We start from the raw sequence: 41,644 nt of genomic DNA on the forward strand, positions 1-41,644 counted from the left end.
TGGCAGGAGGGCATGAAATTACGATCAGAGCAACCACAGAATCAGCCGGATTGGGCTGCTACTGAAGCCGCCTGATGGACTAAACTATTTTAACAAAACTCTCCAACTTTATAGGGGTTGATACAATAACGCACAGCAAAATGTTTGCTACTACTGTTACAATCGCTAACTAATAAACCAAACAATCATGAAATTTTTTCTATTAATTTCATTGCTTTTAAGTCCTGCACTGCTCTGGGCTCAAAGTAGTGTTTATAAGATTGAAGGCAAGTTAGGGAAGGTTCCATCAGGAGCCAAAGTTTATGTGCGCTATGCCGTGGAAAGAACAAAAACCCTTCATTCGGATTCAACTCAGGTTGTGGATGGGTCATTCATCATTTCAGGAACAGTCGATCAACCTTATTATGCTTGGCTTGCTATTGATCAAACACCCATCCGTTTCTATCTAGAACCAGGTATCATCACTGTGACTAGTCCTGACTCTATTCAAAACGCTGTTGTAGGTGGATCACCGATGAATTTTGATCATCAGAAACTAAAAAGATTACTTGAGCCAATTGTGCAGCAATCAGCTCAGTTAGAGAAAGAGCTTCAGGCCGCTACACCAAAATCAAAAGAAGATAAAGATTTTAAAGAAGCTATTGAGAAACGGAAAGAGGCCATTTTTGACGGACAAAATAGTATCAAAGCTCAGTTTATCAAAGACCATCCAACTTCCATGTTGAGTTTGCATTTACTCGATCAGTATACAGATATAAATCATGATTTTACTAGATTAAAGCCTTTGTTTAACAACCTATCAAACACCATTAAAAATAGCAAGCTGGGCAAAGAATACGCAAAGAAATTAGCTCTAATCCAAGTTACTTCAGTAGGAGCACTTGCTCCTGATTTTACCCAAGCTGATACCTCTGGTAAGGCAGTATCTTTGAGTAGCTTTCGGGGAAAGTACGTGCTGGTTGATTTTTGGGCAAGTTGGTGCGGCCCCTGCCGGGCCGAAAATCCGAATATTGTGAAAAACTACCAGCAATACAAAGCCAAAAACTTTACCGTATTAGGAGTTTCACTGGATGGGCGTGGCCCTGAGGGTAAAGAAGCGTGGATGAAAGCTATTTATAAAGACAAACTAGCCTGGACCCACGTTTCGGATCTAAAAAGTTGGGATAATGAGGTAGCGAAGCAATACGCCATTCGGTTTATTCCTCAAAATTTCCTGATAGGCCCTGATGGGAAAATTATTGCTAAAAGTATTCGCGGTGAAGCATTAGGAAGAAAACTGGCTGAAATCCTTGCCAGTAAACCTTAATTCAAGTTGTGAGTTGATCAGAGGCCATGATGAATAACTGAACTTAAGTAAAAAAGCTTGTGCCGTAACGGCGTGAATCTTAGCGGGAGAATGGCCGTTGGTCTGAGAGAACACCGTTTCAATGCGTTGTCGGTTATGTTTTTAAGAAACGCAAAAGATGGCTCATCCTGTCGTTGCGAGTTAGACCGCCGAATGATTATGAACTGAGTAACAGCAAGCAAGGCTGTGGTCAGTGTTTCTGCACCTGAAATTTGGCAACTGATGCCTTCTTGATGGCCTGTGGCTTTTCGAAAGTCGTCTATGAAACAGTAATCTGGCGGCCAGCGCCGTTGCAATCACCTTTTGGAGCATAGCACAGGTAAGGTCGAAGTGTGAAGACTCCAAAATTACCTTCCTGTCATTAAGAAGTAAGAATCTTACAACTGGAATTAATTATTTATAATCGAGTGGGTGTACTGCTGACATACCGTTGTCACTGCCCTGTTTTTTCTTTGTGTTGTCAATCAATCGACAATTTTAAACAATAGCAGGGCATGGAAAACACAGCGCAGCTTAGCCAGACGATGGATCGGACCGTCCTCTCACCCGAGCAACTTCTTGCCCATTGGCAGGGACACCGGGGACTCACCCGTCGGTTGATCGAGGCCTACCCCGACGAGCACTACTTTTCGTATACCTTGGGCGGCATGCGACCTTGTTCGGCGCTGATTGATGAAGTTCTGCTACTGGCCGAACAGAGCATGCAGGGTGTTGTTTCGGGCGAGTGGCCTTCATTTGGCGCGGGTGCGGAGGCTCACCCTAAAGCAACGACAAAGGAGCAGGTACTGAAGCAGTGGGATTGGGTGACCGAGACGATTAATACCCATTGGAGGCAGATTTCACTCACTCGTTTCCAAGAAGTCGATAAGGCGTTTGGTCTGTACGAAGGCCCTATCTACTGGTTTATTTTTTACCTGATTGATAATGAAATTCATCACCGGGGTCAGGCTTACGTTTACCTACGTACCTTAGGCGTAGAACCGCCTGCTTTCTGGGATCGCCCCCAGGTATAGTCCGCCGGTAAGCCGCTTTCAAAAACCTTTGCCAAGCATTATACCGGCAAAGGCTTTTTGTATGGTGCTGGTGGCTACCCAAACAATGATACTTGTTCTTCCAGGAGTGGCCTTTTTATGACTTCATGGATGTAAAGAAAGACTGGGCTGACTCGGCTTCTCAACTTATGGCAACCTTGGCAAACACCTCCATCCAACTAAACCAGCTTATGATTGACTAAAAGCTATTCCTTGTGCTTTTTATACAATCTTTTTAGCTGTTGTTACATTTGCGTTCACATTAGGTTCCAACCTAAACGTAGTTTGTACGATCTGCGAAAGTTGATGCGCAATCTCGCTTCGACCTGTCTTTATATAAAACGGCATCACATAAGATTGGTATTCATCTTCGCCAAAAAAGGATTCTCAGTGAAGGCTCCCCTAGGTGAAACAAGTGTAGCTTCACAAGATGCCTCAATATTCGGTCTGAAACATTTATAGAAGTAAACTAACATAGGCGCAGCTGACAACCCATTTTTTTGTAACATTAGGGGTAATTTTGTCTCCTTCCGTATGAATCCTGTTTTTATTCAAGTGACCAATGCTGACGACCAGATGCCCTGTCTAGTCAATGTGAATTGTATTGAGATGGTAACTCGGACGGCGAGTACGTACTGTACCCTATTTATTCGCGGCCATGCTAAACCGTTAGCGACGCTAACAGACTATAAAGATGTACTATCCTTGATTGAGGAGGCCACCAGCCGTCCGGTAGCAGGACAGTAAGATGCTAGTTTGTAAACCTCTTGGCCTTTTCTATACGGTCCCATAGGCTTTTGCAGCTGCTGTTGTGGAAGTAGCGCTCAGGAGGCTGTACTTTTACCATTTATAAAGACAGGTCTTACGATAGAAATCGCGCTCAACAAACCCTATCTAATTAGCTGGCTAGCTATTCCAGTTCTTGTCTTGCTTGGTTTCTTGTTTCGGCAGTGACCTCGCCCGTTTCGTGCGTCAGTTTTGACTGAAATTTAAGCCAGTTTCCTTTCTATCACACAGTTCAACGAGCTTGTATGCCGATCGATTTTGTTTTCTTGCTATGCAATTGTCTTTTATTACAAAACGAAAAATGCCGCTCCTGTGGCTAGAAACGGCATTTCGCAGAGAGGAAGGGATTCGAACCCTCGATACGCTTGAGACGTATACACACTTTCCAGGCGTGCTCCTTCAACCACTCGGACACCTCTCTGGGTTGAATTGGGATGCAAAGATGACGGTTATTCCTGACATTTACAATCGGTTTTTCGGCATTTACGGGCTCATTTCTCCACAAATCGGGTTAACCAGCCGTTTTTTTATCATTTCAGGGTCGGTTTCATTCGCCAGCAGAAACATCAATTTCGTGACGGCCGCTTCTACCGTACAGTCACTGCCGCTTAGTACGCCGATGGCATCCAACTGTTTACTGGTTTGGTAGCGTCCCTGAGTTACGCGCCCACCGTCGCACTGGGAAACATTGAAGATGATCAGGCCTTGCTGAATAGCATTTTCCAGAGCGTTGAGGAACCAGGCTTCGGTGGGTGCGTTGCCCGCGCCGTAACTTTCCAGCACCAGGCCTTTCAAACCCGGAATGCGTAAAATGGAATTGATGATGGACGGTTGAATACCCGGAAACAACGGTAGAACCACAACCTCAGTGTTCATAGCCTCGTATACAGTCAGCGTTGATTCCGGCTGACAGGGACGAATAAAAGGCTTATTGTACTCGATATTGACGCCAGCCATGGCCAGGTGCGGGTAATTTTCCGAATGGAAGGCGTTGAAATGAACACTTTCTTTCTTTTTAGCGCGGTTACCCCGCAGGAGCAGTGAGTTAAAATAAATACAGACTTCCGGTACGATCGGCTCACCATTTTCCTGCGCTGCCGCAATCTCCATGGCGGTGATGAAATTTTCGCGGGCGTCCGACCGGGCTACGCCAATGGGCAACTGCGCTCCCGTCAGAATAACCGGTTTGTTCAATCCTTCCAGCAAAAAACTCAGGGCCGAAGCGGTATAGGCCATTGTATCGGTTCCGTGCAGAATGACAAAGCTGTCGTACGCCGTATAGTTATCCCGGATGATACGGGCCAGATTGATCCAGTTCGACGGTTTCATGTTCGACGAATCAATCAGCTCGTCCAGAACAATAACCGTTAGTTCAAAATCCAACCGCCGGATTTCAGGAACCCGATCCAGAATTTGTTCAAAATCGAAGGGAACCAACTGGTCGTTATGGCGGTCATAAACCATACCGAGGGTGCCTCCGGTGTATATCACCAGAACGGATGAGCGGGAGTGGTCGGGCAAAACCGGATTGATGCGAATGGTACGGTACATCATCAACGAGGGAGAAGTTGCTGGGCGTTTTGGGTGGTTTGCCCAATGACTTGCTCCAGTGGAACTTGTTTTAGATCAGCAACTCGCTGGGCAATGAGACTAAGGTAAGCGGGCTCGTTGCGTTTGCCCCGATAGGGAACAGGTGCCAGGTAAGGCGCGTCGGTTTCGAGCACCAGGTGTTCCAGACCAATGTATGGAATGACTTGGTCTAGACCGCCGTTTTTGAACGTTGAAACTCCGCCAATGCCCAACTTGAAGCCCAGTTCAATGGCGCGGTGGGCTTCATCGGTCGTTCCCACGAAACAATGGAAAATACCGGTCAGGTTAGGCAAAGCCAGTTTTTCAATCAAATCGGCTGCTTCGGCAAAGGCGTTGCGGCTACCATCTTTCGCTGAACGGCTGTGAATGGAAATCGGTAAATTTCGCTGTGAAGCCCATTGAAGCTGAATGGTAAAGGCTTCAAACTGGCGATCGATATGGGTCAGATCCCAGTAAAAGTCCAGCCCAATTTCGCCAATGAACGGAAAGGGGTAACGGTTTAACCAGTTTTCAACCGTAGCCAGTTCGTTTTCAACGGTTTCGTTCACGTAGCAGGGGTGCAGACCCATCATGGGCAGGCAGCGATTGGGATAGCGCTCGGCGAGTGCCATCATACCATCGATGGTTTCGGCTGCGCAGTTCGGCATCCAAATCTGGAAGATGCCCTGCGCGGAGGCAGCCGCCAGCATGGATTCCGGATCGGTAAACTGGTCGTCGTAAATATGAGCGTGCGTATCAATCATGAATAGCGGGGTCTTTCCAGACCACTTGAGTCGGTAATGAGTAATAAAGTAGTAAACTAAGGCGGGCGTCGAGCGTCACGGGTGCGAAACGGTTTGCGGTAAACCGTCGAAGCGGAAACCTTGTTCTGAAAAATGGGACAGAAACCGGGGCAGGGCGTAACTCATTCGGGGCCAGGCCTTGATGCTATCGTGAAACAGAATAATGGAACCGGGCTCTGTATAGTTCAGGGATTTATGCAAAACAACATCCGGCTTCAGGGATAACGAAAAGTCACCCGTTAGCACATCCCACATAATGACATCGTGTGTTTTCAACACCTCCGTCCCCTGGCTGCGTTTCATTCGGCCGTACGGTGGACGGAAAAGCCGGGTCGGAATGCCCAGTTGCTGCTGACACTGCCGAAAGTTGTCCAGGTACGGCTTGTCTTCCGTTTTCCAGCCATTGAGGTGATTAAACGTGTGATTGCCAATGGAATGGCCATCCTGCTGCACGCGCTGGAAGATGGCCGGATGCTTGCGGACATTGTCGCCGATGCAGAAAAAGGTGGCATGAGCCCGGTATTGTTGCAGAGTTTCCAGGACAAATTCGGTTACCTCCGGAATCGGGCCATCGTCGAACGTAAGGTAGATGACTTTTTCCGGCGTTTTCACGCGCCAGGTATACCGCGGAAAAACGGCACGAAGCAGGAAATTGGTTTTATGCAAAAACATAACAGCTGATCAGGGCGAGTTATAAACCATCAGCGGAGGGTGCGACCCTTCCATTGAAAACCTTTCTGCTGGGCAACCAGACCGAAAAAAACAACGTAAAGTGGATAAACCAGCTGGGTGAACGGAATCCAGCCGACTAGCCGTTTTTTCTCCAAGAACGTCAGCACCGACCCCAAAAATAACCACTCCGGCACAGCTTTCAAGGCCATCAGGCCGATAAGTTGGGCGATCGAAAGATTCCCGAAAAAATAAAAAAGAGGAGCTGCCAGAAAAGCAAAGTTGCTGGCAAAGATAAAAACCGCCAGCAGCGACGGCACAATACTCTGGTAAGCCCGCCATTTACTGGCCCACCGTTTTCGCTGCTGATAAAAGGCGCGCAGCGTGGGTTGCGGGGCTGTATGAACAATGGCGTCCGGACTTTTTAAAAATCTAACACCGTTAGGGTAACGTATGGCGACCTTATGCATCAGCAGTTCATCGTCGCCGGAAGCCACATGGTCGATGCCTTCAAAGCCGCCTACTTCTTCAAAAACGCGCTTTTCGTAGGTTAGATTAGCACCATTGCACATGGTCGGAAAGCCAATCGCCATCGTACACGCACCCGACCCAATCAGGCTGCTGCTTTCGACGGTTTGCAGGTTGCCAAAAACCGTATGGTCGGGAGTAAAGCTAATGGGGCCGCTGATCAGCCGGGCTCCGGTTTGCTGATAAAAGGCCGCAATGGTTGCGAGCCAGCGGGGACCCACGCGACAGTCGCCGTCGGTGGTAACGATAAGATCGCCGGTTGCCCTTGTGATGCTCTGGCGAATGGCCCGTTTCTTGGGAGAGGTGGTCGGTTCGTTCGTCAGGGGGAGCGCACGGAGGGAATATGGCATGACGCCCTGGAGCGAATGGATGACTTTTAAGGTATTATCAGTTGAGGAGTCGTCGGCAACAATGACTTCAAAACAATCGGCAGGGTAACTTTGCTGTTGCAGATCCTTCAGCAGGAGCGGCAGCGTAAACTCTTCGTTCCGCACCGGAATGATGACGCTGATTTTGGGGCCTGTTGTGGTCGGTGAATCGGTAAAAACCGTCATTCGCCACCAGATGACCGCCAGTACAAACGTGAAAAAAGCATAAATCAATAATATACTTAAAACCGTATAGATCATTAGTAATCAATTGGTTGAAAGTTTTAATTTCCAGACCCAGAATAAACCGGCTAGCACGGGGGCCATAATGTTAAACAGCCAGAGCGTCAGGGTTGCCGACAGAATTTGGGGGGCGGGTACCTGCCATTGGCCAAAGACCCAGAGCGAGGTAGCCTCCCGAACGCCCAGGTCACTCAGCAGGTTGAACGCCGGGATGATCGTCTTGCCTAAATAAACCAGACCAATACCGGTAGCGGTTTCCCGAAACGGCAATTGAATCCCGAAAATGAGCAGCGCCAGGTAGAATTGGAGCGAGAACGTCAGATACCGAACACAGGCCGCTCCAAAAGCGTAAAGGAGTTCGGCGGTGGTGTAATAAGCCGCTACGACCCAGTATTTTTCCCAGCGACGAATCCACCGAATGTCGGTATGGGCCAAACGGTGCCGTTGCCAGGCCGCCACCCCACCGAGCAAAAGAGTCAGAAGCAGGGCCCAGAACAACAACCATTGAACGGTTGGCTGCGGGGATTTTCCACCTTGAAGCTGAACATATAGCGCCACTGTACCAAAAAGGACGGCGGCAAAAAACTGCATACCGCCCGAAACCAGTGCGGCTCCGATGCCCTGCCAGCGTTGGTCGGAGCGGAGGGAGAGCAGTCGCCCGGCGGTATCGCCCAGCTGAGCCGGCAACGCAAACCCCATGGCGAGTCCCGCCAGAACTCCCTGGGTGGCCTGTTTCAGCGAAATGGGTTCGACGCGCCGAACGAGGATTTGCCATTTCAGGGCTTCCAGCAACCAGTTGACGGGAGTCAGCAAAATGAGCAGAAAAGCCGGAATGCTGAACCAGCTGGCCGATTGCCAATACCCCCAGACGGAACGAAGGTCGTGCTGCTGACGGTTTAGTGTCAACGCTATGTAGGTGACAATCAGCGTTAGAATGCCGATTTTTGACCAAAAAACGATTTTTTTAGTGGTCGAATGCATTCTTTGAGGGATGAACCCGTTACTTTGCATATAGTAAATGCTAAAACACCGTACGACTAAAAACCATGCCCATGCCAGCTCCCGCTTCCCATCAAGAGTCGTACGAAAAGATTATTCTGGGGGTCGATCCTGGCACTCAGATTGCCGGTTATGGAGTCATCGGAGTCCAGCGGGATCAGATGCGGATGTTGCAATACGGTGTCATTCACCTGAGCAAATATAGCACCCACGAACTGAAACTTAAGAAACTCTTTGATCGGATGCAGCAACTGATCGAAGAACACCTTCCCGATGAAATGGCCATCGAAGACCCGTTTTTTGGTAAAAACGTTCAGGCAATGCTGAAATTAGGTCGGGCGCAGGGTGTTGTGATGGCTGCCGGTCTCTCCCGCGGGATTCCCATTGTGGAATACGCCCCCCGCCGGATTAAACAATCGGTAACCGGCAACGGGAATGCGTCGAAAGAACAGGTGTCGCACATGGTTAGCCACTTGTTGAAGGTCGAACTGGAGCCGGAATTTTTTGATGCCACCGATGCGCTGGCTATCGCGATTTGCCATCATTTCCACAAGGATGCATTGCCGGGTAAAAAATCAACCGGTAAAAAGTCGAAAAAAGGAGGATGGTCTGCTTTCATCAATGAGAATCCGGGCCGACTCTCCTGATGCCCGGTGAAATACCGTACAATCGCGGCCCAAAACAGGGGAAACTACGCATACAGAATCCGTTATTGTCTTCTACCTTTGTCAAACGGATCACCGCTCGAATAAGAGCGTTTGTAAAAGGATCAAATACCTATGAGAAAGTTAGTTGGGCATCGGCTGATGTTAGCCGGATTTTATCTGGTTATTGGATTAGTATTAACGATTCTGGGTCGGACGCAGGCTTTGACCAAAAACCAAAAAGGAATCGGGAAAGCGTCGACCATCAACCAACAAATTGTTTCCGCGTTTCGGCATTTGATGGCGGAGGACGTAAAAATAACGACTGTGCAGTAATTACTCTTTAGCCGCGATTCAAATTCGCAAACGCATCTTCTACCTGGGTAACCGGCAATTGGCAGGCTCGGTTGTAGCAAACATAAATTGCGGTTTGCCCATTGATCGGTGTCCGGTTTTCCAGCAAGGGCAACTGGCTACCCGTTTCGGTCCCCGCCAGCACTTTATTGGGATAAAACCGTTGATCAATTTCCCGCCGAAGCCGGCTCGCTTCCGGCCCCACGATGGCAATTTCGGCCGTGGGTTGCACACGTAACGCATACAGAGCGGCCCAATGAGTCAGGTAATCCGCATTTTGCTGGAGCAACGACTGCACCCGTCCCATCATTGCGTCCAGTATTTGGGTATAGGCTGGCTCACCTTCGATGGGCCGTTCCAGCAATAAACCAAGGGTATACAAATTGTGGGCCATCATGGAGTTGGACGCTGGAATGACATTGTCGAACACTTCTTTCTTCCGGGCAATCAGAGCTTCCCCGGCCTGATCGGTAAAATAAAACAGGTGATCCTGTTCATCCCAGAAATGATCGAGTGTATACCGGGCCAAACGATCGGCTTCGAGCAGGTAGGATTCGTTGAACGTAGCCTGATAGAGCGCCAGGAAACCGTCAATAACGGCGGCATAATCTTCCAGATACGCCGTAATCGTGGCGATTCCTGAACCATCTGGGGCACTGCTCGGGCTGGATTTGTAGCTATGCCACAGGCGGCCTGTGGTCGAATTGGTCATTTTTTCCTGAATAAAACGGGCATTGCGTTCGGCCAGGGCCAGAAAAGAGACTTCGCCGAAAACCCGGTAAGCAGTCACCAACCCCTTCATCATCAGGCCGTTCCAGGAGCACAGAATCTTATCGTCCAGGCCGGGCCGAATCCGCTGATCGCGGACGGCCATCAATTTTTGGTGGGATCTTGAGAGTTTGACGTCCAATTCTGCTGCGGTCAGGCCCTGCATGCGGGCGAAGTCTTCATCCGATACTACGCGGTGCAGAATGTTCCGGCCTACGCCATCGTGTTCTTCCCAATTGCCCTCGGGGCTGATGTGATACAACTCGCTGAACCAACCGAAATCGTCGCCCAGAATGGTTTGCAGCTCCGCCGTGGGCCAGGTATAAAACTTGCCTTCCACGCCCTCGCTATCAGCATCCAGCGCCGAATAAAAGCCGCCTTCCGGACTGGTCAATTCACGCTCCAGAAAGGCGATGGTCTGGAAAACCGTGTTGCGATACAGGGGGCTTGGCGCCAGGCTATACGCTTCTGAGTAAAGGGTTACCAACTGCCCGTTGTCGTACAGCATTTTCTCGAAATGGGGCGCAAACCACTGATCATCTACGGAATACCGGGCAAATCCGCCCCCCAGCTGGTCGTAAATACCGCCAAGGGCCATAAAATCCAGGGTTCGACGCAGGTGCTGAAGAGCTTCCGGATTTTGGGTGACGTGGTAGTACCGAAGCAGAAAACCGTAGATACTCGGCATCGGGAATTTGGGAGCCCGGCGTGGTCCCCCTTTCAGCGGGTCGAAAGAGGTGGCCAGTTTCTGGTACATGGCATCGAGCTGTTCGCGGGTGAAGGCCGGGGCTGTATCGGTCAGGTAGTATTGTTCGGCAACACTCATATTCAGTTGGTTGGCAAAGCCTTCCGCCGAATCGGCCAGTTGATCCCGGTGATTGTCGAACGCCGAGCGCACGCTCTCGAGCAGGTTGATCCACTGGCGGGGCGGCAGGTACGTCAGGCCGTAGAAGGGTTTTGCGTCGGGCATCAGAAAAACATTCAACGGCCAGCCGCCCTGAACGCCCATCGCCTGCACGGCATCCATGTAAATGGCGTCAACGTCGGGCCGCTCTTCCCGATCTACCTTGATACAGACAAAGTAGTTGTTCATCACCCGGGCTACCTGTTCGTTTTCAAAGGACTCCCGTTCCATCACATGGCACCAGTGACAGGCTGAATAGCCGATGCTGACCAGAATAGGTTTATTTTCCTGTGCGGCTTTCTGGAGTGCTTCGGGCCCCCACGGAAACCAGTCGACCGGGTTGTGGGCGTGTTGCAACAAATAAGGGCTACTTTCCTGGGCAAGTCGATTCATCTTGAGTACAATTCAGAAAGGCGGTGAACTCTAGGCTTAACCCCGAAAAATCCCCAGAAGTTTAGTGGAATGATTATTTTTGGCCCGTAAATAAGGATTCGGGAGCTATTGGCCAATCGGCAGGAAGTGGTTAAACCATTCGGGTCACTCCGGCGAAGCCAGGACGCGTGATTACTCCAAATTTCCGTTTATTTTTACGATCAATACGGTACGGCACAAGTGGAGAATCTGGAGTTGATTTTCTCTTCATGGCTTAAATCTACCCTTTTTCATGAAAAACAATCCGCGAGTCATTAATGCCTGGTGTTTGTACGATTGGGCGAATTCGGTGCATTCTCTGGTCATCGTTTCCAGTATTTTTCCGGTTTATTTTAGTGCCACGGCACTGAACGAAACGGGCGGAAATGTCATTGATTTTCTGGGGTTTTCGGTCAAAAACTCGGTGTTGTTCTCGTATGCCGTTTCGGCTTCTTTTCTATTAATTGCTCTGTTAAGCCCCATTTCCTCCGCCCTGGCCGATTACAGCGGGCAGAAAAAAACGTTCATGAAGTTTTTCTGTTTTCTGGGGGCCATTAGTTGTTCGCTGCTGTATTTCTTTACGCAGGAGACCACCACGTTTGCGGTTTTCTGCTTTATTCTCAGTCTGGTGGGCTGGGGCGGAAGTATTGTTTTTTACAATTCGTACCTGCCCGAAATTGTTACTGAAGACCAGATTGACCGGGTTAGTGCCCGGGGTTTTACGATGGGGTATATCGGGAGCGTGCTGCTGATGGTATTCAACCTGACGATGATTCTGTTTCCGCAGTGGTACGGCGGAATATCCGGGGCGATGGCTTCCCGAATCTCCTTTCTGACGGTTGGTATCTGGTGGATTGGATTTGCCCTGCTGTCGTTTCGCTATTTGCCGGAAGCCGAACGGCCAGTTCGCGCCGAAGCGGGGAATAGCTGGATTTTCAACGGTTTTCGGGAGTTAAAAAAGGTGTTTGCGCAGGTACAGCAGCAGCAACTCCTCAAGAAATTTTTGCTGGCGTTTTTTGTTTACAACATGGCCGTTCAGACCGTCATGTATATCGCCACCATTTTCGGGAGTGATGAATTGAAGCTACCCGCCCAGAGCCTGATTATTACCATTCTGCTGATTCAGCTCATTGCCATTCCGGGCGCTATTCTATTTGCGCGCTTGTCGGGGCGATTTGGCAATATTTATGCGTTGATGATGGCCGTTGCGATCTGGGTCGGCATTTGCGTCGGAGCCTATTACGTCATGACCGAATACCAGTTTTACGCGCTGGCGGTTTTGGTGGGCCTCGTCATGGGCGGTATTCAGGCGCTTTCCCGGGCTACGTACTCCAAGCTGATTCCGGATACTACGCGTGATACAGCGTCTTTTTTTAGCTTTTATGATGTTACCGAAAAACTTTCCATCGTGATCGGGACCCTCATGTATGGCCTGATTGAACAAATCACGGGCAGCATGCGCAACAGCGTACTGGCTCTGTTGCTGCTGTTTATCATTGGCTTACTGCTTTTGTGGCGGATTCCTTCACAAAAAGTTTACAGAGTGCCATTGCAAACTGAAGAAATCTCCTAATTTTGTGACCCGAAACACGCAGGATGTTAGCTCAGTTGGTTCAGAGCGCCGTCTTGACAGGGCGGAGGTCAGCGGTTCGAGCCCGCTACATCCTACTTCCAAAGCTTATCACAAACCGTGGTAAGCTTTTTTGTTGTTAACGGGTGGGCGGGTTTTCCAGCAATTTTTGGGTTACCGCCTGCATCCAGATCAGTCGCCCCTGACAGTTCCAGTGCGCATCACTGGTTTCGTACAGCAACGTTTGGCGGGCCTGCGCCTGGTAAGCGTTGTAAACGTCGATGGTCGGCACCGCAAGCTGTGGATGTTGCTGCACGCGTTCGATCAGGTGGTTGTAGGGAAGCGGGCCCATGTTTGGAGCGTAAATACTCGTTTTGTTCGGGATGATCGACAGATACACCTGGTCAAACCCTAATTTCCTGTACCGATCCGCCACGACATTGATGGTATCGATATAGCGGTTCAGCAGCGTATCGGGAAGTGGTTTGAACGACGAATAATGCATCGTCGTATCCGTGTCGTAATAATACAGCAAATGCTGCCCGTCGGGCGACACGGATGTTTTTGGGTTTGCCCGGTTAAACCACTGGAAGGTTAGCCAGGCTTTTAACTCCTTGAACCAGAGCGCCCAGTCTGCATAAAAGAGGATAGTTTCGAGCCGGGCTTCAACGGCATCCCGGGAAAACAATTCCTCCAGCGCATGCGTCATACTGCGCCAAGTCAACGGTGGGTTGGGAGCGGGAACGGTTTTGCTGGTGTCGGAAACGATCGCCAGCTCTGTGATGTGCTTTCCGAAATGATCCCGAAAATGCCGTTCGACGGTTTCAAGCAGGAGAATATTGGTTTTCGAGGTATCGAGCTGAACGCGCTGCGGAACATCCCACTGCGTTCGGTGGAAATACTCGACCGGTAAATCCTGGCGGCCCAGGCGCTGGGGTTCGGAAAAGCTGTCGCCAATGATGTAGAAATGGATGGGCTTGCGGGGACCGTCATCGGGGTAGGCGGGGGGGCAGGGCGTTTGAACGGCTTTGAACTGGGGCAAATTCGCGAGCCGGTATAAATCACCAAACCGGTAATCGTCGGCAATGATTCGTTCCCGCTGTGCCCAATTCATGACATCCGACGAACAACTTCCGACATAAACCAGAATCGAAACCAACAAAATGAGATACCGGGCTAAAACGCCAATTTTCATAAAAAACGCATTAACGCAACTTCACCGACCAGATTTGCACGGCTTTGTTGTCTGAACTGTACACAAATAATTTGTTCCGGGTGGCTGAAAATTGCAACCCGACCGGATTGCTGCCCGGAATGGGCCGGTCACCAACGGGGCGTCCCGCCAGGTCATACAAGGTGGTAAAATTGCCGGATTTGACGCTGATCAGGTTGACGCCGGACCCCAGAACGTGGTAGCGGATCAGGGTTTGGCCGGGCCGTAACCCGCGTACTTCAAACAGCATTTTCCCTTTTCGATCGAGAATGGCAGCTTCGGTATCCGATGTTCTGAGCAGCAGATAACCGTTCTGATTTACTTCCGGCAACAATCGGAACGACCCCCGGCGGATGGGCCGGTAAAGCTGATTCCGGTCGACAAGTTGCCCGTCGATTCCCAGGTGGATCAGTTCGCCCTGGCGGGTTATGGTGGTAATGGTCGTGGGATTGGAGGCTTCCAGCCAGGCTGGACCGATTAGTTCCATTTTTAAATCGACCGGAAAGCCCGGCACCAAACCGCCGTTTTCGTTCCAGAAATATACTTTGCCATCTTTCTGAGTCGATACCACGGCCAGCGACTGATTGCGCACCGGCGCGTGGAAGGCATTGACCCCTTCACCAGTTGTTGATGTCACGGTAAATGGCCGCACAAATTGCTTTTGCTGGCGGTCGTATCCAACTATGCTGCCGTTGCGGTGGAGCATAAGCAGAATCAAACTCCGGTTTTGATCCCGGCGGGGTGCCACCAGGGTGCTGGGATCGACTCCTTCCGGAAGCGGAATGGATTGCAATTTTGCCAAACCGTTGACCGGATCCGCAATGTACAGCGATTGTGGAGTTGTAAACGCGTATTGCAACCGCCCGTTGCTGAGGAAATCAACCGGTACCAGCGAGCTGACCACCGGGCCGTTTACCGCACCGAGCGGGTGTTTTTCACCTTCGGGCGTGATCAAAATAAATTGCCGGGTATTGTCTACCGCCCAGATCACGCCCGAACTCCCCACAAAATCACCAATGGCCATCGGCGGACTCACCAACGGGGCATTCAGGGCAATTTTTCGCTGTAAAAACGTACGGTTCAGCACGGCTTCGCTGGCCCGCCGGGTGGTGTGGCCCAGAATCAGGGACGAGTAGATGCGCTCACGGCCGTAGGTACTTTGATAAATCAGGTTTTCGACATTATCGAGGGCGGTTTCGTCATGATTCAGCAATTGTTGCCACGACTGAGGCCAGTTGGCCGTTACCGATTCGCCAGCGCGGGCAAAGCGGGTGTAGGCCGTGAAGTTGGCCGGGCGCAGCGTCTGGGTAAGCAAATCCCGCTGGCGATACGACTCCGACCAGACGGCGCGTTGCTCTACGGCTTGCAGGTATTCCTGCAACACACCCTGCCCGTTGGCAATCACGAGGTAATCGCCCACCTGCGAAATCCAGTTCTGGTCAAAACCGCGGAACAAGCCTCCAAACAGGAAGGCGGGGAGGTTGGGAGCCTGAATGGCCGAAATCCGGTACCGCAGAAACGGTTTTGAGTTCGACAGACGGTCCGTTCCGGAAGCGAGTAAAGCCGCCAGCTGATAGCGATCCCACAAACGTTCCACCTGACTAGAGTGGAGCAGCAACACCAGCCGCCGATCGGCCGTGGGGGCGTCCATGCGCAAAAGAGCAATCTCGTTGCCAATGTATTTGTAAATACCGTTTTGCTCGTTCTGGAGCAAAGGGCGGAGTTTCCGCCGGCCCTCGCGGGTATCTTCGTCGTCTTCAGAATTGATAAACGCCGTTAGCGCCTTGCCAAACCGTGGCCCATCGCTGATGCTGAAATGGAAAAGTGTTGTTGTCTGATCAGGAATCAGGTTACTGCAACTGATTCGAAAGGGCGTCTGCCGGTCGAATAGGTTGGCCAGGGCACCTTTGGCACCAATGTCGTCCGTGGACTGGCCGACGAGGTGCGTGCGGGTCGGCGATTGACGAAACCGGGTTAGTAATTCCGTCGGGAGCAGCGCCTTGATGTATTTGGACTGGTAATCGGTGCTGGCTTCGTTGGGGGATAAAATGGCGGATAATACGGAACTGCGCACGTAGATACCCGCCAGCGTGCCGGGGCGAATCAGCGAAACATCGGCCCGTTGCAGGGGTGTTTCCGTGAAGGGTTGGTTCATGCGCCGGATTACACTTTCCATCAGAATCGTTGACGGGCTGCCAACGAGGTAATCATCCAGGACGATAAACGAACCAAGGGATTCGTTCCGGATGGTGAGCAATTCGTGAATCCGGGTATTTTCGTACGGGTGACTCAACACCCGAAAACGGTCGGCATTGGGATTTTGAATGCGGTTGATGAAAGCTCCGTCCTGCAACGAACTGATTGGAATGTAAAAAATAAACCCAATCCGGTCTTTGGACGTGGGGTGGAGCGAATACCAGATGGGTTTATCATTCAGAAACTGAATGGCGCTGGCGGTATCGAGCGGGGTCCAGATAAACTTTTCCAGGCTTCGGACGGCTTCCTGAAAAATGGGCGTTGTTCGCAGGGCCATTTCGTTCAGTTGGGCCTGTTTGGAAATCGTATCCTGGAGGGAAGCACTTTCCATGACCAGAAGAGCGTCCGACGGGATCAGCATCCAGGCCGAGCGGTCGGGCGCTTTCCACCAGCGGTACGCGAAATATCCGCCGAGAATAAGCGCCAGCACGGTAAGGCCAATCCAGAGCTGTTTTTTGGTCATGTACGTGAGTTCGATGCCGTAATATCCGTAAAAATAAAATGACAATGACGCCGACCGACCGGATTTTCGCAGATAAAATCTGTGGAGATCCGTTCAATCTGCGTCATCGTCAGCGACGTAGTCGCTCCATAGAACCGTGGGGTACCGCTACATTTTTACGGGCTGTTTCACATCCACGGCTTTGAGGGCTTTTACTTTGTCGCCCAGGTCCATCCGAAAAGCCGCCAGCTCTTTGAAGCTTTGGATACACACCTTCAGCAGTTTCCACTTCAGAATGGAAACCGTGCCCGTCTGGCGTTCTTTGTGAACAATGGGGATATCGAAGGTTTTCTGACCCGCTTTGCGCGCCATCACCGCCAGAAAAATATTCGGGGCAAACGGCGTTGGGTTGGGGAGTTGTTCCAGCAGTTTTTTCAGGTAGAGCCCGTTGATGAGCCGGAACGGAATATTACTATCGTTGATGTAGGTGCCGTAGATCAGAAAGAGGCTGAATTTCAGAATCCGCGTGATTACCAGCCGGGCCGGAGCATCAAAGCGAATCTGGCGATAGCCCAGGATAAAGTTCGATTCGTGCCGCTTGGCCCATAATTTGGCAAAATCATCGGTGATGAACTGGTCATCGCTATCGGTTTGGAAAACGTATTCCGAACCCATCGCCACGGCGTGGCGGTATCCCCGGACGACCGCGTTCCCGTGCCCGCCATTGGGCGTATGAACCACTTCCAGTTTGTCCGGATAGTGTGGCTTGAGGGAATCCAGTATGGCACCTGTGCGATCTTTCGAACCGTCGTTGATGACAATCAGCCGCGTATTTTCGGTGGGGAATTGCCGGTTCAGTAAAGCAACCCACATTTCTACGACCTCGTGGATACATTCTTCCTCGTTGTAGGCCGGCATTACGATGGACAGGTGTAAACTCATTTGCTGGGAGCGAACTTTATAGTGGCAATGTTGATCAGAATGCTGTGGATACGTTCGAATTGCCGGTTTGACGATAACTTTTGGTTACAAAGATAGATAAATCGTAACTATGTTTTGTACAAATAGCCCATTTACATTTATTCAACGGACCTGTTTGTCAAAATTAATAGGAAAAACGGTCCTTCAAGGCGTTGATTGGCTTCTCCACAACAAACCAGGATACGGTTGCCACTGTTGCCGTAAGGGCGTAAAAAAAGAAAAATTTCAAGGTTGTCTCGGTTCCGCTGCCGGTTATGATGGGCAGTTCCCGCAGGATTCGGTTCCAGGCCCGAACGGTAATAAAATCGGGAGGGGTATGGTAGTAATTGAAAACCAGGTTATGAAATAAATACAAACCGTAACTGATGCGGCCCAGGTAATTGCTGACCGGATGTTCCAGCACATATTTCATGACGCCCCCGTATCCGATAACACCCCTGCCAATGATGAAAAAACAGAAAACCGACGTGAAAAAACGGTCGAAAACATCGGTAAACACATTCCGCGAAGGCGAGGTGGTGGTCATCAGGTAAACGTTCAGCGCGTACAGGGCTAGGCCCAGCAGCAAATATCCGGTGTTGCCGGCCAAGCGGGTAAAAACATCCCGGTGAAAAACCATCAGGTAGGCCAGCACTCCACCCAGGCCAAACGCATCCAGACAGGTCGGCATCAGAACAAACTGAACCATCCAGGGGGCTTGGGTAAAAAACAGAAAAATCCGCAGCACAAACGCCGTGGCAATCAGGCCAATCAGCAGATTGGGCAGGTGGCGAATCGGAATGAACAGGACTAGAAATGGAAAGAAAATGTAATACTGTTCTTCCACCGCCAGCGACCAGAGGTGGTCCAGTGCTCCGAACCAGGTCTGGTGAACGGCCACCCAGATGTTTTGCGTGTAGGTGAAAAACCAGAAAAAATGCTCGCGCACCGCCTGAAAGCCGATGAGCGCCAGGATGAAAAGAGTCAGGTAATAAATCGGGAAAATGCGGATGCTCCGCCGGATGAAAAACTGCCGCAAGGAATGACCGTGCGAGCGCTGCAACCGATCGTCCGTCAGTTTGCTATGAATCAGAATCCGGGTAATCAGAAAACCGCTCAGGACAAAAAACAGGTTGACGCCGAAATAGCCCAGCGGCAGGTGGTTCTGTTCGCCCAGCCAGTGATCGAGCATCACCAGCGTGACGGCCAGAAACCGCAGCCCGTCGAGCTGAGCAAGGTATTGCTTTTCTTTGTGAACGGTTTCGGCGGCAGGTGTCAAAACAGACATGAGTTAATACGTGGTGGTATGACGAAATAAAACCGGGCTCATCTCAAAACGAAGCGAATCGTTGCGGTTGGTCAACAAACCCAGGCGGTAGGTTCCCGGTTGAGTAAGCTCCTTGGAGACCTGCGCCTGAAAAGCAGAGCTAAAATAGCCGGTTTTGTCGGAATTCGAAGCCGAATCGGGCAGGGAATAAGGCCGTAGGCCCCGGGCCGGATACACGTAGCTGCTGTCGGTTCCCACCAACACTACGTACGAACCTTCGTCGGGCCGGTCCAGCGAGGGGTTGATGGCTTTGGCTTTATGAACGTTCAGGAAAAACCGGTCTTGCTGGAGGTGATCAAAAGTTGCCGTGGAATCCACCGGGGGCCTTTGCAGGGTGCTGATGTACGGGTCCGTAGACGGATTGGGATGGTACACGGATTCAAACCCACGCTGAATCTTGGCCGGAGTTTGCAACCGCCAGGTCAGGTAAGAGGCCACGGTTTTCCGACGCTGGTTGATGAGTGCTTCCAGGCATTGATAATCCGCATACAAACTAATCGGAACGGTTAACAATAGGGTAATGGCCCAGCCAGTCCGCAACCCGCTCCGATCCCGGTAGAGCCAAAGCGCGTACAGGTAACAAACGCTGAGAAACAGCCCGGAGTAAATTTTGTACCGGCTTTGCAGTAAATAACCCGCCCCGCCAAATCCTACGCGGGCGTAAACCGTCATGGCGTCGGTGGCCAGCAGAAACAGGAGACTGCCGAGGAAGAAACCCTGCCAAAACCAGGGTGTCGACTTGATTGACCACTGGGCAAACGGAAAGTTGGTCACTAGCAGCCGAAGGAGTTGCCAGCCGGTAAACCCGAGGACGCCGGCACCGACGAGAATGGTCAACCAAACCCGGTTTTCGTAGCCGATGGCGATGGGCCTGGTGTACGGATAGGTATCAACGAAGGCTCCGGCAAAGACAAAAAACGATTTGAACCATTCGCCAAAACCGTAGAGGTACGGCGAAGGAAAGAAGGTAATGCGGTTGTAACTATAGAAATAACCCACCACACACACCAGGCCGCACACCAGCCAGATTGCACTTCGACGGAACTGTTTTTGCCAAAGCAGGAGCAGAGTACCCACAAAAAACACCTGAAAACCGTTGCCGCTGGTGAAGCTGGCTGTCACGGCGAGTGCCAGGGCAGTGGCAAAAGCGGTTCTTGACGGGTAGGCCAGCCAGTAGAAAGCCCCCAGACCAAACACCAGAATGTAAAAATTCTGAATGGATGCCATCGCCCAGATCAGGTTTTCGTGCGACTGGAGCGTCAGCAGCCAGAATGGTACTGGCAGAAAATAATGCAGCGGCAGCCGGGTTTTGCGGAAAACAAAATACAGCAGCAGCACCAGCACAAACAGGCCGCTCACGCCAATCAGCGTCAGGCCGTAATAGTTGAGGGCGCCATTTACTTTATAGAACAGAAAAAAGATGACGCGGGTCCAGACGATGCGGTGCTCCCAGTGCTGATCAAACAGCCGACCCAGTTTTTGGAGCGTGCCAGTATCGCTTTTAAGGGATATTAAATGCGTATGCACCAGGTAGTCGTCCCAATAGGGCAGGTCAATGGCGTATTTCAGTACCGCCAGCGCCACCACGAGGGCCGGAACCAAGAGCAGAAAAAGGGTTATAACTTTGCGAAATACGGGCATACTACCAATTTTTTGGAATCTCAACCGCTTGTGGACCGGAAGAGACCAACTGTTGTCCGGTTTGATAAAGCTGCCAGTCGTCATTCGGCCCGACGGCTAGCAGCAGCACATCGTACGTGCCGCGGTCCAGCTCGGTTTCGGGCAGTTGGGCGATAAACCGGGAATTGAAAATGCGCTGGGGTTGAAACCAGCCTTTGCGGCTTCCCGACAGCGATTGCTGGGTCGGAAGCAGGTAAACCCGCTGGGCCGACCGGGCAACCAGGTACGCGCCTTCATCGCGGACGCCCAGCGTCGGGAACGAATCCTGCCGGACGACAAAATTACCTTTTTCCTTATACAGCGTGTCCAGTCGAAGCGAAGGCAGGGCTTTTGTTTCCTGATACAAAGCCGGTAAATGAATATCGTAAAAGGCCGGTGCCGGATTGACCATTCGGCGGGTGTCGGCGTCGATGGTGGAAACCGGTCGTAACTGGGTATAGGTATAATTAAACTGATGCGTAGTCAGGTAGTGCCGTAGGTCGTAGACTCTGGGGAGGTAAGTTGAGTACGAGAAAAAAGCAAGCAGTGCACTAAAAACGGTTGCCAGGGCGGTTGCCATAAACCGTTTTGATGGGTTAATCCGCGCGATCCAGTAGGTAATCAGAAAAGAAAGCAAAGTCAGGGAATAAATTTTGTACCGGCTGGTAATCAGCGTTTCCAGTCCAAAACCGACCCGGTTGAAGGCCACGATCAGGCCCGTGCCAACAATGAAAGCCACGCCACCCAGGAAGAACAACTGCCAGTCGGCCAGCCGGGTGCCGCCAAACCGTTTCCAGAGCGCCGAAACACCAATCCAGACCACGATGCCAACAACTAGTACGCCCAGCACCAGACAGGGAAGCAGGAAGTTTTGGACGGGGAAGGCTTCTCCCGCGGCACCATTGAAAAGTAGCCAGCCGTGAACCTGATCCAGCAACGTACCCTGATCGGGTGGATTCCCGGCGGGCTTTTCGTACCCCAGGAAATACAGCCGAAACGTGATCGCTGTGGCCAGCAGCCAGCGGATAACGCCCGAATAATCCTGACGCAATACCAGAATGATCAGCCCGACCGGCCAGATCAACAAACCGTTGCCACTTGTCAGCGTGGCCAGCACCGGAAACAGAATCGCCAGCCAGCCGACCCGATTCTGGAACGCTAGTTGGTAGAACGTGGCTACGGCCAGCGTCATGACGGTGAAGTTCTGGAGGGCGGCCATGCCCCACAGCATGTTTTCCCACTGTGATAGATTGAAAATCAGCAGCGAAACCGGAAGCGCCATCCAAACCGCCACCTTTGCTTTTTGCAGGGCTTTGACGAAAATCCACACCAGCAACACCAAACTCAGATTGCCCAGAACCATCAGGTGGACGTAATTGAGCTTGCCCGTCAGTTTGTAATCCAGCCAGGAAAACACCCGGTCGAGGACGATGCGGTGTTCGTTGTGCTGCCGGAGAAATTCGTAGGCCTTGTCATGGAACGAATCCGCCTTTTCCAGATTCAACAGAAACGCTCTCAGGGCGTGGTCATCGAATTTCGGAATGTTGATGGCATACCGGGTGAAATACCAGCCATACAGCAGTATAGGGATCAGCAGAACCAGCCAGCCGAGCGCCGGGCCTGGCCGGCGGGTCGTTGGTTGATCCGAAATCGTTTCTGAATGGGCGGATGTTTTCAGATTCATACGGTTTTTTTACGAAACCCCGGCGGTGAGGTCAGGCCAGAAAAGCCGTCAGTTTTTCCTGAATATGCTGGGCGTCTAAACCGGATTGTTGCTGGTGGTAACTCTGATCGCCGTACAGGCCGTCGGGATACCCCTGGGCCGAAAGACTGACAAACTGCCGGAACGACAGTCCGTTCTCCAGCAATTTCACGGAGAGCTGCTGGGCCAGGCCGCCGATGCTGACGTGTTCTTCAACAATCAGCAGGTTTTGGTTTTCGGCCCATTGCTGCCCCAGTGCGGTCGGCAAGTCAAGAGGAAGGTTCAGTGCGGTGTAAACATCAAACTGATTGTCCAGGCCGTCGGCGGTTTGCAGAGCTTTCAGAACATTGGCGGCTACCGGGCCCAATGCCACTACGGTTCCTTTCGGGTTTTCACTGCTCGCAATTTTCTTGAACGAGCCCGTCGGCTGGCTTCCTTCCGGAGTTTTGGGGCCCGCACCCAGTCGCAGGTAAGCCGGTCGACCCTCGGCCACAATCGTATCCACAACCGAATCGATTTCGTCAGCAAAGGCGGGAATCCAGGTTTTAACGTTTTGCAAACCGCTCAGGCAGGCCAGGTCTTCAATCGCGTGGTGCGTGGAACCCATGATGCCATACCCGTATCCGCCCCCGTTGCCGACTATAAAAACCGGCAGGTTGTGCAGGCAGACATCGTTGCGGAACTGTTCCAGACAACGGTAAACGGCAAAAGGAGCGATGCTGTAGCAAAATACTTTATAGCCTTTGTAGGCCATTCCGGCGGCTACCCCGACCATATTCTGTTCGGCTACCCCGGCATTGATAAACCGGGGACCCATGACGCTGGCCACCCCTTCGAGGGCATTATAGCCCAAATCGCCCGTGATGAAGATTATCCGTTCATCGTTGGCGGCAATGCGTTCAATGGCGGCTGAAAATTCTTTACGCATGTGTTTGATAAGTTTCTGTTCACGGTATACGGTTGGCTGACGCGTTCAATCATGCGCCAGCCAACCGTATACCGTGAACTATAAACCGTAAACTTATTTTGTCTTTCTTGCTTCGACCAGCGCCCGGATTTCGGATGCGGTTTTGTACACCTGTTCCCCCTTGCGAACCTTGGTCCGGATGAATTTGGGTCGTTTTTTGGTTTCTTCAAAAATCTTACTGATGTATTCGCCCAGGAACGAAATGCCCAGCAAGTTAATGCCACCAAAGAGCATCACCAAAACAATCACGGTTGATAACCCGGCCGGCGTGTTTGGGAAAATTAAGAACTTGGCTAGAATCTGCCACACAATACCCAGCAGCGACAAGCCCGTCAGGATAAATCCGGCGTACGACATCAGCTCGAGTGGAGCAAAGCTAAAGGAGAAAATGGCTTTCTTGGCCCACCAGATGTTTTTGGTCCAGTTGTTGGTCGAAACGCCGAACATACGCTCCGGCCGGACGTAATCCACGCCCGTTTGTTTGAACCCCACCCAGGCCCGCAAGCCGCGCAAAAACTGCTCGGTTTCGGGCAGCGCCACGAGTTCGCGGACTACTTTCTGGTCAATCATCGAGAAATCGCCCGCGTCGACCGGAATATTGATGTACGACATTTTCTTGAACAGCCGGTAGAACGTCCGGTAAAAGAAATGCACGTGCGACGGCATTTCGCGTTGCACCCGCACGCCGTAGGCGACATCGTAGCCCTGCTGCCATTTCTCGTAGAACTTCGGAATGATTTCGGGCGGATCCTGCAAATCGCCGTCCATCAAAACCACGGCATCGCCCGACGAAATTTCCATCCCGCTTAAGAAAGCCGATTGCGAACCGAAATTGCGGGAGTGGGAAATACCGATGACGTTCGGGTCTTTGGCGCAGATGGCATCGATCACCTCGTCCTGGTTATCAGGCGAATTGTCGTTCACAAAAATGATTTCGTACCGAACCTTCATGTCATTGAAGGTTTTGACCAGCCGCTCGTACATGATCGGAATGGCCTGCGCGTCCTTGTAACAGGCAATAATGGCCGTAATGACCGGGTTGAGCGTCGGGTTGGCAAAGGCCGGGAGCACTTTTTCGGCGTACTGATGTTGCACCTGCCAGTCGGCGGTTTTCTGGAGCCCTTCGCCCAGGGAAGTCCGGGCTTTCCAGCCGATATCCGTCTGAACGGCTTCCGGGTCGCCGTACCAGTCGCTGAGGTCCCACTGGCGGTTGCCCATACTGCCCCAAACGGGTTCTTTGGCAATGCCAAACGTCTGGCGGGTTTCGTCCACCAGTTCGCGCATGGTCGTTTTCTGACCGGTTGCAATATTATAGGAGCGCCCGCTGATGGAGGGGGTCACGTTCAGGGCGGCTTCGACAAACGCTTCAACGCAGTCGTCGATGTAAACAAAATCCCGGCTGATGTCGGGCGATACCAGGGGCGGTAACTGGCCTTTGCGGGCTTCTTCCACCAGCCTCGGAATCAACCGGTCGGGTTCTTCCCAGCCGCCGTAAATCGAATACAGCCGCAGATTCAGCGTTTTCAAGCCATGAACGCGGGCGTAAAATTCGAGCATGTAAGCCGCCGAAACTTTCGAAACCGCATAATGGCTGTTGGGTTCGACGCGGTCGGTTTCTTTGGGGGCCGTGCAGTTAAAACCGTATTCCGAGCTGCTGCCTGCGTGAATATAAACCGTTTCGGGCGAGCAGTTTTCCAGAATGTTGACCGTTCCATTGACGTTGGTTTCGTAAGTCAGATTGACGTTTTTCTGCTTGCTATAAGCGCCGTATGCGGCCAGGTTGAAAATGGTGCGGGGGGCATAGCGTTCAAAAATCTCCTGAACCGACTTATGAGAAAGGATATCGCAGTGGACGATGTTTTCGGCTGGCACATTCAGTAATTTCAGCCGCCACGCTTTGGTGGCGTCGTGCGTCAGGGCGTAACAGTCCTTGCGGAGTTGAAAAATCTGATCGAATAAATTGGCACCAATGAAGCCGCTGGCTCCGAAAACGAAAATAGGGCCTTTGAGCTGAAGGATGCGGTCCTGGTACGGTAGGATCTGTTTAGACATTCGTGGTTAAATAGTATGGATCGGGTTTCAACGGGAGAGCCGCCGGGGCTTGTTGGCTGAAATTAAGCGGTAAAATACCGTTCGTTTATATCTTGACAAGCCTGCTTGTACAGATCTTCATTCATAGGCAGGTAGTGCCATTCGAGCCGGTTTTCCATGTACGAAACCCCTTTTCCTTTAACGGTATGCGCAATAATGACCTTGGGCTTACCATTGGTTTGTAAACGCAGGGTGTCGAGTGTCGCCACCAGCGATTCCACATCGTGCCCATCGGCCTCTACTACCTCAAACCCAATGGCCTTCCATTTGGTGGCATCGGCCGTATCGCCAAAAACATCCGCCGTTTGTCCGAATCCCTGCAACCCGTTTTTGTCGATCAGCATCACCAGGTTATCAAGACCTTGCTGAATGGCGTAATGGGCGGCTTCCCAGGTAGTCCCTTCGTTGGTTTCGCCGTCGGATAGCAATACAAATACCGAATGCGGGTTGCCTTGGAGCTTGTTGGCGTGGGCAATACCGGCGGCAATGGGCAGTCCGTGCCCGAGTGAGCCGGTGGCAAACGGAATGCCCGTGTGTTTGTTGGGGGCCGGGTGAGCTGGCAAGGTTGTTCCGTTTTTGTAGAACGTTTGCAATTGCTCGTCCGAAATCTCACCTAAATGGTTGAGGCAAACGTACAGAGCGGCAGCCGCGTGTCCTTTCGAGAGAATGAACGTATCATCCGGTTGTTTCCGCAGAATAAGCGTCGCAATCATCAGATCCAGGCAACTCAGCGAACAGCCAATGTGGCCGGCATGCGCCATATTGTACAATTCCAGTACGTTGAGCCGCAGCTGGCCGCTGAGCGTTTTAATATCGGTTGTGGTTGCTGTTGAAGTCATTTTAATACCGGTATTTCGTTCCTTCGAGGTCAAAGATAGTGATTTTCTGACCCGTCCTGCCTTTGATCAGTACAATCTTATCCGGTTCAGTGGGGTCAATGCGCTGGTAATACGTGGCGTCGCGGGGTAAATAAATATTGACTAGCTGCGCATCAATCACGTCGTAAGGCCGACCCGTTTCGTCAATTTTGGTGTACTCCCGGCGCTTGAGGGAAGGGTACAAAACCGTGTCGCCGGGGGCATACTGTTCCTTAATCTTTTGCGCCGAGATCCAGAAAGGGTTCGGAGTTCGGGGCGTCGCAAAGGACGTATATTTCGGAGCGGTATCCTGGTAAATCTGCTGGAGCAGGCGCACCACCAGACCCGCCTGAACGAGCAGAACCGCACCCAGCGGCAGGCTGATCCAGAGCCGTTGGGCAAAAAGTTTCCGAACCATCAGCGCCACCAGGATTCCTACATAAGGAAAAGAAAAGCCCGAATACCGCTGCTGAATTCCGTACGTATGCCCGGAGCGGAAGGCCATCATCAGCAGAAACAGCGTAGGAACCAGCGAGAGTAAAATCAGGAAGACAATCAACGGGCGATCAATCGGCCGAAAATCTTCCATCAACGAAAGACTCAGGAGGTAGACAAATGGCAAAACGGCCGACAGAACCAGGTGGTGCAACGGATTAATGCTGTAAAAAACCGTACCGGCTGCCAGGAGCGCAGGAATGGCAAACTTAACCCACTGGGGGGGAAGGCGCTGGTTGCGATACCGGTGAATAAGAACAATGCAAAGCAGACCAACCAGAAGCGCCACGGCTACGTTGCGGTACCCCACAATGGTGGTAGCCAGCCCGTTGGTGAAAATAACCAAATCCGCAAAAACCGGTAAGGAACGCCAGAATACGTTGGGGACCGTGGCTGGCAAAATAAGCCCAAAACCGTTGTTGACGGGGTTAGTTAACGCTAGATCGCGGTAAAACTTGGCCTGGTAGGCGAGGGTAGAAAACGTCGATTGGCCGCCCCCAAATAGCATCCAGAGGGAGACGAATCCGAGCGAAATGGCAAACGATATACCCAGTTTGTACCAAACCGGCCATTTTCGCACGAACAGCAGTACGTATAAACCGTGGCTCAGAAAAACCGTTACGGTCAGGTAATGGGAGAGAATGGAGAGCGCAACGAGTGCGCAATATGCCACGTAGAGCCGGACGGACGCTTTGCGGCCCTTTTCTTTGTCGATGATGATCAGGAAAACGTGCGTGGTCAGCAGCGTCAGAAAGAACGTCATCGTGTAATTGCGCGCAATGTGGCTGTGGGCAATAAACAGGGGTTCGATCGTTGCGATCAACGCACTGCCCAGCGCCAGGTGTTCGGTGGCTTCGGGCGCCAGCCGGACGTGGCGTTTCACGAAGAAGTAAACCAGTAAAACCGTCAGAGTTCCGAAGAGGATGGACGGAAAGCGGATGGCTAAATCACTCAGTCCAAACAGTTTGATCCAGACCCAAAGCATGGCGTAATACGCCGGGCTGTGCCCAATGTCGCTTCGCTGGACGGCCTCGCTAAAATCGGCGAGCGTCTTGGGACGCCAGAATTCCTGGGGGGTAAAATACGGAGAGTTGGGCTTATCAAATACGTCGTGCTGATTGGCGCCTTCCATCGGAATTCCCTGGCTAATCAGAATGGTGGCTTTTTCATCAAAAAACAGACCGTAAGCATCGGCGCGATAAAGTCGGAGGAGGAACGCCAGCACGATGATGCCGGCAAGAATCAGGAAAGTGGTTCGACGGTGGGACGGTAAGGACATTAATTGCGTGACATTTCTTTTCTGCGGGCAAAATTAAACCCATTTCCGGGACTTTACAGTTTAAGAATTGTAAATTCTACTCTTCGGTTAAGGCGTCGCTTTTCTTCGGTCTCGTTGCTGGCAATGGGTTTGCTGGGCCCCCAGGCTTTTGTCTGGACGCGGACGTCGGCAATGCCGTGTTCGAGGAGGTAATCTTTAACCACGCGCACCCGGTCCTGCGAAAGCTTCATGTTTAGATCCCAAACGCCCTGGTTATCAGTATGACCTTCCACCTGAATCTCCATTGAGGGGTACTCCTTCAGCATCTGCACCACGCGGTCGAGTTCGGCGTTGGAGCCGCTGAGCAGGATCGCTTTGCTTTGCTCGAACAGCACATCGTGCAGCACCACCCGTTGCCCGGCTTTGATGGGCGTCAGCACCAGATTTTTACGAATTTCGCGGTAACGTTTGTCTTTGCTGAGGTCAAGTAGCTCCGTGGTGGGGAAATAACCGTCGCGCCGGGCGGTCAGGGTATAGCTGTTCTGCATCGGGAGCAGCAGTTTAAAATCACCGGTTTCGGGGTTATAAGCCACGCGACTCTGCTCTTTCTGGTCGGGCGTGATGGCGGATACCACCTCGGCAGCCATCGGTTTTTTGGTAAACCCGTCGATCACCTGCCCCGACACAATGGCGACCGGGTCCGGTTTAATGGCCGGATATAGCTTCAACCGAAAAATATCTTCGCCCCCCATCGAGTTCTGGATGGAGCTCAGGTACGCGTAGTCGCCGGTGGCCGGAATGGTAAAATAACCGTCCCACTCCGGGGTGTTGATGATTGGCCCCAGGTTTTCCGGTTCCGACCATTTCGTCCAGGAATCGTCGAGTCGTCGGCTCACAAAGATGTCACCGTTTCCGTATTCGGGGTGACCCGCAGAGGTGAAATAAAGCGTTCGGGAGTCTGACGCGACAAACGGAGCGCCTTCATAGTCGGCCGTGTTCAGAACGGGACCCATGCTGACGGGCTCGCTCCAGGTCTGGTCGGGTTGGAGAAAAGAGACGTACAGGTCTTTGTTGCCCAGTGAGTTACGGCGCTGTACGGACAGAACCAGCGTTTTTCCGTCGGGCACGATGGCGTATTCGGTGTAACTGTTTTTGTGCAGGTTATAATTATTATTGATAATCACTTCCGACGGAAACGACCAACCATTTTTCCCCAGGGTTGATTTGGATAAACCGTAGGTAACCGAACCGTCGGGCTTGTAAACGTTGATGACGTACAGCGTGCGTCCGTCCGGCGACAGGCCGCTGATGGCGTTGTCGGAGGGCGTGTTGATCGGCGGGCCAATATTGACCGCATTTCCCCATTCGCCATTGGATTGCAGGGTCGAATACCAGACATCCTGACTTTTCGGGTTGCCCACATTACGGTCGTGGTTGCCCCGGGTAAAATACAGCGTTTTTCCATCGGGCGAAATAACCGGTGCTACTTCCTGCCCGCGTGAATTGACTGTCGTGCCGAGACTTTCCTTGACCAGCTCTTTGGGAGCGTCTTTGGAGACATTGATGGAAATGTTGATCGGCTGATTGTCGCTCGAAATCCCGATGGCGTCGATCTGGTTGGGGCCCTTCACCCGGTTGGGAGCAATGACAATTTTGACGGTATTAGCCGTTAAAGAGGGTGTCGTTGGGAAAATACGCAGCAGCGGCTCCGTAGCGGGTTCGGAGATGGAAATTGAGGCTGCGGTTTTGGTGGCCGTCAGCACCGGAACTTCCCGACCGGTTTCGTCAATGACCAGCACCTGCGTAATGGCCCCCGGGTTCCCGCTTTGAAAGATGGCGATCTGCCGAATGGGGATCACTTCCGCAAACCGGACGGTAATCCATTCTTCATTTGGTCCGTCGGGATAGAGCGGTGACCAGGCGCAGGGGTTGTCGCCAACCTGCGGTAAGCGGTTGGGTTTGCCCAGAATCTGGTTTGCCCGGTACTGCTGCGAATAGGCTTCTCCGCGGCCTTCCGATGAATAGCCTACAACGGCGCTGGCCCACTGCACGGTTTGGGCCGAAACAGCGGACAGGCAACCTAACCATCCCAGTAAGACGAAGATACCCCGGATCATTGAAACAGGTTTGTAAGGACGAATGACTCGCTTGTTTTACTCGTAATTTATCACTCCTGCCGCATCATTCATAATTCATTCCTTAATTCGTAAACACCTTATATTCCCAGGGTTTTAGGGCGAAGGTGAGGGAGTTACGGAGCTCGGAAGGTTCGCGGCTGAATACCTCCGTATAAACCCCTTCAAAACCGTCGCCGTTCAGCCGGATGGTCTGGGGAGTTGGACTAAGGTTGATAATGACCAACACCCGGTCGTTGTCTTTCTGGCGGTAGAACGCATACACTTTATCGTCCTTTTCCGTCGGAATTTTGACGAGCGGTCCGCCCGCTTGTCCGTTCCACAGCGCCCGGTTGCGGTGCTTGAGGGTCAACAGGGTTTTGTAAAAATCGGTTTTTACGTAATTGCCCCAGTAGATCGGATCTTTATCGTAGAATTTCAGCCGCTTGTTCAGGTTGGATTCCATTCCGTTGTAGACCAGCGGCATTCCGTCGAAGGTAAACGCCAGAACGGTGAAGGCGTCAACGCCGTTGCCAAACAATTCCGTACCGGTGCCGTTCCAGGCATTTTCGTCGTGGTTCTGGACAAAATGCATCTGGTAATACGAAGCCGGAAACCGTTGCTGGTTGTGAAGCAGCAGGGAGTCGATGGCGCTGGCGGGGCGCTTGCCTTTGGCAATCAGTTTCATCAGTTGGTACATGCTCCAGCCGTAATTCATGTTGAAGCATTCCTTGAAGTGTTCGGGTTTGTCTTCCCATTCCGCCAGCATAAACACGGGTTTGATGCTGTCCAGTTTGGGACGGACTTCCGCCCAGAAGTCATCCGGAACATAACCGGCTACTTCGCACCGGTATCCGTCGATATCGCATTCGCGCAGCCAGTATTGCATGGCATCGATCATGGCGGCCCGTAATTCGGGGTTCTTGTAGTTAAGATCAACCACGTCCGGGCGATTGGTTACTTTGCCGGCCTGATCAATCGGCGGACTTAGCTTTCCGTTGATTTGGGTGTACCAGTCGGGATGCTGCTTAAGCCACGTATGGCTGCGACCGGTGTGGTTGGGGACCCAGTCGATAATCACGTGCATGCCTAAGTCATGGGCCTGTTTGACCAACGCCTTGAAATCGGCCAGCGTGCCATATTCCGGGTTGACGGCCTTGTAATCTTCCACGGCGTAAGGGTTTCCCGATTCCCCCTGCAAATTCTCTTTACTGATGGGATGAATGGGCATAAACCAGAGGATATCGGCCCCCAGTTCTTTCAGACGCGTCAATTGCTGCTCGACGGCTTTGAAGGTGCCTTCGGGCGAAAATTGTCGCACATTGACTTCGTAGATGGTCGCATTCTTAGCCCAGTCGATTGTGGGAACGCGGGCGGGCGCAACGGCCGTATCACCGAGGGTGGTCGTCGTTTCGTTGCCCGTGGAGGGGGTTTGCTTGCAGGACAGGACAGCAAAAAACAATAAACATCCTACAAGTAGGCTACAGGTTAGCTTGGTATGCATACCGCTTGATTAAACTCGAATAGATAGATGAACGTTAGGTTACGCAGGTCGGTTTTTTGTCGGGTTATAATATTTTAACGCGTGAATGGCTTCGGTTGGGTTACTGGCCCGAAAAACCGAGCTACCGGCAACCAGCACATCGGCTCCGGCGTCTTGTAAAGCTGCGACGTTTTCGGTTCCTACTCCACCATCGACTTCAATGAGTGGATTATGGGCGGAACTCGCCAGGAGTTTGCGCAGTTTACGAATTTTCTGCAACGTGTGGGGAATAAACGACTGCCCGCCAAATCCCGGATTGACAGACATGATCAGAATCAGGTCAATTTCGTCCAGTACGTCGGCCAGCAACTCAACCGGCGAATGCGGGTTCAGGGCAACCCCCGCCCGGCAGCCGGTTTCCCGAATCTGGGTCAGGGTGCGGTGCAGGTGGGTACAGGCTTCCTGGTGTACTGTGATCGTGCCCGGTCGGTCCGGATTGGCGGCCCCGGCTTTGGCGAAGGCATCGATATACCGTTCGGGCTGAACAATCATCAGGTGAACGTCCAGTGGTTTGGTGGCGTACCGGTTCACGGCTTCGGTTACGGGAAGGCCAAACGAAATGTTCGGAACAAAAACACCATCCATGACATCCACGTGAATCCAATCGGCCTCAGAGCGGTTGAGCAGTTCAATATCGCGTTGCAAATTGGCAAAATCAGCCGCTAGTATGGAGGGGGCAATCAGTGGGTGGGTCATGAAAACGTACGTTCAATTGAAATTATGTGTCCAAATCATCAAAGGTGACTCCAAAATTAATTCTTTTGTCGGAACATTTTGGAACACTTGTCCATCTCAGTGCAGGATTTTGTTATGATTGTAGTCTAATTTAGTTTTTCCCATTTTGCGATAAACCCGTCGGAGGGGACCTCCAAAAATAGAATGAATCCAGAGGAAAGAATAACCGAACTTACTGACCGGCTTAATTATTATAACCACCAATATTACCAGAACAGTGTGTCGGAGGTGGATGATTTTACCTTTGACCGGCTGCTCGAAGAGCTGGCAGCGCTCGAACGCCAGCACCCGGAATTCAGTCGGCCAGATTCGCCAACGCACCGGGTTGGGGGTACCATCAGCAAGGAATTTGCGACGGTTTACCACCGGTTTCCGATGCTATCGCTGGGCAATACGTATTCCGAATCGGACCTGACCGAATTCGACAACCGCGTTCAGAAAGGGCTCAACGGCGCACCGTACGAATACATTTGCGAACTGAAATTTGACGGGGTGGCCCTGAGTCTGACCTATGAGAACGGAATTTTAACCCGGGGGGTGACGCGGGGCGATGGTACGCGGGGCGATGATATCACGCCGAACGTCAAAACCATTCGTTCCTTACCGTTGAAAATAAACGGTTCTGGTACGGAGGTGCCGCCCCTCTTCGAAGTACGTGGAGAAGGCTTTCTGCCCCTGGCCGAATTTGAACGCATCAACAAAGAACGGGAGGACATTGGCGAGCCGTTGCTGGCCAATCCGCGCAACGCGGCTTCCGGCACCTTTAAGCAACAGGATTCGGCCGCCGTGGCCAAACGGCGGCTGGATTGTTATCTGTATTCGTTTCTGTCGGAGCCGGAGGTGTTTCAGACCCACGAAGAAAGTTTGCTCGCCCTGAAGCAATGGGGCTTCAATGTGTCGCCAACCTGGCAGAAATGCACCACGATTCAGGACGTATTTGCTTTTATTAACGAGTGGGAAACCAGGCGGTTTGAGTTGCCACTGGCAACCGACGGAATTGTGATCAAGGTCAACCGCTATGATCAGCAGCGTGAACTCGGTTTTACGGCGAAAAGTCCCCGCTGGGCGATTGCTTTCAAATACAAGGCGTTGGCGGCCAGTACGGTTTTGAACAGTGTTTCGTACCAGGTCGGTCGCACGGGCGCGGTGACCCCCGTTGCCAACCTGGAACCGGTTTTGCTGGCGGGAACCGTAGTGAAACGCGCTTCCCTGCACAATGCCAACGAGATTCAGCGGTTGGGGGTGATGCTGCACGATACGGTTTTGGTTGAAAAAGGAGGGGAGATTATCCCGAAAATTACCGGTGTTGATTTGAACCAACGGACCGATGCCTGCGAGCCGATTATCTATCCGACGGTTTGCCCGGCCTGTCAGACGCCCCTGGTGCGCAAAGAAGGAGAAGCCCATTTTTATTGTCCGAACGAGAAAGGCTGTCCCCCGCAGCAGCAGGCCCGTTTCGAACATTTTATTCAACGACGGGCGATGAATATTGAGAGCCTGGGCGAAGGGAAAATTGAACTGCTGATCGACCGGGGGCTGGTCCGCAGCCCTGCCGACCTCTATGAACTGACAACCGACAAACTGCTGGGGCTGGAGAAAACCTATACCGACCGCTCCGCCGGACCGGACGAAACCGCCAAAACCCGGGTGGTTAGTTTACGGCAGAAATCGGTGGATAATATTCTGACGGCCATTGAACGGTCAAAGGCGCAACCGTTTGCCAATGTGCTTTTTGCGCTCGGGATTCGGTACGTCGGCAACACCACGGCGGAAAAGCTCGCGGATTATTTTGGCAACATGGACGCTCTCCAAACCGCTACGTATGAAGCCTTGCTGGGCGTGCCGGAAGTCGGTGACCGGATTGCGCAGAGTGTGGTAGCCTGGTTTGCCGATTCGGAAAATCAGGTGTTTGTCGAGCGCCTGCGGCTGGCTGGTTTGCAGATGGTCACGGACCGGGTTGTGGCGGAGAAAAAAGGGGAATCGCTGGTGGGCAAGACGTTCCTCTATACCGGCACCTTTGCGAACTTTTCGCGGGAAGAACTTGAAAGCGAAATTGAGGCTCACGGCGGAAAATTGCTGAGCGGTGTTTCGAAAAAACTGAATTACCTGATCGTGGGTGAAAACCCTGGCCCGTCGAAAGTGGAGAAAGCCCAGAAGATGAGCGTGACCATGATTGGAGAAGATGAGTTTCTGGCGCTGATCAGTACCTAGATCGGTAGAAAAACCGTACCTTTGTAAACTTTTAATCAGCATATTCCTTCTAATCCAGAAAAAAAGTAGATGAATGCTCGTTTCCACGGCGTTGGGGTCGCCATTGTAACTCCGTTTAACGAAGACTATTCCGTCGATTTCGATGGTTTTGGTCGGGTCATTCAGCACATCAGCGACGGTGGGGTCGATTACGTTGTGCTGCAAGGTACCACCGGCGAATCGCCCACCGTGACGAAGTCGGAAAAGAAACAGCTGCTGGAGTATTTGAAGGAAAATAACCCGAAGAAATTACCAATCGTCTACGGCGTTGGCGGTAATGTGACGCCGGAGGTTGTTGCTTCGATCAAGGATACGGATTTTGACGGAATCGACGCCATTCTGTCGGTTTGTCCTTATTATAATAAACCCGGGAAACGCGGTGTCATTGAGCACTTTACCCGGATTGCCGACGCCAGCCCGGTGCCGGTCATTCTGTATAACATTCCACCCCGGACCGGCATCAATATGTCGGCGGAAACGATCTGTACGCTGGCCGAGCACCCCAATATTATCGGCGTTAAAGAAGCGTCCTGCATCATTGAACAATGCATGGAAATTGCCCGCGACAAGCCGGAAGATTTCCTGCTGATTTCGGGCGATGATGTGCAGGGCGTTCCCATCATCAGCATCGGTGGTGTAGGCGTCATGTCGGTGATTGCCAATGCATTTCCGGCGAAATTCTCCGGCATGATTCACGCGGCTCTGCGCGGTGATTTTGCGTTTGCGCAGAAAGAACTCGGACATTTCCTGCGCATCGATCCGCTGTTGTACGAGGAAGGCAATCCGGTCGGTATCAAGAAGATTCTGGAAATTCTGGGGATCATTTCGTCCAACGTCCGTTTGCCTCTTTACCCGGCAGCCGACGACCTGGGCGTACGGATGCGGGCGGTTTTGCAACAGGATAACCTGGTAGAACTGGTTGCATAACGATATTGCAGCATTGAAAAACCCCGAACATCCGTTCGGGGTTTTTTTGTTTACAAAGGAGCTGCAATGCGTCCGTTATCGTCGACCGCCAAACAACCGGGCAAAGCCCCAGATGACCAGTACAATGACCCCGATGACCAGCAGTGCACCCGTCCAGGCACCTGCTTTGAAAATATCGCCGACAAGTTCGCAACTGGTCATGCCGACCAGCAAAAACAGCGAGATGGCCAGTGTGTATAAGAAATGAGTGAAATTACGCATGGTAGTGTGGTTATAGTGTCTATTTTCTATTCAACTACCAAGGCAATCCGTTTGTTTGTTACCGATCAGTTTATACGTTCCACCAATACGTCAATTTTAGCACCAGTGCCCGGTTTTTGACCGTTAGCGAACCGGGCAAGTAGTTATCGGTGTAGACAATAAAAAGGTCGGAAGCGGGGGCGTACCGCCATTGCAGCCGGGTGTTCAGATTGACATTTTTAGCCTGTTCGTTGTACTGTACAAACGTTGTGAAAAACAGGGTGTTGGTCATGGTTAGATCGATGCGCGGGCCCACCAGCCAGAACTTCGCCGTTGTCTGCGGTTCGGGGAGCCGAATATCGTTGTAATTGGCCGTAATGGCCAGACTGACGTAGGGCTGAAACCGGTAACCCAGAGCGGCCACGAGGTTCAGACGGTTTCCGTTGGCATAATACCCGCCATACCGCCCCGAGAACGAGTAGGTAAACAGGCTTTGCGGTTTCGAGATGTAATCGGCTCCCACGGTTTTCCAGCGGTGTTCGGTGCCGCGGGCCAGGGTGTCGCGCCCGGTATTGGTCGGATCAAAGGGTTGCAGCAGCCGGATAAACGATTGGCTGGCCCAGACAGAAAACACGCTTTTGGTCCGGAATGTGGTGGTATACAGCGCCATCGTTTCGTTATCGGTTTGCCGGAACGACTCGTCGTAAATGTAGAATGAGGCAAACTGTGGGCCGTGGCTTAACACTGAGCCTCCCTTCGGAAACATCAGGTAGCTGGCCGTCGGGTTGAATCGAATATAGCCCCGGCGCGGCACGTAGCCTACTTCCGCCGAATAATTCTGTCCGACGTATTCGTGCTGCCAGCCAACAATCCACTTACGGGTCGTATACAATAAATTGGCCGCGTGCACCAGGCTGCGGTTCGAATTCTGCGGATCGAATGACTTCAGCAGGATCGCTTTGCCCGTCCATACGTTATTGGAAGAAGCCAGGTTGTATTCCAGACCGAAGTTTCGATTGTACTGGGAATACGCCGGTTTGCCCGCTTCCGGTGTGTAATTCAGCGATTCCTTGTTGATAAAAATGGCCCCGATGTTGGAACGGGCAAAAACCCGGCGCTGAAGGGCAACCACCGCAAAATTCTGGGCGGGCAATCCGGTTTCGTCTACCTTGCCGGTTTGCATGTCCATCAGGCCAATTCGCCAGTCCTTATTCAATTTGCCGCTGAGTCGCGCCCCAAACCGGATCGGAACGCCCAGACCGATGCGCCGGGAGAAAAACGGCCGGATGTTGGCGTACCCAAAATTGGACATCTGGTCGCCATTCTCCAGAAAAAACTGCCGCCGTTCGGGAAAAAATAATTCAAACCGGTCGAGATTAGTTACCTGCTGGTCGACGTCCACCTGCGAAAAGTCGGGGTTGACGGTCAAGTCAAGGTTGAGCGACGACGTCACGGCGATCTTGGCGTCCAGTCCCGCGTCACCCCGGTAATCGGTGGGTTGCTTCGTTTGATAATTCCGCGTTGTGCCACCAAGCACGTACGGAATAACAGAAATGTTGGGTCCTACCTGTGGGGGCGGCTGATCCCAGATGATGGAGCCGGTGTAGGCCAGCGAAGCCGTCGGAAACTGGCGCGGCACGGGTGCCCAGCTCGATTTCTCGGTAGTCAGTAAATCCGCTCGACTGAAGTTGATGCCCCATCGTGTGATCCCTTTCTTGTACCGAATGGTTTTGAACGGAATGGCCGCTTCAAACACGTAACGGTCTTCGTATTGTTTCACCGCCGAATACCATTTGTTATCCCAACTCAGGTTGGCTTTGCCGCCCTCATACAGCAGGCCGTCCCATTGCGCCCCAACCGCGTTGGCTCCGAAGGTAAAACCGTTCGTCTGGTCGTCGAACGGGTCCATGAAGAAGATGAAATTGTCATTTTTCTGGAACTCCCAATCCCGGCGGAGAGACTGCACGAAGGGCCGATTGGCCCAGGAACTATCCGGATTTCGGGCGAAATAACAGACGGCGATAATGTAAAAGTTCTGCTGGTCGTACGTCATTTTAACGTCGGTCCGGAGCCGGGCAAAACTGGTGTCCATGGGCAACACCATGAAGAAATTACTGGCGGTTTCGGCTTCCAGCCAGGCCTGTTCGTCCATGATCCCATCGATTTTCAGATGAGGGGTGCGGTCGCTGGGAACGGTTTGGCGGATATGGTACTGGTAAGCCTCGTTTTTTTTCTGCGCAAAAAGGGAGGTGCACAACAAGAAACAGGGAAAAAGAAATCGGTAAAGTTTCACAAATAGGCCAAATTTTAGTGGGGTGCACGTGAGCAGAGGCAAAGATACAGGAAGGAATGGCCGAAAAAACAAGATCGGTTTATCCGGTAAAAAATCTACAGGGAGCTAGCATGGTAACGGTTTTTTTATCGAACAAGGAAGTGCGACGGAGTGGAATGGAAAATCCCCGGAGGAAAAGGCAAAATAGAAATGCAGCGCCTTCCCACCGGGGATTTTGGTATGTGGTTTTTAGTTTCCAACCATGAACACGGCGTTGCCGAACAACAACTTACCATTGTACCAGAAACCCCGGAACAGCGGATTGTCCATCATGTAAACGATACTGCCCCGGCCCAGTTCCTGTACCCCGTAGAGCAGGGTGTTGCTGAGTTTCGATTTGGCGTTCTTGCCTACAAAACCGGCCACATAGTTGTCTTTTTTCAGGTAACCGACGTTCCAGCCGTCTTTTAGAAAGTCGTAATTATAGACGTTCTGAATCAGCGCATAATAGCCGTTGGGATAACCAAAGGCCAGCGGGTGCGAACGGTCAAGATCGACGCGGTAGACACTGCCCGGCGTTTCTTCCGACAAGGCTTCCCGTTCCCGTTCTCCGAATTGCCGCAGCGTTTCGTCGGACTCCGTTTTTTTATCGGGTTTCTCTTTTTTTGCGTCGGCCTTTTCGTCTTTTTTCTTCAATCCAAAATCGGGTTTGTCGGCAAAAAAGGCGGTGGTTCGTTCCATGACGATCAGTTTGCCGCCGGCCTGAACCCATTCCTTCAGTTTACTCAGGGTACGGTCGTTCAGGATTTTGCCGTAATTGTACCCCTGAGGCATGATCAGCACGTCGATTCCATTGAGCGGAAGGCTTGGCAGGGAGTTGCCATCGATGAGGGTTAATGGGTATTGGAGATCCTGGTCGAAGAAGTGCCAGACTTCGCCCATCGAGGTGGGCGTGGTAACGTCGCCGGTAATGGCGGCAATGCGGGGTGTTTTAAGGGAAAACACGCTACCCGACCCAAAATCGGCCCCTTCGGTAACAAAACCCGTGGCCGCCGGAATCAGCCGGATGCCGTGCTTGGTGGCTTCCTGCTGAATGATCCGGTGAAATTGCTCCCCCAGTCGTTCGTTTCCGGCGCGGGTAATGATGAGTGTGCCGGCTTCAAACCGTTCGTTATTCTGCTTGAACATGCGTTCGGCCACCCGAATCCGCACCTTATTGGTGAGTAAACCCGCCAAAAAACGTACATCCTGCTCCGATTGCCAGCGAACGAGGTACGCGTACGGTTTGGCCCCCGAAACCGCTGCGTTAGCCGCCGGAACCGGCGACGTTGGGTAGGCAACCGGCGTTAGTTTTTCTTTTAATCCGTAGGCGTTCAGGCCGTAGGCGTAGGGAATACACCAGGATGTAATGTCGTACGTGACCGAGTCTTCCAGCGTCGATTTGGGTTCAAACAAAATCTTCAGCAAGGTTGATTTGGGTTGAAAGGCACTAATAACCAAGTCATTGTTTTCAATGGACAGACTTTCGTTTTTCTGGGATTGATAACTAAAACCGTTTAGCTTCTGCGATTTTCCGGCCAATCCGTATTGAATCATGTTGTTGTCGAGCAGTTTCCGAAGCGCTTTGATCCGGCCTTCGTCATTCGCGGTTTTAATGACGTAACTTTTGAAGTCACCCACCGGATTCGTCTGTGCTTTCTCAAAAAAGCTGTTGAAGTTGCGAACCACTTCGTTGGGGCGGTCAGCCACGGATTCGAGGGTAGCAAAGCTGGCAGTGTAATGGTGGTCGATGCGTTCGCGGAGGGTCAGGGTGTCGCCATCGTTTTTGCGGTAGGCCAGCCCCGCGCGTCCACCACCGCCCTGTTCGAAGGTCATGCCGATAGCGCCGTTGTACGTTGGCCAGGTATCGCCGTAGCTGGGATAAAACAGGTCGAAGCTCTCCCGGGTGAAATACAACCAGCCATTTTTGTCAAAATACCGGGTGTTATACTGCCCGATGATCTGCTGAAATTCCCGCTGCCAGGGCGTAATGTCTTCGTGGTAGGGCTTGGCGGAAGGGGCAAAGTAATACGGACTTTCCGGACCCATTTCGTGGAAATCAGCGTGCAGGTGCGGCATCCACTGCTGGTAAAGCGCCATGCGTTGCTGGGTGATTTCCTGCGTTTGCCAGGCCCAGTCCCGGTTGGGATCAAACAAGTAGTGTGTATAACGACCGCTGGGCCAGGGTTCGCTGTGTTCGCGCGCAATCGGTGTGGGGTCTGGGTTCTGGCCGCTGACCTGATTGTACCAATTGACGTACCGGTCGTGGCCGTCGGGATTCAGGCCCGGATCGAGAATAACGATGGTGTTGCTCAGAATTTTCTGGGAAACGGCATTGGCGGGGTCCAGCAGGCTATGCAGCACCAGCATGAATGCCTCGGAGCTAATGGCTTCGTTGCCGTGTACATTATAACTCAGCCAGGCGATAGGTGGTTGGGGCGTGTTGGCGGCTTTGGCCGCGGATGAACGGGCCGGGCTCAATCCGATTTTTTTCAGGTGAGCAGACCGGATTTCTTCCAGCTGGGCCATGTTTTTTTCCGAAGCGACGATCACGGCCATCAATTGTCGCCCCTCATAGGTAGTACCGTACGGCACTAATTTGACCCGACTCGAAAATTGTTGAGAAATTTTTTCCGCATATGCTAAAACCCGGTGGTGCGGAGTAAAGCGTTTTCCGACGGTATAGCCCAAAAACTGGTCTGGGTGTTGTAAGTTGTTCTGTGCGAGTGTAATCTGGGCCATTAACAGACATAGGCCAGCCAAAATGAGTTGTTTCATGAACCAAAATAAGAAGATAATCGGGCAATTCCCAAAGGTAAAACGAAACCCCAAATCCCCCTCTATTGAAGAAAAATCAATTTTTTTTTGGTTGGAGATTTGCATGAATGGTTTTTCCCCGTATCTTTGCACCACGATTTCAGAACAACGGTTGGCGAACACAACGCAAACACTCTGAAATGATAGATATGGCCGATTCGTCTAGCGGTTAGGACGCGGCCCTTTCACGGCTGAAACACGGGTTCGATTCCCGTATCGGTCACCGGTCATATCTAGATTAAAGCCCTGAATGCTAACACCATTCGGGGCTTTTTCTTTATTGCCACTTCACGTAAGGCCAGAATCGGGCCGGTGATATAACCGCTCATGACGGAGCATCATCGAAGCCGATTGCCGAAAAAGGATCAGTCGGGGAATTTGGGGGGCGTGGAAAAAAGTAGTTTTTTTGCGCAGAATCAATTTTGAGTTCCTTGCAAGAGTCTTATCAAGCCTTAGTCCGTTTTCTGTTACCCGAGGGGATCTTAGAT

The 41,644-nt window shown here is 51.9% G+C and carries 29 protein-coding genes, 3 tRNA genes and 1 pseudogene; 9 read left to right on the top strand and 24 right to left on the bottom strand.

Annotation, left to right across the window (positions count from 1 at the left end; all coding sequences use genetic code 11):
- Nucleotides 1-187: 187 nt before the first annotated feature.
- Entirely contained in the window at nt 188-1,306 is a 1,119-nt protein-coding gene (locus ACYVH9_RS30715) for a redoxin domain-containing protein (protein WP_460640287.1), read from the top strand.
- A gap of 1 nt (nt 1,307) precedes the next feature.
- Here ACYVH9_RS30715 and ACYVH9_RS30720 read toward each other — a convergent pair.
- A pseudogene (locus tag ACYVH9_RS30720) lies at nt 1,308-1,512 on the bottom strand (IS982 family transposase); the annotation flags it as partial.
- A 327-nt stretch (nt 1,513-1,839) separates the two neighbouring features.
- Here ACYVH9_RS30720 and ACYVH9_RS30725 point away from each other — a divergent pair.
- Nucleotides 1,840-2,358, top strand: a complete 519-nt coding sequence (locus ACYVH9_RS30725; protein WP_460640288.1) for a DinB family protein — start codon at nt 1,840-1,842, stop codon at nt 2,356-2,358.
- A 1,137-nt stretch (nt 2,359-3,495) separates the two neighbouring features.
- On the opposite strand, the gene ACYVH9_RS30730 is transcribed toward ACYVH9_RS30725, so the two are convergent.
- From ACYVH9_RS30730 to ACYVH9_RS30755, 6 genes are all read right to left on the bottom strand, one after another.
- Nucleotides 3,496-3,583: transfer RNA gene (locus tag ACYVH9_RS30730), tRNA-Ser, on the bottom strand.
- A gap of 62 nt (nt 3,584-3,645) precedes the next feature.
- A complete protein-coding gene (locus ACYVH9_RS30735) occupies nt 3,646-4,716 on the bottom strand; it encodes an asparaginase (RefSeq protein WP_460640289.1) in 1,071 nt (356 codons plus the stop codon).
- Nucleotides 4,716-5,495, bottom strand: coding sequence for a TatD family hydrolase (locus ACYVH9_RS30740; RefSeq protein ID WP_460640290.1), 780 nt, complete (start codon nt 5,493-5,495; stop codon nt 4,716-4,718). Before ACYVH9_RS30740 ends, ACYVH9_RS30735 begins: the two co-directional genes overlap by 1 nt.
- Nucleotides 5,496-5,570: 75 nt before the next feature.
- The gene (locus ACYVH9_RS30745) at nt 5,571-6,206 is read right to left on the bottom strand and encodes a polysaccharide deacetylase family protein (RefSeq protein ID WP_460640291.1); all 636 of its coding nucleotides are present in this window, start codon (nt 6,204-6,206) and stop codon (nt 5,571-5,573) included.
- Between the two features lie 29 nt (nt 6,207-6,235).
- Complete coding sequence (locus ACYVH9_RS30750) at nt 6,236-7,360, bottom strand: glycosyltransferase family 2 protein (RefSeq protein ID WP_460640292.1); 1,125 nt, start codon at nt 7,358-7,360, stop codon at nt 6,236-6,238.
- Nucleotides 7,361-7,366: 6 nt separating this feature from the next.
- A complete protein-coding gene (locus ACYVH9_RS30755) occupies nt 7,367-8,323 on the bottom strand; it encodes a lysylphosphatidylglycerol synthase domain-containing protein (RefSeq protein ID WP_460640293.1) in 957 nt (318 codons plus the stop codon).
- 71 nt (nt 8,324-8,394) lie between these two features.
- Here ACYVH9_RS30755 and ruvC point away from each other — a divergent pair, with 71 nt between their 5' ends.
- Together ruvC and ACYVH9_RS30765 are read left to right on the top strand one after the other, a co-directional pair.
- Nucleotides 8,395-8,988: a crossover junction endodeoxyribonuclease RuvC gene (ruvC, locus tag ACYVH9_RS30760; RefSeq protein WP_460640315.1), complete on the top strand. Its 594-nt coding sequence runs from the start codon at nt 8,395-8,397 to the stop codon at nt 8,986-8,988.
- A 132-nt stretch (nt 8,989-9,120) separates the two neighbouring features.
- Nucleotides 9,121-9,321 (top strand): hypothetical protein, encoded by a 201-nt coding sequence (locus ACYVH9_RS30765; RefSeq protein ID WP_460640294.1) that lies wholly within the window; start codon nt 9,121-9,123, stop codon nt 9,319-9,321.
- Nucleotides 9,322-9,328: 7 nt separating this feature from the next.
- Here the strand turns inward: ACYVH9_RS30765 and ACYVH9_RS30770 are convergent, their stop codons facing one another.
- Complete coding sequence (locus ACYVH9_RS30770; RefSeq protein WP_460640295.1) at nt 9,329-11,404, bottom strand: thioredoxin domain-containing protein; 2,076 nt, start codon at nt 11,402-11,404, stop codon at nt 9,329-9,331.
- A gap of 271 nt (nt 11,405-11,675) precedes the next feature.
- On the opposite strand from ACYVH9_RS30770, the gene ACYVH9_RS30775 reads away from it, so the two are divergent.
- The gene (locus ACYVH9_RS30775) at nt 11,676-12,995 is read left to right on the top strand and encodes an MFS transporter (RefSeq protein WP_460640296.1); all 1,320 of its coding nucleotides are present in this window, start codon (nt 11,676-11,678) and stop codon (nt 12,993-12,995) included.
- A 20-nt stretch (nt 12,996-13,015) separates the two neighbouring features.
- Nucleotides 13,016-13,090: transfer RNA gene (locus ACYVH9_RS30780), tRNA-Val, on the top strand.
- A gap of 41 nt (nt 13,091-13,131) precedes the next feature.
- Here the strand turns inward: ACYVH9_RS30780 and ACYVH9_RS30785 are convergent.
- From ACYVH9_RS30785 to rpe, 13 genes are all read right to left on the bottom strand, one after another.
- Nucleotides 13,132-14,187 carry a hypothetical protein gene (locus ACYVH9_RS30785; RefSeq protein WP_460640297.1) on the bottom strand — a complete coding sequence of 352 codons (1,056 nt, stop codon included), beginning with the start codon at nt 14,185-14,187 and terminating at the stop codon, nt 13,132-13,134.
- Nucleotides 14,188-14,197: 10 nt separating this feature from the next.
- On the bottom strand, nt 14,198-16,969 hold the full coding sequence (locus ACYVH9_RS30790) for a hypothetical protein (protein ID WP_460640298.1): 2,772 nt from the start codon (nt 16,967-16,969) through the stop codon (nt 14,198-14,200).
- Between the two features lie 102 nt (nt 16,970-17,071).
- Nucleotides 17,072-17,845, bottom strand: a complete 774-nt coding sequence (locus ACYVH9_RS30795; RefSeq protein ID WP_460640299.1) for a glycosyltransferase family 2 protein — start codon at nt 17,843-17,845, stop codon at nt 17,072-17,074.
- Nucleotides 17,846-18,008: 163 nt separating this feature from the next.
- The gene (locus tag ACYVH9_RS30800; RefSeq protein ID WP_460640300.1) at nt 18,009-19,151 is read right to left on the bottom strand and encodes an acyltransferase family protein; all 1,143 of its coding nucleotides are present in this window, start codon (nt 19,149-19,151) and stop codon (nt 18,009-18,011) included.
- A 3-nt stretch (nt 19,152-19,154) separates the two neighbouring features.
- Complete coding sequence (locus ACYVH9_RS30805) at nt 19,155-20,831, bottom strand: hypothetical protein (RefSeq protein ID WP_460640301.1); 1,677 nt, start codon at nt 20,829-20,831, stop codon at nt 19,155-19,157.
- 1 nt (nt 20,832) lies between these two features.
- Nucleotides 20,833-22,533, bottom strand: coding sequence for a hypothetical protein (locus ACYVH9_RS30810; RefSeq protein ID WP_460640302.1), 1,701 nt, complete (start codon nt 22,531-22,533; stop codon nt 20,833-20,835).
- Between the two features lie 31 nt (nt 22,534-22,564).
- On the bottom strand, nt 22,565-23,479 hold the full coding sequence (locus tag ACYVH9_RS30815; protein WP_460640303.1) for a transketolase family protein: 915 nt from the start codon (nt 23,477-23,479) through the stop codon (nt 22,565-22,567).
- A gap of 93 nt (nt 23,480-23,572) precedes the next feature.
- The gene (locus ACYVH9_RS30820) at nt 23,573-25,570 is read right to left on the bottom strand and encodes an NAD-dependent epimerase/dehydratase family protein (RefSeq protein WP_460640304.1); all 1,998 of its coding nucleotides are present in this window, start codon (nt 25,568-25,570) and stop codon (nt 23,573-23,575) included.
- Between the two features lie 62 nt (nt 25,571-25,632).
- Entirely contained in the window at nt 25,633-26,448 is an 816-nt protein-coding gene (locus ACYVH9_RS30825; RefSeq protein WP_460640305.1) for a transketolase, read from the bottom strand.
- A gap of 1 nt (nt 26,449) precedes the next feature.
- Entirely contained in the window at nt 26,450-28,240 is a 1,791-nt protein-coding gene (locus tag ACYVH9_RS30830; RefSeq protein ID WP_460640306.1) for a glycosyltransferase family 39 protein, read from the bottom strand.
- 53 nt (nt 28,241-28,293) lie between these two features.
- The gene (locus tag ACYVH9_RS30835) at nt 28,294-30,336 is read right to left on the bottom strand and encodes an OmpA family protein (RefSeq protein ID WP_460640307.1); all 2,043 of its coding nucleotides are present in this window, start codon (nt 30,334-30,336) and stop codon (nt 28,294-28,296) included.
- 82 nt (nt 30,337-30,418) lie between these two features.
- On the bottom strand, nt 30,419-31,837 hold the full coding sequence (locus ACYVH9_RS30840; RefSeq protein ID WP_460640308.1) for an alpha-amylase family glycosyl hydrolase: 1,419 nt from the start codon (nt 31,835-31,837) through the stop codon (nt 30,419-30,421).
- Nucleotides 31,838-31,876: 39 nt separating this feature from the next.
- Complete coding sequence (gene rpe, locus ACYVH9_RS30845) at nt 31,877-32,572, bottom strand: ribulose-phosphate 3-epimerase (protein WP_460640309.1); 696 nt, start codon at nt 32,570-32,572, stop codon at nt 31,877-31,879.
- Nucleotides 32,573-32,755: 183 nt separating this feature from the next.
- Here rpe and ligA point away from each other — a divergent pair, with 183 nt between their 5' ends.
- Together ligA and dapA are read left to right on the top strand one after the other, a co-directional pair.
- On the top strand, nt 32,756-34,822 hold the full coding sequence (gene ligA / locus ACYVH9_RS30850; RefSeq protein WP_460640310.1) for an NAD-dependent DNA ligase LigA: 2,067 nt from the start codon (nt 32,756-32,758) through the stop codon (nt 34,820-34,822).
- A gap of 69 nt (nt 34,823-34,891) precedes the next feature.
- Nucleotides 34,892-35,788 carry a 4-hydroxy-tetrahydrodipicolinate synthase gene (gene dapA / locus ACYVH9_RS30855; protein ID WP_460640311.1) on the top strand — a complete coding sequence of 299 codons (897 nt, stop codon included), beginning with the start codon at nt 34,892-34,894 and terminating at the stop codon, nt 35,786-35,788.
- Between the two features lie 75 nt (nt 35,789-35,863).
- Here the strand turns inward: dapA and ACYVH9_RS30860 are convergent, their stop codons facing one another.
- The 3 genes from ACYVH9_RS30860 to ACYVH9_RS30870 form a co-directional block, all read right to left on the bottom strand.
- The gene (locus ACYVH9_RS30860; protein ID WP_460640312.1) at nt 35,864-36,049 is read right to left on the bottom strand and encodes a hypothetical protein; all 186 of its coding nucleotides are present in this window, start codon (nt 36,047-36,049) and stop codon (nt 35,864-35,866) included.
- Between the two features lie 70 nt (nt 36,050-36,119).
- Nucleotides 36,120-38,321, bottom strand: coding sequence for a DUF5916 domain-containing protein (locus ACYVH9_RS30865; protein WP_460640313.1), 2,202 nt, complete (start codon nt 38,319-38,321; stop codon nt 36,120-36,122).
- A 228-nt stretch (nt 38,322-38,549) separates the two neighbouring features.
- Nucleotides 38,550-41,117, bottom strand: a complete 2,568-nt coding sequence (locus ACYVH9_RS30870; protein ID WP_460640314.1) for a M14 family metallopeptidase — start codon at nt 41,115-41,117, stop codon at nt 38,550-38,552.
- 190 nt (nt 41,118-41,307) lie between these two features.
- Here ACYVH9_RS30870 and ACYVH9_RS30875 point away from each other — a divergent pair.
- Nucleotides 41,308-41,379: transfer RNA gene (locus tag ACYVH9_RS30875), tRNA-Glu, on the top strand.
- Nucleotides 41,380-41,644: the final 265 nt, after the last annotated feature.

The organism is Larkinella harenae (assembly GCF_054780515.1).

What these genes read in the sequence shown, in the direction of transcription:
- ACYVH9_RS30715 (WP_460640287.1), top strand. Translation starts at nt 188, where the DNA reads ATGAAATTTTTTCTATTAATTTCATTGCTTTTAAGTCCTGCACTGCTC.
- ACYVH9_RS30725 (WP_460640288.1), top strand. Translation starts at nt 1,840, where the DNA reads ATGGAAAACACAGCGCAGCTTAGCCAGACGATGGATCGGACCGTCCTC.
- ACYVH9_RS30735 (WP_460640289.1), bottom strand. Translation starts at nt 4,716, where the DNA reads ATGATGTACCGTACCATTCGCATCAATCCGGTTTTGCCCGACCACTCC.
- ACYVH9_RS30740 (WP_460640290.1), bottom strand. Translation starts at nt 5,495, where the DNA reads ATGATTGATACGCACGCTCATATTTACGACGACCAGTTTACCGATCCG.
- ACYVH9_RS30745 (WP_460640291.1), bottom strand. Translation starts at nt 6,206, where the DNA reads ATGTTTTTGCATAAAACCAATTTCCTGCTTCGTGCCGTTTTTCCGCGG.
- ACYVH9_RS30750 (WP_460640292.1), bottom strand. Translation starts at nt 7,360, where the DNA reads ATGATCTATACGGTTTTAAGTATATTATTGATTTATGCTTTTTTCACG.
- ACYVH9_RS30755 (WP_460640293.1), bottom strand. Translation starts at nt 8,323, where the DNA reads ATGCATTCGACCACTAAAAAAATCGTTTTTTGGTCAAAAATCGGCATT.
- ruvC (WP_460640315.1), top strand. Translation starts at nt 8,395, where the DNA reads ATGCCAGCTCCCGCTTCCCATCAAGAGTCGTACGAAAAGATTATTCTG.
- ACYVH9_RS30765 (WP_460640294.1), top strand. Translation starts at nt 9,121, where the DNA reads ATGAGAAAGTTAGTTGGGCATCGGCTGATGTTAGCCGGATTTTATCTG.
- ACYVH9_RS30770 (WP_460640295.1), bottom strand. Translation starts at nt 11,404, where the DNA reads ATGAATCGACTTGCCCAGGAAAGTAGCCCTTATTTGTTGCAACACGCC.
- ACYVH9_RS30775 (WP_460640296.1), top strand. Translation starts at nt 11,676, where the DNA reads ATGAAAAACAATCCGCGAGTCATTAATGCCTGGTGTTTGTACGATTGG.
- ACYVH9_RS30785 (WP_460640297.1), bottom strand. Translation starts at nt 14,187, where the DNA reads ATGAAAATTGGCGTTTTAGCCCGGTATCTCATTTTGTTGGTTTCGATT.
- ACYVH9_RS30795 (WP_460640299.1), bottom strand. Translation starts at nt 17,845, where the DNA reads ATGAGTTTACACCTGTCCATCGTAATGCCGGCCTACAACGAGGAAGAA.
- ACYVH9_RS30800 (WP_460640300.1), bottom strand. Translation starts at nt 19,151, where the DNA reads ATGTCTGTTTTGACACCTGCCGCCGAAACCGTTCACAAAGAAAAGCAA.
- ACYVH9_RS30805 (WP_460640301.1), bottom strand. Translation starts at nt 20,831, where the DNA reads ATGCCCGTATTTCGCAAAGTTATAACCCTTTTTCTGCTCTTGGTTCCG.
- ACYVH9_RS30810 (WP_460640302.1), bottom strand. Translation starts at nt 22,533, where the DNA reads ATGAATCTGAAAACATCCGCCCATTCAGAAACGATTTCGGATCAACCA.
- ACYVH9_RS30815 (WP_460640303.1), bottom strand. Translation starts at nt 23,479, where the DNA reads ATGCGTAAAGAATTTTCAGCCGCCATTGAACGCATTGCCGCCAACGAT.
- ACYVH9_RS30820 (WP_460640304.1), bottom strand. Translation starts at nt 25,570, where the DNA reads ATGTCTAAACAGATCCTACCGTACCAGGACCGCATCCTTCAGCTCAAA.
- ACYVH9_RS30825 (WP_460640305.1), bottom strand. Translation starts at nt 26,448, where the DNA reads ATGACTTCAACAGCAACCACAACCGATATTAAAACGCTCAGCGGCCAG.
- ACYVH9_RS30830 (WP_460640306.1), bottom strand. Translation starts at nt 28,240, where the DNA reads ATGTCCTTACCGTCCCACCGTCGAACCACTTTCCTGATTCTTGCCGGC.
- ACYVH9_RS30835 (WP_460640307.1), bottom strand. Translation starts at nt 30,336, where the DNA reads ATGATCCGGGGTATCTTCGTCTTACTGGGATGGTTAGGTTGCCTGTCC.
- ACYVH9_RS30840 (WP_460640308.1), bottom strand. Translation starts at nt 31,837, where the DNA reads ATGCATACCAAGCTAACCTGTAGCCTACTTGTAGGATGTTTATTGTTT.
- rpe (WP_460640309.1), bottom strand. Translation starts at nt 32,572, where the DNA reads ATGACCCACCCACTGATTGCCCCCTCCATACTAGCGGCTGATTTTGCC.
- ligA (WP_460640310.1), top strand. Translation starts at nt 32,756, where the DNA reads ATGAATCCAGAGGAAAGAATAACCGAACTTACTGACCGGCTTAATTAT.
- dapA (WP_460640311.1), top strand. Translation starts at nt 34,892, where the DNA reads ATGAATGCTCGTTTCCACGGCGTTGGGGTCGCCATTGTAACTCCGTTT.
- ACYVH9_RS30860 (WP_460640312.1), bottom strand. Translation starts at nt 36,049, where the DNA reads ATGCGTAATTTCACTCATTTCTTATACACACTGGCCATCTCGCTGTTT.
- ACYVH9_RS30870 (WP_460640314.1), bottom strand. Translation starts at nt 41,117, where the DNA reads ATGAAACAACTCATTTTGGCTGGCCTATGTCTGTTAATGGCCCAGATT.